The organism is Nonomuraea sp. NPDC047529, assembly GCF_040642995.1.
Classification (GTDB): Bacteria; Actinomycetota; Actinomycetes; order Streptosporangiales; family Streptosporangiaceae; genus Nonomuraea.
Genome location: NZ_JBEYTJ010000029.1, coordinates 1 through 55118, shown reverse-complemented (window position 1 = coordinate 55118; position 55118 = coordinate 1). Strand labels below are relative to the sequence as shown.

At 73.7% G+C, this 55118-nt stretch carries 52 protein-coding genes (1 of these 52 running past the window's edge); 26 read left to right on the top strand and 26 right to left on the bottom strand.

Annotation, left to right across the window (positions count from 1 at the left end):
* Window positions 1-366, top strand: partial view of a hypothetical protein gene (locus tag ABZ815_RS35675; protein WP_357705622.1) — the 3' portion only. The gene continues 231 nt to the left of window position 1, outside the view; 366 of the gene's 597 nt are visible here — the last part of the coding sequence; its start codon lies off the left edge, out of view; the stop codon is at window positions 364-366.
* Between the two features lie 70 nt (window positions 367-436).
* Here the strand turns inward: ABZ815_RS35675 and ABZ815_RS35670 are convergent, their stop codons facing one another.
* Together ABZ815_RS35670 and ABZ815_RS35665 are read right to left on the bottom strand one after the other, a co-directional pair.
* Window positions 437-763, bottom strand: coding sequence for a hypothetical protein (locus ABZ815_RS35670; protein ID WP_357705621.1), 327 nt, complete (start codon window positions 761-763; stop codon window positions 437-439).
* A gap of 126 nt (window positions 764-889) precedes the next feature.
* A complete protein-coding gene (locus ABZ815_RS35665) occupies window positions 890-2698 on the bottom strand; it encodes an acyltransferase domain-containing protein (protein WP_357705620.1) in 1809 nt (602 codons plus the stop codon).
* A gap of 493 nt (window positions 2699-3191) precedes the next feature.
* Here ABZ815_RS35665 and ABZ815_RS35660 point away from each other — a divergent pair, with 493 nt between their 5' ends.
* Window positions 3192-4040, top strand: coding sequence for a helix-turn-helix domain-containing protein (locus tag ABZ815_RS35660; RefSeq protein WP_357705619.1), 849 nt, complete (start codon window positions 3192-3194; stop codon window positions 4038-4040).
* Between the two features lie 104 nt (window positions 4041-4144).
* On the opposite strand, the gene ABZ815_RS35655 is transcribed toward ABZ815_RS35660, so the two are convergent.
* The 3 genes from ABZ815_RS35655 to ABZ815_RS35645 are packed head-to-tail and all read right to left on the bottom strand — an operon-like array spanning window position 4145 to window position 12485.
* A complete protein-coding gene (locus ABZ815_RS35655; RefSeq protein ID WP_357705618.1) occupies window positions 4145-8521 on the bottom strand; it encodes a hypothetical protein in 4377 nt (1458 codons plus the stop codon).
* Between the two features lies 1 nt (window position 8522).
* Entirely contained in the window at window positions 8523-12005 is a 3483-nt protein-coding gene (locus tag ABZ815_RS35650) for a hypothetical protein (protein ID WP_357705617.1), read from the bottom strand.
* A 21-nt stretch (window positions 12006-12026) separates the two neighbouring features.
* On the bottom strand, window positions 12027-12485 hold the full coding sequence (locus tag ABZ815_RS35645; RefSeq protein ID WP_357705616.1) for a hypothetical protein: 459 nt from the start codon (window positions 12483-12485) through the stop codon (window positions 12027-12029).
* Window positions 12486-12748: 263 nt separating this feature from the next.
* On the opposite strand from ABZ815_RS35645, the gene ABZ815_RS35640 reads away from it, so the two are divergent.
* Window positions 12749-13807, top strand: coding sequence for a spore photoproduct lyase family protein (locus tag ABZ815_RS35640; protein WP_357705615.1), 1059 nt, complete (start codon window positions 12749-12751; stop codon window positions 13805-13807).
* 34 nt (window positions 13808-13841) lie between these two features.
* Here ABZ815_RS35640 and ABZ815_RS35635 read toward each other — a convergent pair whose 3' ends face one another.
* Window positions 13842-15053, bottom strand: coding sequence for an MFS transporter (locus ABZ815_RS35635; protein ID WP_357705614.1), 1212 nt, complete (start codon window positions 15051-15053; stop codon window positions 13842-13844).
* A 139-nt stretch (window positions 15054-15192) separates the two neighbouring features.
* Between ABZ815_RS35635 and ABZ815_RS35630 the strand changes: the two genes are divergently transcribed.
* The 3 genes from ABZ815_RS35630 to ABZ815_RS35620 all read left to right on the top strand — a co-directional run bounded on the left by ABZ815_RS35630 (window position 15193) and on the right by ABZ815_RS35620 (window position 17587).
* Window positions 15193-15405, top strand: coding sequence for a hypothetical protein (locus ABZ815_RS35630; protein ID WP_357705613.1), 213 nt, complete (start codon window positions 15193-15195; stop codon window positions 15403-15405).
* Between the two features lie 115 nt (window positions 15406-15520).
* On the top strand, window positions 15521-16270 hold the full coding sequence (locus ABZ815_RS35625) for a class I SAM-dependent methyltransferase (RefSeq protein WP_357705612.1): 750 nt from the start codon (window positions 15521-15523) through the stop codon (window positions 16268-16270).
* Between the two features lie 96 nt (window positions 16271-16366).
* Entirely contained in the window at window positions 16367-17587 is a 1221-nt protein-coding gene (locus tag ABZ815_RS35620) for an MFS transporter (protein WP_357705611.1), read from the top strand.
* Between the two features lie 14 nt (window positions 17588-17601).
* On the opposite strand, the gene ABZ815_RS35615 is transcribed toward ABZ815_RS35620, so the two are convergent.
* Window positions 17602-18171, bottom strand: coding sequence for a M15 family metallopeptidase (locus tag ABZ815_RS35615; protein WP_357705610.1), 570 nt, complete (start codon window positions 18169-18171; stop codon window positions 17602-17604).
* A gap of 141 nt (window positions 18172-18312) precedes the next feature.
* On the opposite strand from ABZ815_RS35615, the gene ABZ815_RS35610 reads away from it, so the two are divergent.
* Both ABZ815_RS35610 and ABZ815_RS35605 read left to right on the top strand, forming a co-directional pair.
* A complete protein-coding gene (locus ABZ815_RS35610) occupies window positions 18313-19008 on the top strand; it encodes a response regulator transcription factor (protein ID WP_357705609.1) in 696 nt (231 codons plus the stop codon).
* Window positions 19001-20104 (top strand): HAMP domain-containing sensor histidine kinase, encoded by a 1104-nt coding sequence (locus ABZ815_RS35605; protein ID WP_357705608.1) that lies wholly within the window; start codon window positions 19001-19003, stop codon window positions 20102-20104. The genes ABZ815_RS35610 and ABZ815_RS35605 overlap by 8 nt, the downstream gene beginning before the upstream one ends.
* Here ABZ815_RS35605 and ABZ815_RS35600 read toward each other — a convergent pair.
* On the bottom strand, window positions 20079-20723 hold the full coding sequence (locus ABZ815_RS35600) for a cysteine hydrolase (protein ID WP_357705607.1): 645 nt from the start codon (window positions 20721-20723) through the stop codon (window positions 20079-20081). The two genes, ABZ815_RS35605 and ABZ815_RS35600, sit on opposite strands and share 26 nt — an antisense overlap.
* A gap of 23 nt (window positions 20724-20746) precedes the next feature.
* Window positions 20747-21988 (bottom strand): MFS transporter, encoded by a 1242-nt coding sequence (locus ABZ815_RS35595; protein ID WP_357705606.1) that lies wholly within the window; start codon window positions 21986-21988, stop codon window positions 20747-20749.
* A 135-nt stretch (window positions 21989-22123) separates the two neighbouring features.
* Here ABZ815_RS35595 and ABZ815_RS35590 point away from each other — a divergent pair, with 135 nt between their 5' ends.
* On the top strand, window positions 22124-23080 hold the full coding sequence (locus tag ABZ815_RS35590; RefSeq protein ID WP_357705605.1) for a LysR family transcriptional regulator: 957 nt from the start codon (window positions 22124-22126) through the stop codon (window positions 23078-23080).
* Here the strand turns inward: ABZ815_RS35590 and ABZ815_RS35585 are convergent.
* Window positions 23068-23202 (bottom strand): hypothetical protein, encoded by a 135-nt coding sequence (locus ABZ815_RS35585; RefSeq protein ID WP_357705604.1) that lies wholly within the window; start codon window positions 23200-23202, stop codon window positions 23068-23070. The genes ABZ815_RS35590 and ABZ815_RS35585 overlap by 13 nt on opposite strands.
* 70 nt (window positions 23203-23272) lie before the next feature.
* Window positions 23273-23572, bottom strand: coding sequence for a putative quinol monooxygenase (locus ABZ815_RS35580; protein WP_357705603.1), 300 nt, complete (start codon window positions 23570-23572; stop codon window positions 23273-23275).
* A 150-nt stretch (window positions 23573-23722) separates the two neighbouring features.
* Here ABZ815_RS35580 and ABZ815_RS35575 point away from each other — a divergent pair, with 150 nt between their 5' ends.
* From ABZ815_RS35575 to ABZ815_RS35565, 3 genes are all read left to right on the top strand, one after another.
* A complete protein-coding gene (locus tag ABZ815_RS35575; RefSeq protein ID WP_357705602.1) occupies window positions 23723-24625 on the top strand; it encodes a helix-turn-helix transcriptional regulator in 903 nt (300 codons plus the stop codon).
* Between the two features lie 42 nt (window positions 24626-24667).
* Window positions 24668-25264, top strand: coding sequence for a cadmium resistance transporter (locus ABZ815_RS35570; protein WP_357705601.1), 597 nt, complete (start codon window positions 24668-24670; stop codon window positions 25262-25264).
* A gap of 120 nt (window positions 25265-25384) precedes the next feature.
* Complete coding sequence (locus ABZ815_RS35565; RefSeq protein ID WP_357705600.1) at window positions 25385-26038, top strand: hypothetical protein; 654 nt, start codon at window positions 25385-25387, stop codon at window positions 26036-26038.
* A gap of 49 nt (window positions 26039-26087) precedes the next feature.
* On the opposite strand, the gene ABZ815_RS35560 is transcribed toward ABZ815_RS35565, so the two are convergent.
* A complete protein-coding gene (locus ABZ815_RS35560) occupies window positions 26088-26849 on the bottom strand; it encodes a hypothetical protein (RefSeq protein WP_357705599.1) in 762 nt (253 codons plus the stop codon).
* Window positions 26850-27072: 223 nt separating this feature from the next.
* Between ABZ815_RS35560 and ABZ815_RS35555 the strand changes: the two genes are divergently transcribed.
* The gene (locus ABZ815_RS35555; protein WP_357705598.1) at window positions 27073-28056 is read left to right on the top strand and encodes a winged helix-turn-helix domain-containing protein; all 984 of its coding nucleotides are present in this window, start codon (window positions 27073-27075) and stop codon (window positions 28054-28056) included.
* A gap of 32 nt (window positions 28057-28088) precedes the next feature.
* Here the strand turns inward: ABZ815_RS35555 and ABZ815_RS35550 are convergent, their stop codons facing one another.
* Window positions 28089-29036: an AraC family transcriptional regulator gene (locus ABZ815_RS35550; RefSeq protein WP_357705597.1), complete on the bottom strand. Its 948-nt coding sequence runs from the start codon at window positions 29034-29036 to the stop codon at window positions 28089-28091.
* 89 nt (window positions 29037-29125) lie between these two features.
* On the opposite strand from ABZ815_RS35550, the gene ABZ815_RS35545 reads away from it, so the two are divergent.
* The gene (locus tag ABZ815_RS35545) at window positions 29126-30745 is read left to right on the top strand and encodes a zinc-binding dehydrogenase (protein WP_357705596.1); all 1620 of its coding nucleotides are present in this window, start codon (window positions 29126-29128) and stop codon (window positions 30743-30745) included.
* 4 nt (window positions 30746-30749) lie between these two features.
* Here the strand turns inward: ABZ815_RS35545 and ABZ815_RS35540 are convergent, their stop codons facing one another.
* Entirely contained in the window at window positions 30750-31919 is a 1170-nt protein-coding gene (locus ABZ815_RS35540; protein ID WP_357705595.1) for an MFS transporter, read from the bottom strand.
* A gap of 86 nt (window positions 31920-32005) precedes the next feature.
* Between ABZ815_RS35540 and ABZ815_RS35535 the strand changes: the two genes are divergently transcribed.
* Window positions 32006-32974, top strand: a complete 969-nt coding sequence (locus ABZ815_RS35535) for a helix-turn-helix domain-containing protein (RefSeq protein WP_357705594.1) — start codon at window positions 32006-32008, stop codon at window positions 32972-32974.
* A gap of 5 nt (window positions 32975-32979) precedes the next feature.
* Here the strand turns inward: ABZ815_RS35535 and ABZ815_RS35530 are convergent, their stop codons facing one another.
* The 4 genes from ABZ815_RS35530 to ABZ815_RS35515 all read right to left on the bottom strand — a co-directional run bounded on the left by ABZ815_RS35530 (window position 32980) and on the right by ABZ815_RS35515 (window position 36273).
* Entirely contained in the window at window positions 32980-33516 is a 537-nt protein-coding gene (locus ABZ815_RS35530; RefSeq protein WP_357705593.1) for a hypothetical protein, read from the bottom strand.
* A gap of 51 nt (window positions 33517-33567) precedes the next feature.
* A complete protein-coding gene (locus ABZ815_RS35525) occupies window positions 33568-34734 on the bottom strand; it encodes a prolyl oligopeptidase family serine peptidase (protein ID WP_357705592.1) in 1167 nt (388 codons plus the stop codon).
* Between the two features lie 45 nt (window positions 34735-34779).
* Window positions 34780-35268 carry a sigma-70 family RNA polymerase sigma factor gene (locus tag ABZ815_RS35520; protein WP_357705591.1) on the bottom strand — a complete coding sequence of 163 codons (489 nt, stop codon included), beginning with the start codon at window positions 35266-35268 and terminating at the stop codon, window positions 34780-34782.
* A 90-nt stretch (window positions 35269-35358) separates the two neighbouring features.
* A complete protein-coding gene (locus ABZ815_RS35515) occupies window positions 35359-36273 on the bottom strand; it encodes a MerR family transcriptional regulator (protein ID WP_357705590.1) in 915 nt (304 codons plus the stop codon).
* 162 nt (window positions 36274-36435) lie between these two features.
* On the opposite strand from ABZ815_RS35515, the gene crtI (ABZ815_RS35510) reads away from it, so the two are divergent.
* Genes crtI (ABZ815_RS35510) through ABZ815_RS35500 form a run of 3 tightly spaced genes read left to right on the top strand, consistent with a single transcriptional unit; the run spans window position 36436 to window position 39748 of the window.
* Window positions 36436-37890 carry a phytoene desaturase family protein gene (gene crtI, locus ABZ815_RS35510; RefSeq protein ID WP_357705589.1) on the top strand — a complete coding sequence of 485 codons (1455 nt, stop codon included), beginning with the start codon at window positions 36436-36438 and terminating at the stop codon, window positions 37888-37890.
* Window positions 37887-38786: a phytoene/squalene synthase family protein gene (locus ABZ815_RS35505; protein WP_357705588.1), complete on the top strand. Its 900-nt coding sequence runs from the start codon at window positions 37887-37889 to the stop codon at window positions 38784-38786. Before crtI (ABZ815_RS35510) ends, ABZ815_RS35505 begins: the two co-directional genes overlap by 4 nt.
* The gene (locus ABZ815_RS35500) at window positions 38783-39748 is read left to right on the top strand and encodes a phosphate acyltransferase PlsX (protein ID WP_357705587.1); all 966 of its coding nucleotides are present in this window, start codon (window positions 38783-38785) and stop codon (window positions 39746-39748) included. Before ABZ815_RS35505 ends, ABZ815_RS35500 begins: the two co-directional genes overlap by 4 nt.
* Before the next feature lie 5 nt (window positions 39749-39753).
* Here ABZ815_RS35500 and ABZ815_RS35495 read toward each other — a convergent pair whose 3' ends face one another.
* On the bottom strand, window positions 39754-40461 hold the full coding sequence (locus ABZ815_RS35495; RefSeq protein WP_357705586.1) for a spheroidene monooxygenase: 708 nt from the start codon (window positions 40459-40461) through the stop codon (window positions 39754-39756).
* Here ABZ815_RS35495 and ABZ815_RS35490 point away from each other — a divergent pair.
* The gene (locus ABZ815_RS35490; RefSeq protein ID WP_357705585.1) at window positions 40433-41029 is read left to right on the top strand and encodes a glycerol-3-phosphate acyltransferase; all 597 of its coding nucleotides are present in this window, start codon (window positions 40433-40435) and stop codon (window positions 41027-41029) included. The genes ABZ815_RS35495 and ABZ815_RS35490 overlap by 29 nt on opposite strands.
* Here ABZ815_RS35490 and ABZ815_RS35485 read toward each other — a convergent pair.
* The 3 genes from ABZ815_RS35485 to ABZ815_RS35475 are packed head-to-tail and all read right to left on the bottom strand — an operon-like array spanning window position 40980 to window position 44331.
* A complete protein-coding gene (locus ABZ815_RS35485; protein ID WP_357705584.1) occupies window positions 40980-42137 on the bottom strand; it encodes a glycosyltransferase family 2 protein in 1158 nt (385 codons plus the stop codon). The genes ABZ815_RS35490 and ABZ815_RS35485 overlap by 50 nt on opposite strands.
* On the bottom strand, window positions 42134-43573 hold the full coding sequence (gene crtI / locus ABZ815_RS35480) for a phytoene desaturase family protein (protein ID WP_357705583.1): 1440 nt from the start codon (window positions 43571-43573) through the stop codon (window positions 42134-42136). Before crtI (ABZ815_RS35480) ends, ABZ815_RS35485 begins: the two co-directional genes overlap by 4 nt.
* Complete coding sequence (locus tag ABZ815_RS35475) at window positions 43555-44331, bottom strand: carotenoid biosynthesis protein (protein WP_357705582.1); 777 nt, start codon at window positions 44329-44331, stop codon at window positions 43555-43557. Before ABZ815_RS35475 ends, crtI (ABZ815_RS35480) begins: the two co-directional genes overlap by 19 nt.
* 131 nt (window positions 44332-44462) lie before the next feature.
* Here ABZ815_RS35475 and ABZ815_RS35470 point away from each other — a divergent pair, with 131 nt between their 5' ends.
* Entirely contained in the window at window positions 44463-46604 is a 2142-nt protein-coding gene (locus tag ABZ815_RS35470) for an NACHT domain-containing protein (RefSeq protein WP_357705581.1), read from the top strand.
* 33 nt (window positions 46605-46637) lie between these two features.
* Window positions 46638-46814 (top strand): hypothetical protein, encoded by a 177-nt coding sequence (locus ABZ815_RS35465; protein WP_357705580.1) that lies wholly within the window; start codon window positions 46638-46640, stop codon window positions 46812-46814.
* Here ABZ815_RS35465 and ABZ815_RS35460 read toward each other — a convergent pair.
* A complete protein-coding gene (locus tag ABZ815_RS35460) occupies window positions 46809-47306 on the bottom strand; it encodes a potassium channel family protein (protein WP_357705579.1) in 498 nt (165 codons plus the stop codon). The two genes, ABZ815_RS35465 and ABZ815_RS35460, sit on opposite strands and share 6 nt — an antisense overlap.
* 141 nt (window positions 47307-47447) lie before the next feature.
* On the opposite strand from ABZ815_RS35460, the gene ABZ815_RS35455 reads away from it, so the two are divergent.
* Both ABZ815_RS35455 and ABZ815_RS35450 read left to right on the top strand, forming a co-directional pair.
* Entirely contained in the window at window positions 47448-49262 is a 1815-nt protein-coding gene (locus ABZ815_RS35455) for an alkyl sulfatase dimerization domain-containing protein (protein ID WP_357705578.1), read from the top strand.
* A 25-nt stretch (window positions 49263-49287) separates the two neighbouring features.
* The gene (locus ABZ815_RS35450; protein ID WP_357705577.1) at window positions 49288-49785 is read left to right on the top strand and encodes a DUF1269 domain-containing protein; all 498 of its coding nucleotides are present in this window, start codon (window positions 49288-49290) and stop codon (window positions 49783-49785) included.
* Window positions 49786-49807: 22 nt separating this feature from the next.
* Here the strand turns inward: ABZ815_RS35450 and ABZ815_RS35445 are convergent, their stop codons facing one another.
* Both ABZ815_RS35445 and ABZ815_RS35440 read right to left on the bottom strand, forming a co-directional pair.
* Window positions 49808-50431 carry a response regulator transcription factor gene (locus ABZ815_RS35445; RefSeq protein ID WP_357705576.1) on the bottom strand — a complete coding sequence of 208 codons (624 nt, stop codon included), beginning with the start codon at window positions 50429-50431 and terminating at the stop codon, window positions 49808-49810.
* A complete protein-coding gene (locus ABZ815_RS35440; protein ID WP_357705575.1) occupies window positions 50428-51612 on the bottom strand; it encodes a sensor histidine kinase in 1185 nt (394 codons plus the stop codon). The genes ABZ815_RS35445 and ABZ815_RS35440 overlap by 4 nt, the downstream gene beginning before the upstream one ends.
* A gap of 148 nt (window positions 51613-51760) precedes the next feature.
* Between ABZ815_RS35440 and ABZ815_RS35435 the strand changes: the two genes are divergently transcribed.
* Window positions 51761-52828 carry an FtsX-like permease family protein gene (locus tag ABZ815_RS35435; protein WP_357705710.1) on the top strand — a complete coding sequence of 356 codons (1068 nt, stop codon included), beginning with the start codon at window positions 51761-51763 and terminating at the stop codon, window positions 52826-52828.
* Complete coding sequence (locus tag ABZ815_RS35430) at window positions 52825-53526, top strand: ABC transporter ATP-binding protein (protein ID WP_357705574.1); 702 nt, start codon at window positions 52825-52827, stop codon at window positions 53524-53526. The genes ABZ815_RS35435 and ABZ815_RS35430 overlap by 4 nt, the downstream gene beginning before the upstream one ends.
* Here ABZ815_RS35430 and ABZ815_RS35425 read toward each other — a convergent pair.
* Window positions 53510-54259 carry a hemerythrin domain-containing protein gene (locus tag ABZ815_RS35425; protein WP_357705573.1) on the bottom strand — a complete coding sequence of 250 codons (750 nt, stop codon included), beginning with the start codon at window positions 54257-54259 and terminating at the stop codon, window positions 53510-53512. The genes ABZ815_RS35430 and ABZ815_RS35425 overlap by 17 nt on opposite strands.
* A 332-nt stretch (window positions 54260-54591) precedes the next feature.
* On the opposite strand from ABZ815_RS35425, the gene ABZ815_RS35420 reads away from it, so the two are divergent.
* The coding region (locus ABZ815_RS35420; RefSeq protein WP_357705572.1) for an endo-1,4-beta-xylanase at window positions 54592-55118 on the top strand (527 nt) is incomplete at its 3' end.

The following is a 55118-nucleotide window of genomic DNA, read 5'->3' as shown; positions in this document are numbered from 1 at the left end:
TGGCAACGCTTCACCAACGGCAAGATCGTCTGGTCGCCGAACCTCGGCAACGGCACCCTCGTCCGCGTCTACCAGAAGGGCCAGAACCTCGTCTTCAAGTGGAGCGGCCTGGGCCGCGACTGGGACTACTTCAACGTCCGCTGGAGCAAGAACGGCGGCAGGGCCACCCAGGTCCAGACCGGCCGGCTGACCGCGTGGAGCGGCCAGTACCTGATCGCCCCGTACGTGCAGGGCGGCGTCGGCACCACGACCAACGGCCATGAGGTCGACAAGTTCGCCTTCATCGTCCAGGGCTGCGACCGGACGACCTTCGGCTCCGACTGCGGCCCGTGGAGCATCCCCACGTCCATCAGCCTCGCCCACTGATCCCCCGGCCGCGAGAGGGCCGGGCCGGGCCCTTGACCGTGATGGCGGTCAAGAGCCCTTGCCGCCTGGTTCAGGCGGCGCGCTCGTCGACGCCCACCGCGCCGACGCCTGTGCCGAGCCTGCCGCAGACGCCCTGCGACTGGCCTGAACGGCCCGGCGGGAGGTCCACCCATTCCCCGACGACGTCCGGCGCCCAGCCGCAGGTGATCACGGCTCGGAACCGCCAGTTCTGGCCCGTGGGATTGCTGCACATCGCGATGCCGACGTAGTTGTCGTTGTTGTGGACGAAGGTGTCGCAGTCGAGGACGGTCGCCGCCGACGCCGGCGCGGTGAACCCCAGCGACAGCAACGCGACGGACCCGGCGACGACCGCCGCGACATGCCTTGTCTTGCGCAAAGCCCCTCCTGAACGAGTGATGACCTGTCACTTACTGTCATGCAGCGTACGCAAAGAGTGGCGACAGGGAAAGCGCTACCCGGCCAGGACTCCCTTCCCGAACAGGCCCGACAGCACGCGGGTCGTTCACGCCGGGGTCGTCGAGGGCCGCGAACGCCCGTCGCCCGGCCACGGGTGTTCGCCGAGGGTGAGCTCGTACAGCAGGCGTTGCCGTCCCTGGTAGAAGGCGGCCAGCAGCGGGGGCGCCGCCTGCAGTTCGGCGGCCAGTGCGTCGAGTGCGGCGGGCAGCTCGACGTCCGTGGTGGCGACCGCGACGCAGGCGCAGTCGGCCAGTTCGGCGGCCAGCGGCTGGATCGCCCCGGTGAACAGGCCGGCGATCGGGTGCGGGACCACTTCCTCGCGTACTGCGTCCATGACCAGGGCGGCGATGCTGCGGAGGTGGGGGAAGCGGGCCGCGGTGGCGAGCATCGCCTGGTGCACCAGGCCGGCGTCGGGGCCGGGACGGGCCACCACTCGCAGGTGCCGGGGCGTCAGCGGGAGCCAGGTCCAGTCGATGGTGTCGGCGTCGGCCACCACCACGTCGTCGCGATCGTCGGTCAGCGCCCGTAAGGCCGGGGCGTCGGCCCGGCCGCACAGCAGGAGCGTCGCCGGGGGGAGCATGCGTTCGGTGGCGGGTGAGGGCAGCGGCGCGGGGGCGAGCCGTGGACGCATCGCCTGCCCGCCGACTGCGCCATCCACCATCCCCACCCAGGCCACCCCCTCCCACCCAGAGCCCCGCCCCCGACCACGCCCCTGGCCGAAGCCCTCCCCCTGCCCGTAGCCCTGCCCGCCGCCATACCCCTGCCCCTCACCGCGCCCCTGGCCAAAGCCCTCCCCCTGCCCGTGGCCATGGTCCTGGTCGGTGTCGCCTGGATGGCCCCGGGTGGGTGCGAGGTCGGCGGTGGCTCGCGGCAGGGCGACAGGTTCGGCGTGGGCGGCCGAATTCGGCGTGGGCGCGGAGCCGTTCGAGGCGGGTGCCGGACCGTTCAGTGCGGGTGCGGGGACGTTCGAGGTGAGTGTGGAGGGGGGATCCAGCGGGAGCCAGGGGGCGTCGGCGGTCAGGGGGGAGGCGGTGATGGCGGCGGGGAGGATGGCGCGGATGAGCGTGACCGCGTCATCGCCGGCCCCGCACTCCAGGAAGACCTCCGCACCGCGGGCGGACAGCGCCGTCACGGCCTGCTGGAAGTGGACGGTGACGAGCATCGCGTTGGCGGTGACCGCGACGGGGTCGTCGTCCGGGGTGAGCAGGCGGCCCAGTGTCGGCGAGAACACCGGCCAGCGTGCCGCGGACGGCTTGACGTCCGGCAGGCGGTGCCTCAGGTCGGCGGCCGCGGCGGCGACCGCGGGTGTGTGGGCGGGATGCGGGACATGGAGTTCGGTGCTCGTCCAGCCCAAGTGCTCGGCGATCCGGGACGCCAGCGGCATCAGCTCGCCCGGCCCGGACAGCACGCACCGCTGCGGGGTGTCGTCACAGCCGACCACGAGGTGGGGATGGTCGAGCAGGGCGACCAGGTGACGGCCCTGCACAGCGGAGACGTCGAGGGACATCATCGTGCCCTGCCAGTTCAGGCCGGTCAGTGCGCGGCTGCGTTCACAGGCCAGGCGCGCGCCGTCGCCCGCGCTCAGGACTCCGGCGGCGACCTGGGCCCACAGTTCCCCGAGCCCGTGGCCCACGAGCGCGTACGGCTGGAGCCCGTCCCGTACGAGCGTGTCGAAGGTGGCTAACGACACCGCCATCAAGGCCAGGTAGTGGCTTTCGGGGCCGGGCGGACGAGGGGCGTCGGGGGTGAGGAGGTAGGCGCTGATCGGAGAGGAGCCGTACTCGGCGGCGACGGCGTCGAGCTCCGGCAGGAGCTCCGAGACGGCCGGCGTACGGGCGGCCAGAGGCGCCAGCACACCGGCGGAGGGAATGGCTACGCTGCCCGGGAGAACCGCGACGACTTTGCTGCGCATGTAGTCCCTTCCTGGAGGCGGGGCGGGGCTTTTGCGGCACATGGGAGAGCGGCGAGGGGTACGGCTGTTGCGAGCTGCCGGTCCCATCGCCGACGACCCGTTCGGCCCCACGACTGATACCGCTCGCACACGATAAGTAGTCGTGTCATCGCGACACGTCACCCTATCGGTGGAGAAACTCGCCTATAGCCGTCCTCACCTCTTGCAGGACGGAGGTCCGGGTGTGCACCCAGGGGCAGCCACCACGGACGCGAAGTGCTCGGACCCACAGACCTGCGGCACAGAGGCGCCGCTTTCAGGGACGGGTGGTCGCCAACCCCTTCCCTGACGTCACACACAGTGATTGGTTAGTCACTTATAGCTGCCAGGGACCTGGGGAGCCCGTCCATCCTGGTGATACGAACGGGTGGGGTCGGTGCGGCCCGGGGGGTGCGCGATGGGATTCTGCCCGGAAGAGGTCGCCGGCTCGATCGGCGGCGGTCTCGGGGATGAGGGACGGGCCGGGCCTTCCGGCGGCCGAGGTGTGCTGCACGGCGCGTTCGCGGTGCTGGAGGAGCTGGCCCGGGTGGAGGAGGCGGGGCTGACGCAGCTCGCCGTGGCCACCGGCCTGCCCAAGGCGACCGCCCATCGATTGTTGTGCCGGCTCACCGACCTCGGCGTGGTGCACCGCGAGGACGGTGGCCGCTACCGGATCGGGACGCGCATGTTCCGCTGGGGTCAGCGGTGGTCACCGGCCCAGGTGCTGAGCACGGCCGCCGTACGCCCGCTTCGGCGACTGGCCGCCGCCGGATGCAGCGTGACCATCGCGGTCAGGGACGGTGACGACGTCATCGTCGTGGCGGGGATCGGCGACCCGGCTGTTGACGAGGTGTTCCGGATGCGTCCGGGCATCGTGCTGCCCGCGGCCAGCGCCGCCGAGGTCGTGCTGGCGGCGGGGAACCCGGCGTCGGGCCTCCGTCCGGATCCCGGTTGGAGCCTGCCGCCGGGGCATTCCCGGGCCGAGTGGGCGCGGCGGGTCGGCGACGCCCGGGACCGGCGGGTCGCCTTCGACTTCGAGGCGGCTCTCCCGCCCCTGGGCTGCGTGGCCGCCCCCGTACGGGCGCCGACGGGAGCCGTGGTGGCCGCGGCGGCCGTCGTGGTGGTCGGCACGAACCGGCTCCCCCTGCTGGCGGACGCCGTACGGGAGACCGCGGCGTGCATCAGCGCCAACCTGGCCCGCGTGCCGGGAGCGGGCCGCGCCCTGAACCTCCTGGCCATCCCGGAAGGCCCACCCCGCGACCGATAGCCCCCTCCGGCCGGACCACGAGCGCGCCTGCGAACCATCGGTCTCATGCGGGCGCCGGGAAGTGACCGGCAGCCGTCGCCACCGGTCACGGACCGACAGCCCGGCTATGCGTCGAAGTCGATGACCAGCCGGCCCAGCCGGGCACGGAGCGGGACGCTGTCCGCGTGCACGAGCCGCTCAGCCACCGGAATCCGCTGCGCCCCACCACCCGCGGCGGCTGCGGACGAACCACCGCCCTCGCCACCGATGAGCGCAGTCTCGTCGGCTGTGCCCGGGTCGGTGCGGTGGCGTTCGCGGTCCTCCACCAGGAGGCGGTACTGCCAGATGATGTCCAGCCCCGCGGGCGGGATCACCGCGGACCACTGGAACCCGGCCTGCGCCGCGCCGCAGGTCAGCTCGGTTCTGATCGCCGTGTCCGTCCAGTCGAGGTCTTCGATGCTGGTGAAGGGCCGCCGCTGGACGGTGGCGGTGACACGGTGGCCGGCCGCGACCGCGGGCAGCCCGGCACCGGCCTGGAGGCCGAACTCGGTGGCGGCGGCGGGCCCGGCGAGCGTGACGCGCAACCCGCCGCCGGACACCTCTTCGACCGTCAGCGTACGACCCGGCACGAGCTGCGCGAACTCCGCCTGCACCACGGGCGACAACTCCAGCCCCGCCAGCGCGTGCGGCTGGTAGCGCGCCAGGGCCAGCCGCAGGTACGGGAAGTAGGCCGACTCCCGCCCCGCCGCTCCCAGATCGACGTCGACGTCGGCGAACCACAACCCCTTGGCCGCGTCGTACGACGGCTGGTACGCCACGACCGCCCCGGCCAGTTCACGCCCCTCCCCCGACTCGGCCAGCCGGAGCCCGGCAGAGGCGACGGGGCCGGGGAAGTTCGCGGGAGCCGGCGGGGGCAGCACGGTCGCGTCCGACCAGACGGGATCGGTGCCCCACCGGGTCGCCAGATGGCCGGGCAGCGGGTCGCCGCCGGGCGGGTCCAGGACGACCGCCAGCAATTCGTCGTCGCCGGAGGAGAACCACGGCCGGTCCAGGTAGACCCGCACGCCGGCCCCGTCGCGTACCGTCACGTACCGCTTGTTGGGGCGGTCCTCCTGGCGGTTCCACCGGAAGGTGGGCAACAGGTACGAAGGTTTCGGCGGCTCCGGACGCCTGCTCGCGGGCACCGGCCAGCCCCGGCCGGCCGTCCCGGCGCTCGGCTCGCCGGGGCTGGTGACGAGGGCGGGATCGGCGGTGATCGACGGGTGGAAGTACTCGCGGAACCGGGTGGTGGCGGTCGGCCGGTAGACGACGTTGCGGTGCAGCGTGTCGCCGAAGTCGTGGCGGACGGGGGGCGCCGCGTGCGGCAGGCGCACCTCGTCGCGGTCGGAGTAGGCCAGCTCGACGCGGCCGGCGTGGGCGTGCTCCTTGATCCGGCGGGGGGCCGGTTCGGTGACGTCGTCGATCCAGCGCGTCCAGGTGGCGTCGATGTCGACGTGCCCGGTGCTGCGGGGGTGCGACCGCAGGGTGCCGCGCAGGTCGGCGAAGGTCTGTTCGGGTTCGCGGGCGAAGCTCACCTCGCCGAGCTCGGGCGGCGACAGCGGGCGTTCGACGGCGTGCACGAGCCGGATCTCCGTGTACGGGGTGAGCAGCCAGTTCAGCCCGGCGACGGTCTCGTCGGCGATCAGCTCCCGCTCGGCGTCGGTCAGGCCCCGCCAGAAGTCCGAGACGAGCAGGCGCTGCCAGACGGGCAGGAGGGCGAGGTCGGCCGGGGTGAGCCGGCAGCTCAGCCGTACGGTGGCCATCTCGGCCTTGGGCAGGTACACGGTCAGCAGCCGGGGGACGTCCCGCCATCGCGGCGCCTCGTCCCCCTCCTCGATCCGCAGTCTGAACGGCGCGGCGTCCGGCCAGGTGTCGTGGAAGTCGTCGTAGAACGGGACGGGGAGGATCGGCGGCGCGCCCGGCAGGCCGTACAGCGTGACGCCCCTGGCCAGGACGTCGGGCAGGTACGGCAGGATCAGCTCGGCGGCGGTGTGCACGACGAACTCGCCCTGCTTCAGCCCGGCGCCGCGCGTCACGGGCAGCGGGGTGACCGGCTCGGGGTCGAGGGCGTCGTGCTTGGCGACCGCGATCTCGTCGAAGAACAGCAGGTCGCGGGTGCGGCGCGGGTCGTCGGCGTAGCTGACCACGGTGTCGAGGAACGTGCCGGCCTCGCGCGCGGCGGCCGTGAAGAACCTCGTGCGCACCTCCTGCGGCCGGTCGCCGCCGATGGCGTCGTCGAACCGGCCGTGCCGCTCGGCCATCTGCAGCGAGGTCTTGGGCGGGGCGACGAACCGCTCGTCGTAGTAGAGGTACCGGCGGCTCAGCCCGTCGGTGGCGGGCGGGTGGTCGGTGTGGCCGGGGACGTCCTGGCGGTCGAGTGCCCACTCCCAGGCGGGCACGTCCCGGCCGCCTGCCGTGACGGTGCTGCGGATGACCAGGCACTGACTGGACTCGCCCTCGTTGAACGGCTTGCGCTCGACGATCACGGGCGGCGGCACCGGCTCCCACCGCGAGTACGTGATCGCCCGCGACAGCGCCGACCCGGGCGCCTCCGCCGACGGTTCCAGGGCGTTGCCCGCCAGGTCCACCACGCGGGCCCGCAGCCGGTAGGTGCGCCCGTACCGGAGCGCCGGCAGTGAGCCGGGCACCGGCGTGAACTTGGTGTCGAGCGGGAAGTTCGCGTCCACCTCCGGATCGGCGACGACCGGGCGGCCGAACCTGTCGAGCGTGCGGCCGGGCAGCGGGGCGGACAGGCTCCAGCCGTCCCAGCCGAACAGCGCCTGGTGCACGTACAGCTCGTCGGACCGCGTCGCGTCGCGGGTGACGGCGCTCGCCCGGACGGCGCCCTCGTCGTCGGCGATCCCCTCGATCCAGTACAGCGGCTGCCCGTCCCGGCGGATGAGGTAGGAGCCCCGGCGGCGGCACAGGGAGAGCCAGCCGCTGATCGCGCCGGCGGGGCCGACGACCCCGGCGTCCACGCGGAACCCGCGGACCAGGTGCCCGGCGTGCAGTTCGGGCGCCACACCGCCCGATCCCCGCTGGTGGGCGGCGTCGTCGCCGATCTGGTCGGCCAGCCAGGCGTCCCGTCCCCGGTGGAAGACGGTGAGGCCGGCGCCCTGGAGCGCCGTCGTGCCGGTGCCCAGGTGTTGCGCGCTCGGCTGGCCGCTCGGGCCGCTCAGCCTGTGCATGCGCTCGATCAGCGCGGTGAAGTCGGCCGCCTTGATGGCCGCGCCGTCGACGTCGGCGTCGGTGACCGTCCAGTCGTCGCCGCCCAGGCCGAGCCAGCCGCCCTGGACGGGGTGCCCCTGCGGGGACGCGGCGGTGAACCGCTTGCCCGCCGCGAAGTCGAACAGCGTCCACGGGCGCAGCGGGTCGGTGTCGAACGGCGGCGGGACGTCCTCGAACGCCACCCGGAGCCGTCCGGTCGCGGCCAGCCCCGGGGGCACGGGGACCACGAGATCGAGGACGAGCCCGAGCCGCCGGCACAGCTCCGGGTAGTCGGCCAGGAAGCCGCAGACGCCGTGGAACTCCACGTCGGGCGGTTCCGGCCGGGGCGGGACGGCCTCCGCGCCCGCCGGGCCGCGGCCGTCGCCCGCGGGCTTGGGCCGGTCGTAGAACCTGACGGCCTCCGCGAGCGCGAACCTGGTCTCGTCACCCCGGTAGGCGGCACTGGTCCGATCGAGGGTGGCGGGCCGGAGGTCTGCGGCCCGGTCTGTGGCTCGGTCTGTGGCTCGGTCTGCCGCCCGGTCCGAGGCCAGGTCGGCGGAGGCGCGGGCATGCGGTGCCGGGGCGTCCCCGATCATGCCGTCGATGGCCCGGTAGGCGGCCTGGGGATCGCCGCTGAACCTGCTCATCTCCCCGACCACCGGGATGCCGCGGACGACACCGGTGTACGGCTGACGCCAGGGCCGCGACGCGTCGCCGTCCCGGTCGCCTGAGTGGTGGCGGACGGCCTCGCCGCTGCCGGGCGGCGTGAGGCGGTCGGTGATCACGGCCTGGCCGATCTGGTCGTACAGCGTGGCGATCCGCTCGTGGACCAGCGCCGCGGGGAACGAGCGCAGCACCCGCACGCCCGCCGACCCGGCGGCGACCGCCGCGCCGAAGGCGCCCCCGGCGGCCAGGGAGCGCGACCGCACCGGCGAGGCGGCCGGGAACATCCTCCCCCACAGGTCGGAGTCGGGGGACGGTGAGCGCGGGTCGGGACGCGGGACCACGGGGGCGGCGTGCCCGTCCCAGACGACGCGCAGCGCGGGCAGCACCGTCTCGCGCAGCGTCCTGGGCCAGTCGGTGAACTCGCCGACGTCGTCGAGCCGGCCGCGTGGCGCCTCCAGCCGAGGGCTGACGGCGACCGACAGCCGCACCTCGCCCGGCCCGGCCACCCCGGCCGGCAACACCGTCCACAGAACCCTGAACGTGCCCATGTCCGTACGCTCCCCCGTGCTCGGCTCGGTCCGCTCGCTCATGTCAGCCCACCTCCGCGAAGGCGCCGCAGTACTCGGCGACCGGGTCTCGTCGCGCGCCGGTGACCGGATCCCGGTACGGCGCCATCATCTGGGCGAAGGTCGAGGCGGAACCCGCCGCCGCCCCGACCACCGCCCCGGCCTCTTCGGCGAGCCCCGCGGCGGCCGACAGCGACCGGGCGCCGCCGAACCGCTTCTCGCAGCTGATCTCGACGGACTCCTCGAAGAACCCGATCTCGATGGTGATCGTGATCCGGGCCCGGCCGACCGCGTCGCCGCCCTCGTACCCCAGCTCCAGGTAGAGCTCGATCGACGCGGAGACCAGGCCGAGGACGTCCACCTCGCCGCGGGCGCGGAAGTAGCCGAACAGCACGGCCTGCCCGGTGGCGGCGTCCAGGTGGAAGTAGATCCCGGCCATCACCGACACGCTGCCGCTCGCCACGCCGAAGTCGACGGACGCCGCGGCCCCGAACTCCAGGCCCGCGTCCAGCGCGCGGACGCCGTCGGGCGACAGCACGATCCCGAACCAGCCGCCGCCGCCGAACAGCGAGACGGTGAGCCGGAAGGGCGCGTCCCTACGGCAGAACGCGAACCCGATCTCCAGCGGCCTGGTGCCCGCGAACGGCAGGTCCAGGTAGGCGTTCAGGGCGATGTTCTCCAGGCTGAAGACGCCGATCGCCAGGTTCGGCAGCGGCATGCCGTACCGCGCCAGCACGCCCCGCGGGGAGACGTCGAGCGTCGGCGGGTCGCTGAACCCGTCGAGCGGGATGATCCGGCGCAGCGTCTCGACGAACGACAGCGCCCCGATGAACTCGACGTTCCGGAACGCCACCTCGACGTCGGGTTTCTCCCCGGCGCGCACGGTGAACCTGATCCGCCGGAAGTCCAGCCGCATCGCCTCCAGCACGCCCGGCAGCAGCACCAGGTCGAACTCCTCCAGCGTGCAGGTCACGTCGGCGGCCGGGCGCACGTCCGGCCGCAGCCCGGCGCGCAGGTCGACGACGACGGAGAAGCGGCCCTCCCGCGCCGGGTCGCCGTGGCCGTCGTGCGGGACGAAGATCGGCGGGTCGCCCTCCCGCAGCGACCAGGGCTGGATGTCGGGCGTCCACTCCAGGCGGGCGGCGACGGACTCCGGCAGCCGGAGACCGGCCTTGGCGCTCTCGATCGCCCGCCGCAGCGGCAGCACCCCGGCGGGGGCGTCGTCCCAGATGGCGAGGGCCTGCCGCAGATGGCCGAGCAGCGCGACGACGGCGTGGTCCACGTCGGCGGGAAGGCCGGCGCCGAGCGCGCCGAGGGCGGCGGAGAAGTCGCGGAAGGCCGTGTCGACCTGGCCGAGGTCGGCCGTTCCCGCGATGAACGCCTCGACGGTCCTGACGAGGGTCAGCGCGGTGGTCCCGACGCGTCCGGCCGCGGCGGCCACGGCCGGGAAGCGGGCGGCGACGCCGATGAGCTGGCGTTCGACGCGGCGCAGGTCGGTGAGGAAGGCGGTGGCGGCGTTGACGGTCTGCGTGACGAACCTCGGCGCCTTCAGCTCCTTGTCCAGCCCGGCCGCCTTGACCAGGGCGGACAGCGGGATGACGCCGAACAGCTTCGCGCCGATCGCGTCGAAGAAGTCCGAGGGCCGGAAGGTGCCGTCGGCGACCGTGCCGAGGGGGTCGTCCGCCGCGGCGGCGGGCGTCCTGGCGGCGCTGACCGGTCCGGTCAGCCGGGACAGGCCCGCGACGGTGAACGTGGGCGCGGCGAGCCCGCCGGAGCGGTCCCGCTGGTCGTCGAAGTCCATCACCAGCGGGGACGTCCCCGTGCCCGGGACCAGTTCCAGGAAGACCTCGCCGGGGTTGACGGGGTCGCCCGGTCTGTCGGGCGTCCTGTCGAAGGCGGCCTGCCGGTAGCGACGGGCGTACCGGACCGGGCGGGGCCCGAGCGCGCCGGTGAGCCGGCTCACGGCCGGCACCACCGCCGACGCCCAGCGCAGCACCGGGAGGAAGCCGGGGACGTGCTGGTAGAGCTCGTCGTCGCGGTCCGTCGGCAGGGCGGTCCCCCAGACGAGACCGGCGGCCTCGACGGTGGTGTCGTCGGGCGCGGCGGGCGCCGCGACGGCGACCCGGGCGCCGCGCAGGGCGGCGCTCAGCCGTGCCGGCGGCGTCCCGGGGTCGGCCGGCCCGGGGTCCAGGGCGTTGTACGCCGCGGCCGCCGCCACCAGGTCGGCGCCCTGGTTGAAGTTCTCGGTGAGGAACAGCAGCGGGGTGTCGAACTCGGTCTCCCGCCCGGCCAGGTCGGTCGCGCGCACCTTGAACAGGTACGGGTCCTGGTCGCGGACGGCGGGGAAGAAGGCGTGCTGCCCTTCGCGCACCGGCAGGATGTCGGCGGGCGGCGAGAGGTCGGGGGTGACGAGGCTGAGCAGCTCGACCCGCCGGAACGGGAACAGGGCGTCGAGCCGTTCGCCGTCGGCGTCGCGGCGGACGGTGCCGGGCGGGAAGTCCCTGACCGGTTCGCGGCAGGTGATGAAGATCCGCTGGGCGAGGTAGGCGGGATGTTCCGGGCGCTGCGGGTCGAACTTCCGCTCGGTCACCTTCACCAGGTCCGCGCGGTGCCCGAAGGGGCACAGGTAGCCCGAGTAGAGCACCCGTACGTAGTGGTCGCGGCCCATGGCCGCCCGGTGCCGCCACTGGCTGACGTTCGTGATCGCCGGGCGGGGGTCCCAGCTTCCGAGGGCGTCGAGCCAGCCGCCCAGCGCGGAGAGGATCAGGTGCCCGACCTCGACGGGCACCGGCACGTACGGCCGATGCCCCGGCTCGGTGAACAGCCCGCGGTCGCTGGTGAGGTGGACGAGCGCGGCCCGGTCGGCGGGGGTCAGCGACGTGGTCAGCGGGTCGGGCGGCGGCTCGACCGGCGTGTCGCCGGGGAAGTCCCTGGTCCACACGGCCCTGGCCCGCGTGCCACTCACCCGCGTGTGCCACAGCTCCACCCGGCCCGTGTCGTCGGCGGGGGACGTGCGGTGCGTCCAGCGCACGTCCGGCGGCGGCGACAGCAGCAGCCGGTACGGCAGCTCGATCGCGGTCCTCGGGTCGCCGACGGGGTCGCGCAGCGGATCGGCCGGGCCCTCGTCGCCCACGGTGCGCAGCGGCAGCCGTCCCATGGCCGCCAGCAGGCCCTCGGCGGTGTACGGGATCTCGTCGTCAGGCCCCACGACGAAGACCAGTGTGCTGCGCCCGCTGATGCGGGAGACGACGGGCGGCGCCGGATGGGGCTGCACCGGGACGGGGTCGGGCAGCCCGGCCCCGGCCGACTCGAAGAACGCCTGCTCCACCACGTGCTGCGCGGGGAAGGTGACGACGATCAGCCCCTCGCGATCCGGCACGGCCCGGACCAGGACCCGGCGGGCCGCCGGGCGCTTGAACGACAGGCCGGGGAACCGGAAGCGCAGATCCGCCAGGTCCGCGGTGCGGACCAGGCGGACCCGCTCCGGCTCCTCCTCGGGACCGGTCAAAGCTTCACCACCCTTTCCCGCTCAGCCGACGAACGGGGACGCGAAGGCGAACTGCTCCCGGTGGACCAGGTCGGTGACCTGGGTGGAGCCCACGGCACGGTCGAACTGGAAGGGGTTGTTGTCGGGGACGCCGCGGGTGCCGCAGAAGGCCGTCTGGCCGTTCTGGAGGCGGATGGCGGTGCAGCGGGCGTTCCCGGGGAGGGGGTCGAGCGTGGCGGTCAGGACCTCGACCTCGACCGCGAAACCCGTGCCGTTGAAGACCTCCGTCTGGGCCTGCTTCCAGGAGGCGCCGGTGCCCCAGATGCAGGCCCGGGCCGAGAGGCCGGGGAAGACCAGGCTGGAGACCCAGCTTCCGCAGGTCGGGTCGGCCGCGGCCCAGGCGCCGCCCGTGCCGGTCACGCCGGGCGCCATCACCGCCGCCCCCGCGACCGCCGCCGCGACGAGGGCCCTGGACAGGGCTCTCGCGGATCTGTCGTTCATGCTGCTCGTCCTTCCGTGGAACGGCCTGATCGCCCCAGGAGTCGTCGCTTGGTGTGAGCGATCGTTTACGTTGCGTCCATGCTGTGGGCGTCGCGGTGGGCGGGCAACGTTCGGTCCACTCAGTGGACCGGCCGGGGCGCGGCGCGTCGGCGCAGCTCACGGGGTGCGCACGAACCTCGCCGGAGCCGCGGCGCGTCCGCGCTGACCCGGCGGCCCGCATCCAGGACCGCATATTCTTGCCGCATGGAACAGCCGGAGCAGGCGTGACCGCCCTCCTCGACGTCCGGCGGATCTACGTCGAGCCCGAGGCCGCCGCGCTGCCGCGCGGGCGCGAGGTCCTCGCCCGGTTCCCCGCCGCCGACATCGTCGAGGTCGAGAGCCACCACCGCATCCCCGAGCTGTACGGCGACGAGGCGAACGTGGCCCGCTGGGTGCGCATCAAGACCGAGGCGCTCGTGCTCGGCGTCAAGAAGTCGCTGACGGCCCGCCCCAACGGCCGTTCGGCCGACTTCATCGCGCCCTCCACGGCCAACGGCTGCGCGATGGCGTGCGCCTACTGCTACGTGCCGCGCCGCAAGGGCTACAGCAACCCGGTCACGGTGTTCGCCAACATCGACCGGATCACCGGCTACCTGCGGCGGCACGCCGCCCGCCAGGGCGTCAAGCCCGCGCCCGACCAGGTCGACCCCCGCCTGTGGGTGTACGACATCGGCGAGAACTCCGACTGCTCGGTCGACGCCACGATCTCCGGCAACGTCCGCGACCTGGTCGAGCTCTTCCGCGACCTGCCGAACGCCAAGGCCAGCTTCGCCACCAAGTACGTCAACCGCGACCTGCTCGGCTGGGACCCTCGCGGGCGTACGCGCGTGCGCTTCAGCCTCATGCCCGCCGCCGACTCCAAGCTGCTGGACATCCGCACCTCGCCGGTCGCCGAGCGCATCGACGCGATCAACGACTTCGTCGCCGCCGGATACGAGGTGCACGTCAACCTGAGCCCGGTGGTGGTCCGGGACGGCTGGCTGGCGGACTGGGCCGACCTCCTGGAACACCTCGACGACGCCTTGTCGCCCGAGGCCCGCGCCCAGCTCGCCGCCGAGGTGATCTTCCTCACCCACAACGACCGGCTGCACCAGGTCAACCTGGGCTGGCATCCGAAGGCGGAGGAGGTGTTGTGGCGGCCGGAGTTGCAGCAGGCCAAACGGTCGGAGACGGGCGGCTGGAACGTCCGCTACCGCAACGGCCACAAGGGCCGCTATGTCGCCGACCTCACCGGCCTGCTCGCCGACCGGCTCCCCTACTGCCGCATCCGCTACGCCTTCTGACGGGCCGATGATCCGGCGGCCTCCAGGGGAACGGTCAGGGTCGCCGGGATCCCGCTCCGCCCGCCGCCCGCCCGGCCTGTTCGCCGGGCGCGTCGCGACGGCGTGTCTCCCGGACGAACGTCAGGGCCACGGCCCCCGCCACGGGCCCGGCGGCCAGGGTGGCGAACGCGGCGGAGAAGGAGCCGCTCGCCTGGTAGACCGCCCCCACCACGACCGGCACGGTGACGCTGCCCAGTTGTGCCACCGCGTTCGTCGCGCCCGCCGCCGAGCCGGCCAGCGCCGTCCCCGACAGGCCGGGCACCATGGCGATCAGCAGCGGCGAGTACAGGTACGCCCCCAGCCCCGCGAACCCGGCCATGACCAGGAACGCCGTCTCCGTCTCCATGCCGCCGAACAGCAGCAGGCAGCCCGCGAAGGCCACCAGCACGGCGATCGCGGGGCGTTTGCGTCCCCGTCCGGCCAGGTCGGCGGCCAGGCCGATGACCGGTTTGCCCACCGCGCCCGCCGCGGCGAACACCACGACGACCGTCCCCGCCGCCACCGGATCGAGCCCGTGCCCCTTCACCATGAGGGTGTTGGACCAGGTCACGAAGCCGTACGTGCCCCACAGCCCGCCGAAGCCGGCCAGGCCGATCAGCATCAGGTCGCGGTCGCGGACCAGGCCGCGCGGTGACGGGCGAGCCGCCGGCGGCTCCCGCCGGTCGCGCAGCAGCGCCAGGCACACCAGCGCGAGCCCCATCGAGACGATCCCGAACAGGTGGTAGGAGGCCCGCCAGTCGTACCACTGGATCAGCCGGGGCACGAGCACGTTGGCGATCATCGTGCCGAGCGAGGAGGCCATGGTGAACACGCCCATCGCCAGCCCGCGCTCCCGTTCGCCGAACCAGGAGGCGATGAGCTTGACGCCCGCCGCGAAGTCGGCCCCCGCGCAGAGCCCGATCAGCGCCTGCACCGCGATCCCGGCCCCGGCGGACGGCACCGACCCGAACACGATCATGAAGCCGCCCGCCGTGAACAGCGACGCCGACAACACGAACCGGCTGCCGATCCGGTCGCCGAGCAGCCCGCCGCCGACGTTGGACAGCACGTAACCGACGTAGTAGGCCGTCGCGAACGCCCCCAGGCCCGCCAGCGACACGCCCAGCGCCTCGCCCGCCTGGAGCGACGCGGGCCCCCAGGTGGAACGGTCGACGGAGGTCATGGTGAGCGAGGCCCAGCAGAGCAGCAGCACGACCCACCGCCGCATGGACCGGCTCCCGACCGACGGTGACTCTATGTGATCGCCCACGTACGGTCACGCTACAGGTCACGTGACTCCCTGTACTTGTCATGCGACAATCTGCTACTGTCAGCGATCCTTCCCGACCAAGCCGAAGGGATGTCAGATGCACAAGAGAAGACGCGGATCACTCGCTGTCGCCGCCGCCGTGACCGGTGTGCTGGCCACCGCCGCCCTGGCCGGACCGGCCCTGGCGGCCGCTCCCCTGCCGCTCCCCCACCCGTACCCCGGCTTCGGGCCGGCCGGCCCGGCCTGGCACGCGCCGGCGGGCACCGTCCACGACCCGGCCCAGGCCGCCCCTGTCAGCAAGGGGCCGTGAGGCCCTGACAGGCGCGCCGCCCGGTGCTCTCCCAGGACCCGGGCGGCCCGGTCGGCGCGGCGTAGGGCTCGAAAATGCAGTGAATCAGCAAGATCTTGTGCGTACTGTCGCGAAGATGGATCCAGCTGACTTCTACACCGGCATCGTCGCGGAGCTCTACGGACCGCTGAAGTCCTTCACCCAGGACCCCGAGCCCTACGCCGCCTTCGTCGAGCGGGCCGGGGTCCCCGCGCTGGAGCTGGGGTGCGGGGACGGCGATCCCCTGCTGGAGCTGCGCCGCCGCGGCCTGGAGGTCGACGGCGTCGACTCCTCCGCGGACATGCTGGAGCGGCTGCGGCGCCGGGCCGGCGAGCAGGGCGTCACCGCGGACCTGTTCCACCAGCGCATGGAGAGCCTGGACCTGCCCCGCCGCTACCGGGCGATCTTCCTCGCCGGGCCCACCTTCACCCTGCTCCCCGACGACGCCACGGCGCTGGCCGCCCTGCGCGGCATCCGTGCCCACCTGACGGACGACGGTTCCGCGCTGGTGCCCCTGTTCACCCCCGAACCGACCCCGTCCGACCGGATCGGCCACGTGCGCTCGGCCGTCGGACCCGGCGGCGCCGACCTCCGGGTGTCCGTCGTCTCCGAACGACGCGACGAGGCCGCCCGGACGCAGACGACCCTGCTGCGCTACGAACGGCACCACGGCCCGGACGTCAGCGTCACCGAGCGGCCGTGGCTCCTGCACTGGTATCCCCGCGAGGTGTTCGAGGAACTGGCCGCGACCGCCGGCCTGACCGTCACCGCCGTCACGGACCCGGACGGCGCCCCCGTCCCCGCCGACGCCACCGACCTGCACGTCCATCTCGCCCCCGCCACCTGAGGGCGTGGGCCGGCTCTCGCCGGGGCCGAGGAAGATTGTCGGTCGTTTTCGCGTGTTCGCGGCACGTCCGTCGCGCCGGCCGGGGCATCATGCCCCATGCCGAACGTGCAGGCCAGGAGCCTATTTCCGGTCGAATTGGGGCGCAACGGGCTGCTGGTCATCGCGGCACGGGCGCTGCGGACCTTCGGCTACGGCTGCACCAGCGTGCTCCTCGCCGAACTGCTCACCCAGGACGGCGACGCCCCCTGGCAGACCGGTCTGCTGCTGGCCGTGGCCTCCGCCGGCTCGGTGGTCGCGAGCCTGACGCTGGGCCTGTTCGCCGACGTGTGGGGGCGGCGCCGGACGCTGATCGCCTGCGGCTGCCTGATGGCGGTGACCGGCGCCGTGTTCGCGCTCAGCGAGTCCTACCCCGTCCTGATCGCCGCCGCCTTCGTCGGGACGATCTCGCCGTCCACCAACGACAACACGCCCTTCTCCGGAGTGGAGCAGGCGATCCTCGCCCAGACCTGCCCCCAGGCCCGGCACACGTCCGTCTTCACCTGCTACAACGTCACCGCCATGGCCTCCGGCGCGCTGGGCGCCCTGGCCGCCGCCGGGCTCGGGCTCCAGCCCTGGACGTCGGCCCCCGACGCCGCCTTCGCCCTGTACGCGCTCCTGGCCGCCGGCACCGTGACCCTGTTCTGGAACCTGACGCCGCAGGCCGAGCCGCCCAGGACCGCACCCTCCGGCCAGGACCGGCGGAGTGGGCGGATGTGCGGCCAGGTCCGGCTGCTGGCCGGGCTGTCCGCGCTGGACGCCCTGGCCGGAGGGCTGGCCGTTCAGGCGGTGCTGGCCTGGTGGTTCGCCCATCGTTACGGCGCGACGACCACGCAACTGGGCCTGGTGTTCTTCGCCGCCAACCTGCTGCCGGCCCTGGCCCAGCTCACCGCGCCCCTGCTGGCCGCCCGGCGCGGGCTGCTGGCCACCATGCTGCTCCCCCACACCGTGGCCAACCTGCTGCTGGCCTGCATCCCGTTCGCCCCGGACCTGGCCACCGCCGTCACGTTGCTGCTGCTCCGCCAGACGGTGTCCAAGATCGACGTCCCGGCGCGGCAGGCGTTCACGGCCGCGGTCGTGCCGTCGGCGCACCGTACGGCCGCCGCCAGCATGACCAGCCTGGCGCGCAGCGTCGCCGTCTCGGTCGCCCCGATCGCCGCCACCACCATGCTGACCGGCACCCTGGCCGCGCTGGGGGCTCCCCTGCTGCTCGGCGCGGCCCTGGGCCTGGGCTACGACCTCGCCCTCTGGCGCGCCTACCGCGGCGTGCCCCTGACCTGAGAGGGACGGGCGGCTCATCGCCGCATGCGGGGATCACGGGTGGGGTCGGCGTACTTGCGTGGGCAGCCGTCGGCGGCGGCTTCGGGGCGCAGTTCGTAGTGCCAGGGTTCGTTCCGGTAGATCTGGCACAGCCCGTACGCCGCGCCGCGCCTCGACAGCCACCCGGCCGCCTCGGAGGGCCCGATGTCGACCGCGTCCCCCGACACGTGCAGGGACGTGCCGGGGGACGCCACCCATCGGGCCGCCTCCTTCTCCGAGCCGTACCGGGCGACCGCCTCCCGGCGTAGCCGTTCCTGGTACGCCGGGGAACGCCAGCCGCTGTTGACGAGGAACTCCACCCCGTCGCCGGCGGCCTCGTCCGCGGCCCGGCGCAGGGCCCCGAGCAGGTCGGGATCGAGGTTGACGACCGCCGGGAGCTCGTCGTCGAAGACCGTCACACCGTCGGGGACGGCCCCGTCCGCCTCGCCGAGCCCGCCGTGCCCCGAGGCCGTCAGGGAGGTCACCGCCCCGTGGACGACGACGCCTGCGAGCGCCACGACGAGGACGACGAGAGCGGCCACGATGGCGACCACGATGGCGACCACGATGGCCGATCGGGTACGACGGGATGCCGTTCGTGCTGGTCCGCTGCGGATCATGCCGCCAGTCAAGGCAGCAGGCCGTTGCCGGTGCGTATGTCGTTTTCGATATGCGGGCGATAGGCCCCGGGCCGTACCTTCGGGGGTATGCGGGTACTGATCGTCGAGGACGAGACCTATCTGGCGGAGGCGGTCCGCGACGGCCTCCGCCTGGAAGCGATCGCGGCCGACATCGCGGGCGACGGCGACACCGCCCTGGAGCTGCTGAGCGTCAACGCCTACGACATCGCCGTCCTCGACCGCGACATCCCGGGCCCGTCGGGCGACGAGATCGCCGCCCGCATCGTCGCCTCCGGCAGCGGCATGCCGATCCTCATGCTCACCGCCGCCGACCGGCTCGACGACAAGGCCAGCGGGTTCGAGCTGGGCGCCGACGACTACCTGACCAAGCCCTTCGAGCTGCGCGAGCTCGTGCTCCGCCTCAGAGCGCTCGACCGCAGACGCGCCCACAGCAGGCCGCCGGTGCGCGAGATCGCGGGCCTGCGCCTGGACCCGTTCCGCCGCGAGGTCCACCGCGACGGCCGCTACGTCGCGCTCACCCGCAAGCAGTTCGCCGTGCTGGAGGTCCTGGTCGCCGCCGAGGGCGGTGTCGTCAGCGCCGAGGACCTCCTGGAACGGGCGTGGGACGAGAACGCCGACCCCTTCACCAACGCCGTCCGCATCACCGTCTCGGCCCTGCGCAAGCGTCTCGGCGAACCCTGGGTGATCGCCACCGTGGCCGGGGTCGGCTACCGCATCGACCCGGCCTCCGGCCCCGGACGCGAGGGCGGCGACCATGGATAGGGCCCCCGGCCTGAGCGTCCGCCTCAAGCTCACCCTCAGCTACGCCGGATTCCTCGTGATCGCCGGCGCCCTGCCGCTCGGCGCCGTCGGGGTCTACTACATGCGCGGCCTGCCCGACCACGCGTTCTACGCCACCGGCGACTTCCTGATCAACCGTTCCGCCATCGTGCGTTCGTTCGCTCCGGTCGCGGCTCTCGTGCTGGGGTTCCTGCTGGTGTTCGGCCTCGTGGGCGGGTGGCTGCTGGCCGGCCGGATGCTGGCCCCCCTGACCCGCATCACGGACGCCGCCCGCAAGGCCACGGGCGGCTCGCTCTCCCACCGCATCCGGCTGCCGGGCCGCAGGGACGAGCTCCGCGAACTGGCCGACGCCTTCGACACCATGCTCGTCCGGCTCGAAGCGCACGTCGCCGAGCAGCGGCGATTCGCCGCCAACGCCTCGCACGAGCTGCGCACCCCTCTCGCGATCGCCCGGACGCTCCTCGACGTCGCCCGCACCGACCCCACCCGCGACCCCGCCGAACTCGTCGACCGCCTCCACCTGGTCAACACCCGCGCGATCGACCTCACCGAGGCGCTGCTCCTGCTCAGCCGGGCCGACCAGCGGTCCTTCCCGCGCGAGCGCGTCGACCTGTCGCTGATCGCGGAGGAGGCCGTCGAGACGCTCCTCCCGCTGGCCGAGCAGCGCGGCCTCACCGTCGAGACCACCGGCGACGGCCTGGCCCCGGCCACCGGCTCACCCGCGCTCCTGCTCCAGATGACGACGAACCTCGTGCACAACGCGATCGTCCACAACCTGCCCGAACAGGGCGCGGTGTGGGTGCGGACCGCCGTTCATCCCGGCGCGGTGGCGCTCACCGTCGAGAACACCGGCGACGAGCTTCCCCCGGAGCTGGTCCGCACGCTGGTGGAGCCGTTCCGGCGCGGCACCGACCGCGTGCGCTCCGACCACGCGGGCGTGGGCCTCGGCCTGGCGATCGTCGGGAGCATCGCGCGGGCGCACGACGGAACCCTCACCCTCACGCCCCGGCCGTCCGGTGGCCTCCGCGTCACCGTGCGCCTGCCGGCCGAGGTCACGGGCGACGGCCCCCGCCGGTAGGGTCCGCCTGTTCCTGGTGCCTGTCGTGCAGGAGTGAGCGCAGTCCGGCGGTGTCGACGACGTGGGCCATCCTCGGGAACACAGTGGTCATCAGCGTCTCGTGGGCCTGCCGGTCCGGGTCGGCGACGCCGTCGGACAGGACGTGGAGCCGGTAGTCGCGGTCGGCGGCGTCGGTGAGGGTGGACAGGACGACGCCGCTGGTGGTCAGGCCGGCGACGACCAGCGTGGTGACCCCGCGATCCCGCAACCGGCGGTCGAGGTCCGTCGTGGACAGCGCGCCGACCCGGGTCTTGCGGACGACGACGTCCCCGGGCTCGGGGGCGAGCCGGGGGTGGAAGTCCGTGGCGGGGTCGGCGTGGTGCAGCAGCCGCCGGTGGCCGATGAGGGAGAACGTCTTGTTGGCGGCCGGGATCGCCGCCCAGTCGTCGTCGGTGAAGCCGAGCCGCACGTGCACGATGACGGCGCCGTGTGCCCGCAGGTCGGCGACCGCGCCGGCCATCCGGGACAGCAGCGCCTGCGGGTCGTCCAGGCCGGGCAGCGAGGCGAGCACTCCCTGCTGGTAGTCCAGGACGAGCAGCGCGGTGGTGCGGGGGTCGAGCGCGAGGGGTGTGGTGGACATTCTTTCTCCTTGGTGGTGAGTGATCACGCGTGGTGTGCGGGCACCGGTTCGGGAACGGGCGCCGCGGCGCGCCGGGGCAGCAGCAGCGGGGTCGCCAGCAGGAGCACGCCGGCCAGGCCGATCGCCGTACGCGGGCCGAGCAGGCCGCCCAGCACGCCCCACGTCGCCGTCAGGAGCGCGGTCGCCGCCTTCGTCGTCACCGACCAGGCCGACAGCGTGCGGGTGACGCGGTCGTTCGCGGTGCGTTCGAGGCGGTAGGTGGCCTGGACGGGGTTGAAGACGCCGCAGCAGAGGATGAGCCCGAGTTCGACGCCCATCACCAGCAGCAGCCCGCCGGTGCCCGGCCCCACGAAGGCCAGCCCGACCGGCCAGACCGCGCGCAACGTCCCGGACACGACCAGGACGCGGTGCTGCCCGAACGCGGTGACGAGCGGACGGGCCAGCCGCGACCCGACCAGCCCGCCGATCGCGGGCACGGCGAAGGCGAGACCGTACTGCCACGAGGTGAACCCCAGCCGGCCGAGCATCAGGACGGCCAGCAGCGCGTCGGCGGCCATCAGCAGCCCGTTGAACAGGGCCGTGTTGAGGAACAGCGGGCGCAGCGTGGCGTCGGCGAGGATGTACCGCCAGCCGTCGAGCAGGTCCCCGGCGCGCAGGCGCGCGGCCTCCCGGCGTCCGGGAGGCGGCTCGTGGCCGCCCGTCGCGCGGATGCCCAGGGCCGACAGCAGGTAGCTGACCGCGTCGGCGACCACCGTCGCGACCGGGCCGAGCAGGCCGATCGCGGCGCCGCCCAGCGGCGGCCCGATGATCGTGGTCGTCCAGGTCGTGGACTCGAAGCGGGCGTTCGCGACGAGCAGGTGCTCGGCCGGCAGCAGCGTCTTGAGGTAGGCCCCGGAGGCGGCGCGGAAGGTGATGTCGGCCGCCGCGACCACGACCGAGACCAGCAGCAGCTGGACGAAGGTGAGCACGCCGAACGCGAACGCGGCCGGGATCGTCAGCAACGCCGCGAACCGTGCCAGGTCCGCCCCGATGAGCACGGGCCGCTTGCGGCGGAACTCCACCCATGGGCCCAGCGGCACCGCCACGGCCGCACCGACCGCCGCGCCCACGGCCGACAACGCCGCGACCTGCGCCGGCCCGGCGTGCAGCACTTGGACGGCGATCAACGGGAACGCGCCGAAGGCGAGCCACGTGCCGAGCGCGCTGGTGCCGTACGCTCCCCAGAGCCAGCCGAACCGCCGGCCCAGCCGGTGCCCGTTCCCCATGTCCGACACTCCTCGTCACTCGCCCGTACAACCGATCCGCGATCGGGAGTATCAAAGCGGGCCGTGCAGCAGGAGATCAAACAACCGTGGGGGCAGGTCGGCACAACCGTCGGTTGTATCCGTAGAGTGTCCCGCATGGACCTCGACACCGTCCGGACCTTCGTCGCCGCCGCCGAGGCGGGGCAGTTCCAGGAGGCCGCCGCCGACCTGGCGGTCACCCAGCAGGCCGTCTCCAAGCGCGTCGCCGCCCTGGAACGCACGCTCGGGGTGCGCCTGTTCATCCGCACCCCGCGCGGCACGAAGCTCACCATCGACGGGCAGGCGTTCCTGCCGCACGCCCGCGAGCTGCTCCGGGTCGCCGAGCGCGCGGTCGCGTCCGTACGGGCGGGCAGCCGTCCGCTGCGCGTCGACGTGCTCGCCTCGCGCAGCGCGGGGTCGGGCCTGATGCGCGGCTTCCACCGGGCGCACCCCGACGTCGAGCTGGACGTGGTGATGCTCTTCGACGTGGACACGGCCGTGGCCGCCATCCGGTCCGGCACGATCGACGCGTCCTTCCGCGCGGTCGGCGTACCGGGCCACCCGCTGCCCGAGGACGTCGAGTCCGCCTGGGTGGTCGACGAGGCCCTCCAGCTCCTCACCGGGCCCGACCACGCGCTGGCCGACGCCCGGTCGGTGCCGCTCGCCCGGCTCGCCGGGCACCGGATCTGGATGCCCGGCCTCGCCCCCGGCACCGAGTGGACCGCCTACTACGACGACCTCGTCGCCGAGTTCGGCCTGACCATCGAGGCGACCGGGCCCAACTTCGGCTCCGACGCGCTGCTCGACACCGTCGCCGACACCCCGGCGCTGGCCACGTTCATGGGCGACCAGACCCGTCTCGTCTGGCCGGCGGGCCACGGCCTGCGCCGGATCCCGGTGACCGACCCCGTGCCCGTCTACCCGCACTCGCTCCTGTGGCACCGCGACAACCCCCACCCGGCGCTGGTCGCCCTCCGCGCCCACCTGGCCGCCGCGGCGACCGGTCGCCGCGCCGCCGGGACCTGGGTCCCGGCGTGGGCGCGGGCTTCCCGGGGTCCGGCTCAGCCTTCCTGAGGTCCTTGGGTGACCCAGTAGTCCTGGAGGAGGGTGTTCTTGGGGCACCACTCCTCGCTGACGGACGTGCCGCCCACCATGGGGCCGGGCCGCTCCGGCTCGATGCCGCAGCGGATGTGCACCTGGTGCCAGTGCTGGTAGGTGCCCGCCGGGCAGACGGACCGGGCTCCGGCGACGCACGCGCGGCGCCCCTCAGGCCGGGACGTCGGTCAGCCGGCGCAGCGTGAACGGCTCCGCCAGGATCTCCTCCAGCACCTGGGCCACGTGCTTGAAGTGCGGCAACGAGAAGTGATGGGCGAGCGCGGCGTCGTCGGCCCACTCCTCCACGATGATCATGCGGTCGGGGCGCTCGGGGTCGGCGTAGGGCTGGTAGCCCAGGCAGCCCTCCTCCGCCAGCGACGGCGCGATCATGGCGTTCAGCTCCTGACGCAGCCGTTCCTCCTGGCCCGGCCTGGCGCGGAACCCGGCGACGATGGTGAGCGTGTTCGACATGGCAGGACTCCTTCTTCGAGGGTGATACCGGCGATGTCCATGGTGAGGGCCGGGCCGCGTGCCACCCAGAGCTCTGTCCAGCCGGGGCCACCCTTGCCTGGGTCTGACAGAACCAGGCAAGAGCTGACAAACCTCGCAATACTGGACGGCATGGATCGTGCACAGCAGCTCAGCGAGTTCCTCAAGAGCCGGCGTGCCCGGCTCGACCCCGACGCGCTGGGCCTGCCCGGCTTCGGCGGCCGGCGACGGGTTCCCGGCCTGCGCCGCGAGGAGCTGGCCCTGCTGGCCGGCGTGAGCGTCGACTACTACACCCGGCTGGAACAGGGCCGGGCCCGCAACATCTCCGCCGAGGTGCTGACCGCCGTCGCCGAAGCGCTCGGCCTGGACGCCGACGAACGTGCGTACCTGCACAACCTCGCCAGGCCCACCGCCGCCCGCAGGCGTCCGCCGCGCCCCCAGAAGGTGGGCCCGGAGCTGCGCCAGGCGCTCCAGGCGCTGGCCGGGGTGCCCGCCTACGTCATCGGCCGCCGGCTGGACGTCCTGGCCTGGAACGAGCTCGCCCGGCTGCTGGTCGCCGACTTCCCCGCGCTGGACCCGTCCGAGCGGAACATGGCCCGGCTGGTCTTCCTCGACGACGCGGCCAGGGACCTCTACCCCGACTGGCAGGGCAAGGCCCGCGACACGGTCGCCAACCTCCGGTTCGACGCCGGCCGCCATCCCGACGACCCCGAACTGGCCGCCCTGGTCGGCGAGCTGTCGCTGCACAGCGCCGACTTCCGCCGCCTGTGGGCCGACCAGGCCGTACGCGCCAAGACCCGGGGCCGCAAACGCTTCGCCCATCCCCTGCTCGGCGAGCTCGCCCTGGACTACGTGGCCATGCGCGCGCCCGACGACCCCGACCTGACGATGATGATCTACAGCGCCCCGCCGGGCTCCGACGCCGCCACGTCCCTGAACCTGCTGACCGGACTGGCCACCTCGCCCCCGCAGACCACGCCATCCCATCGAACCGTCTCGGTCCACGCCCCCCTGAGCGCCGACCCGCCCCGGTAAGGTCATTCCGGGCACCCTCGGACAGAAAGAGCACCCCCTCTGGTGAACCTGGGCATCGTCGGGCAGGCCGCAGGGCTGTTCGCCGTCACCAACATCGACGACATCCTGATCCTGGCGCTGTTCTTCGCCCGGGGCGCGGGCCGTCTGGGTGCCGCCGGCCGGATCGTGGCGGGCCAGTACCTGGGCTTCCTCGCCCTCGTGGCGGTGGCCGTGGCGGCGGGCCTCGGGGCGACCTTCCTTCCCGAGCGGCTCGTCCCGTACCTGGGGCTGCTGCCCCTCGCGCTGGGCGTCAAGGCCGCCTGGCAGGCGTGGAGGAGCCGCCGCGACAGTGACGAACCCTCCGGCGGGCGCGCCGACGGGCCGAAGACGCTGGAGGTCGCCGCGGTCACCTTCGCCAACGGCGGCGACAACATCGGCGTGTACGTGCCGGTCTTCGCCACCGCAGGGCCGGGCGGCACGAGCGTCCACGTCGTGGTGTTCCTCGTCCTGGTCGCCGTGTGGTGCGCGGCCGGACGGTTCTTCGCCACCCGCCCTCTCGTCGCCGGGGCCCTGAGCCGGTGGGGGCACGTCCTGCTGCCTGTGGTGCTGATCGGCATCGGCCTGCTCATCCTCGTCGAGGGCGGGGCCTTCGGGCTGTAGGTCCGTGAAACTTCGGTGCATTGCCGAACCAATGGTCGTGTGGCGGCATCCAACGAGATCACGGCGTCAGAGGGGGGCTCGGGTGTTCATCCGGTTGGACGGCGCCTTCGGAGGCCGGGCGTGGTGACGCGCAAACGCGCCCCGCGTGCGGCGCAGCGGATCGACGTGGCCCGCGTCCCCGACGACGTCGTGGCGCTCATCGACGCGCTCGAACCCGGCGAGAGCCTGGTCCTCACGCGTGACGGCGCGTCGATCGCGACGATCTCCAGCACCGTCGACGTGGTCCAGGGCGCCGTCGTCGATCGCGCCGAGCCGGACGAGCCCGGCGAGCCCGGCCGAGCGGCGCCGGTCGACCACGACGGCGTGACCGTCGTGGCCACCGCGATGGAACTCTCGAACGCGGCCCGCGTCGCGCTGTCCACCCAGCTCGGGGCGGACTACGTGGTGCTCGACATGCACGCGGCCCCGGCGACGGCCGACGTGCTGCTGGTGCCCGCGGGCAGCCCGCAGCTGATCGCGGGGCTCCGGGCGATGTTCCCGAAGGCCCGCGTCGTCGTCACCGAGATCGAGGATCCCGAGCTCGGGGTCCGGTACGACGGCCCGGTCCGGCGCCTGCTCGACGCCGGGGCCGACGCGTACCTGCCGCCGGCAACCGTCCCGGTCCTGGCCAGGCAGCTCGACCACACCCTGAACCGGGGGCGCGAGCTCGCCGGCGGCGGGGCCGGGACACCGCTGCAGATCGCACCCGCCGCGGAGGCCGACGAGAACGAGTGAGGCCGCACGGCCCGGTCGCCGATGTCTCTCCTTCGGTGTGAGCCGCCCGTCACTTCTGCGGCGGCTGGGACGGCGGGCCGAACATGGTGGCGGTGTCGACGGTGGCGATGGCGCCCGAGTCCGTATGGGTGGGTTCACCGTCGGCGCCGATGAGAGGCAGGCGGTCCGGGAGCCTGCTCGGGTCGACCGCGCCCGTGTCGGTGATCCAGGACGGGCGCGGCGGCTGCGCCGGTTGTGTCTTGGCCTGGAGGCCGTACTTGGCGGTGATCCACACGTTGCCCGACGGCAGGGAGCCGCCGTACCAGCCGCCGTCCCAGACGTATCCGAAGGCCAGCGTCGCGTACCAGGCGGTGCCGCAGGGGGCGGGGTTGGACCCCTCGCCGCTCCACATGTACCAGTCGGCGTGCCAGGTGGTGTTGGGGGTGAAATGCAAGCCGGAGTCCAGGCCCAGGCAGGGTCCCCAGACCTGGTGGGTCAGGTCGTAGACGAGCACGACCTGACGTATCGCGAGATCGCCGGCGGGCACGGCCTGCCAACGGCCGCACGGGATGCCGTCCCTCGGCCCGTAGACGTTCGCCGCGGACGTCTGGTAGGAGCCGGAGTTGCCGTCGGAGAGGTCGAGCATCTCGGCGTAGACCAGGAGGCACAGGGAGTCCGAACGGTAGACCCAGTCCTCGTTGTGGCGCCCGTTGTCGGCGGCGTACGCCGGGGTCGTCGAGGTGGCCGCGACCAGGACGGCAGCGGCGACGGCGCACAGGAAGCGGCGGGCCCGCCGGCCTGTCGTGCCGGGCGTCGGGGGGTGGCTTCGCATGATGTTCTCCTCAGCGGTGTGCGGGGGTGATGACCACGACGCCGGCCGGGAGCGGCCGTTGCGAACGCAGGAGCGCCGAGGGCGGGTCGGAGGGCGGCGCGGGCCGTTCGCTGTCATGGTCGAGGGGCGCCGGGGTGCGCACAATCTCTTCGGCCGGGCACCGAACAGTTTCGCCGTCAACCGGACGATTGCCTGAAATCGATCATCAGGGGACGATTGGCGCATGCGTCTGAACTTCCAGGTGGGCGACCTCGCGGCCACCCGGATCGTGGTCTCGCCCCTGACCCACGCGATCTTCGCGGCCTTCAGCGTCCATCATCCTGAGCTGACCGAGAAAGGCTCGATCTGGCGGGACATCGCCAGGACCGTGCCGCGCCGGACGCTGCCGCTGCTCGACATCCTCAACCGCGGCGCCTCCCGCGTCACCCTCCATGACGGCCTGGTCGCCTCCGAGGTGGCCCCGCCGATCCAGACCGCCGCGCTCTCCGACGAGCTCGACGCGCTCGCCGCCCTGGACACCCCGCCGCAGGAGCGGGAGTTCGGCGGCGACCTGTGGCGCTTCAGCGGGCTGCCGGGACGGCCCGACCTCGACATGGACCCGGCGCGCTTCCGCCGGGCCCTGGCCGACAGCATGTACGTGCTCTTCCACCGCTTCCTCGCCCCCGAATGGCCCGGCATGCGCCGCCGGCTCGAAGCCCGCCTGGCCGCCTACCAGGAGACGGCGGCGCGGATCGGGCTCGGCTCGGCGCTCAGCACGCTCAGCCCGCGGCTGTCCTGGGACGGCAGCGGCATGATCGTCGCGGGCGGCCCGGATCGCACCATCGATCTCGGCGGGCGCGGCCTGCTGATCCATCCGATCGCCGGCGCCTCGCCCCGCTACCTGGGCATCGCGACCACCCAGGACCGGCGCAGCTCGGTGCTCACGGTCCCCATACCCGACAGCGGCCGCCAGGCGATGCCGTCCCCGGCCTTCGACTCGCTCGCCGCGCTGGTCGGGCGGGCGCGGGCGCGGGTGATGCGGGCCGTCGGCGGGCCCGGCTGCCGTACGGACGAGCTGGCCGGGCGGCTCAAGGTCAGCGCCTCGACCGCCTCCGAGCACGTCACCGTGCTGCGCAACGCCGGGCTGATCAGCACCCGCCGCAACGGCCAGGCCGTCCACCACCACCTGACCGCCCTCGGCGCCCGCCTCCTGGAGGCCAACGGCTGACCCGGCGCGTAACCGCTCGCCCCCGGGGGGGTTCAGGACCTGGAGAGGGCGGGCGGGGCGCAGTCGAGGCGGCGGTATTTGCCGGGGGGCATGCCGTACTCGCGTTTGAAGGCGTTGGCGAAGGCGAACTCCGAGCCGTAGCCGACCGCGGCGGCGATCGTGCTCAGCGCGGCGTCGGAGTCGCGCAGCATGTGGGCGGCCGTGCTCAGCCGCCACCAGGTCAGGTAGGCCAGCGGCGGACGTCCGACGAACTGGGTGAAGCGGCGGGAGAAGGCCGCGCGCGACAGCCGGGCGCGGCGGCCGAGCGACTCGACCGTCCAGGGATGGGCGGGATCGCGGTGGATGCCGTCGAGCGCGGCGCTGACGGCCGGGTCGGCCAGGGCGGCGGCCCAGTTGCCGGCCCGGCAGTGCTCGGCCGAGGTGTCGAACCAGGCGCGCAGGATGTACAGCAGCAACATGTCCAGCAGCGCCGGCACCACCAGGTCCGCGCCCGGCCGCGGGTCGTCGATCTCCTTGCCGAGCAGCTCGACGGCGGCGCGCAGGTCCGTGTTGCGCCCCAGCCCGGTGGGCAGGTGGATCATCTCGGGCAGCCCCTTGAGCAGCGGATGCGCCCGGTCGGGGTCGAGCCGGTAGCCGCCGCAGAGCATCACGGTGACCGGCCCGGGGCCCTCCATCGAGGCCGAGGCGAACAGCTCGGCGGGGGCGTAGGGGTCGCAGTCGGGCTCCGGGAGCGGCCTGGTGGGCGAGTCGGCCAGCCCGTAGCCGTGGCCGTGGGGGAAGAACAGCACGTCGCCCGTCCCGACCGGGAACGGCTCGCCCTCCGGCGGGATCGCCCAGCACGAGCCTTGCAGCACGACCTGGAAACCCGCCGAGCCGGGCGCCGACGGGAACCGCTGCCCCCACGGCGCCGGCCACGCGACCCGGGCCGAGCGCGGCACGCCGATGCGCATGGAGGCGACCACGTCGCTCAGTACGTCCATGACGGGAGTCTAGTCCGCAAGATGATCGCGTATTAATCACAGACGGAAACACATTGGACGACTCGCGCCTGGCTCCTACGGTTGACGACATGACAAGAGTCCTGGTCAGCGGGGCGACCGGCACGATCGGCCGTCCGCTGGTGAAGCAGTTGAAGGAGGCGGGCGCCGACGTCCGCACGGTGACGAGGCAGCTCACCGACCCGGTGACGTTGGCGGCGGCTCTCGACGGGGTCGGCGCGGTGTTCCTGCTGTGGCCGTTCGCCTCGGCCGAGGGGGCCCGCGAGGTGCTGGAGCTGATCGGTTCGCGGCGGGTGGTCTACCTCTCCTCGGCCGCCGCCCGCCCGTGCGAGGTCGAGATCGAGCGCATGGTCGCCGAGACCGCGCGGGAGTGGACGGTGCTGCGCCCGCACGCGTTCGCGGCCAACGCCTTGCGGTGGGCCGAGCAGGTCCGTACGGGGGTCGTGCGGCAACCGTACGGCGACGCGGTCCTGTCCCCGATCCATGAGCGGGACGTCGCGGCCGTCGCGGTGCGCGCGCTCCTCGGCGAAGGGCACCACGGCGCGGTCCACACGCTGACCGGGCCGCGTCCGCTGACCCAGCGGGAGCAGGCGCGGGCGATCGGCGCGGCGATCGGCCGGCCGGTGCGGTGGGAGGACGAGCCACCGGAGGAGGCCAAGCGGCGGCTGCTCGGGCTGGGCTGGCCCGGAGCGGCCGTGGACGGGATGCTGTGCGCCCTCGCCGAGCCGGGCCCGTCCACCGGGACCGTCGAGGAGGTCACCGGAGAGCCCGCGACCGGCTTCGAGACGTGGGCGAGCGAGCACGCCGCGGACTTCCTCGGCACCATGCGGGCCGCCCGCTTCCACGAGTACGGCGACGCCTCGGTGATCAGGGTGGACGAGGTGCCGGTGCCGAGGCCCGGACCGGGCGAGGTGCTGATCGAGGTGGCGGCGACGTCGTTCAACCCTTCGGAGGTCGGCCTGCGCATGGGCCTGCTGCGGGACGTGTTCGGCGGCACCCTGCCGCGCACGCTCGGCTGGGACGTCGCGGGCACCGTGCTCACCGGGGCGGGCGGCCTGGCCCCCGGCGACCGGGTGATCGGGCGCATCGACGGCGCGGCGGCCGGGTACGCGGTCGCGAAGGCGAGCACGCTGGCCAGGGCGCCGCGGCGGATCCCGCTGACGGCCGCGGCCGCCGTGCCCGTGGCCGGGCTCACCGCCTGGCAGGCGGTCTTCGAGCACGCCCGTATCGGCCCCGGCAGCCGGGTGCTGATCAACGGCGCGGGCGGCGGCGTCGGCCTGTTCGCCGTGCAGCTGGCCAAGCACGCGGGCGCGTACGTGGTGGCGACCGCCGGCCCGCGCAGCGCCGCCGCCGTACGGGCGCTGGGCGCGGACGAGATCGTGGACTACACCGCCGCTCCCCTGCCGGGCGGCAACGACGTGCTGATCAACCTGGTGGCCGACTTTCCCGCCTCGGTGACGGAGCTGGCCGAGGAGTTCGTCTCCATCACCCGGCCGATCGATCATCCGCGCGCCGTCCGGTTCGTGGCCCGCGACGACCCGGGCCAGCTCGCCGAGCTCGTGGCCCTGATCGACCAGGGCGTGGTGGACGTCGAGACGGACGTCCGCCCGCTGGAGTCGCTGGCCGACGTGCACCGCGAGGCCGAACGCGGTCTCGTCCGCGGCAAGATCACGCTGACGGTGGCCGGATGACCGGTCACACCCTCGCCGGGACGCGCCGGGCCCGGGCCGCCAGGAGGCAGGCGGCCAGGGAGACGGCGATGACGCCCAGGCCGAACACGCGGAACGTGGCCACCGGGCCCAGCGTGCGCACCGCGAACCCGGCGCCGATGGCGGGCAGGGAGATGGCGGCGTACGCGACGACGTAGAACGCGGACATGACCCGGGCGCGGTGGTCGGGCGGCGCCGCCGCGCCCAGCAGCCCGAGGGAGCCGCCCAGTCCGAGGCCGCCGCCGAGCCCCATCACCACGCTGGACAGGATGAACCCGGCGGCGCTCCCACCCGAGATCGACAGGATCATCAGGGCCACGCCGGCGGCGAGCACGAGCATGCCGGACGAGAGCTGCGCGCGGACCGGCAGGCCGCCCGCGCCGGGCAGGCGGCGGGCGAGGAGCGGCGCCAGGGCGGCGGCCGTGCCCATGACGAAGATGGCCAGCCCGCCGGGAAGGTTGCCGGCCGACCCCATGAGGACGGGCGCCAGCGCGGGCACCAGCGCCAGGTACAACCCGACGATCGACCAGGACGCCGTCACCCCGAGCCCCGACAGCGCGAACGTCCCCAGGATCTCCCTCGGCACCCCGGGAGCCGCCATCCTGAACCCGGCCCGCGTGTCCGCCGTCTCCGGCCGTCGCCACACCCCGGCGAGCAGGAGGACGTCCACCGCCGCGAGCACGGCGAAGGGCGTCAGGAGCGGGGCGGGCGCGTACTCGACCAGGACCGCGCCGAGCAGCCCGCCGACCCCCACGCCGAGCCCGCTGGCCAGCGTGTTGATCAGCCCGGCGGCGGCGGGACGCAGGTCGAGCAGGGCCGCGCCGGCGGCGCTGATCGCGACGCCGGTGGCCACGCCCTGCAACCCGCGCGCGACGAAGAGCCAGCCCACCCCGGACGCCGCCAGGAACAGCCCGAGCGAGACGAGCAGGCCGGCCAGCCCGGCCAGGATCACCGGACGCCGCCCCCACGAGTCGGAGATCCGGCCGAACAGCAGCAGCGCCACGAGCACCCCGAGGCAGTACGCGGCGTAGATCAGCGTCAGCGTGGGCGTGGGGATGGCCCAGGCGGAGGCGTAGAGCTTGTAGAGCGGCGACGGTGTCGCCGACGCGGCCAGGCAGAGACCGATGACCCCTGCCTTGATGGGGATGTCGTTCACGCATCTCACCTTGGCGAAGACGTTTTCGCGGCACGAGTGGCAGGACTGCCCACCATCGTCAAAATCCTGCCGCTAGTCTGGGAGGCGTGCGGAATCCCGGAGTGGTGGCGGTGGCCGTGGTCGACGGCATGCCGATGTTCGAGCTGTCCATCGCCTGCGACACGTTCGGCCTGGAGCGACCCGACCTCGCCGACCCCTGGTACGAGCTGCGCCTGGCCGCCTCCGGCCCGGTCCGCACCCGCAACGGGTTCACGCTGACGCCGTCGTACGGGCTCGACGCGCTGGCGGGCGCGGACACGGTCGTCGTCCCCGCCCTCCCGATGGACCGGATGGACCGCGACGCCCGGCCGGACCCGGACCTGGTGGAGGCGCTGCGGGCCGCGCACGCGCGCGGCGCGCGCATGGTCTCGCTCTGCACGGGCGCGTTCGCGCTGGCCGCGGCGGGCCTGCTCGACGGCCGTACCGCCACCACGCACTGGATGCACACCGACCTGCTGCGCGCCCGTCATCCGCGCGTGCGGGTGGACCCGTCCGTCCTGTACGTGGACGAAGGCGACATCCTGACCAGCGCGGGCCGCAGCGCCGGGCTCGACCTGTGCCTGCACGTCATCCGCAAGGACCTCGGCTCGGAGGTCGCCAACCAGGTGGCCCGCCGGCTGGTCGTCCAGGCGCACCGACCGGGCGGTCAGGCCCAGTACATCGAGACCCCGATGCCCCGCACCGACGGCGACGGCCTCGCGCCCCTGCTGCACTGGGCGGCCGAGCGCCTGCACAGCCCGCTCACCGTCGCCGAACTGGCCAGGCAGGCCGGGCTGAGCCCCCGTACCCTGGCCCGGCGCTTCCACGACGCCACCGGCACCACGCCTCTGCGCTGGCTGCACGCGCAGCGGCTGTCCCGGGCCAGGCAGTTGCTGGAGTCCACCGACCTGCCGGTGGACCGGGTCGGGGAGGAGTGCGGGCTGGGCTCGGCCGGCAATCTCCGGCACCACTTCACCCGCACGGTCGGCGTGACGCCGACCGAATACCGCAGGGCCTTCCACGAGACGCGCGCGTGAACCCGCTATCCGCCGGGGGTCACGGTCGCGCCCGGCAGCGACTCCCGCCGGGCCTCCGGCGTGCCCACGACGGCGTTGAGGCCGCCCTTGTAGACCTGCGCGACCGCGTTGCCCGAGACGGACGGCTTCGAGGTCTCCCCCTCGACCCTGATCAGCATCCTGGTGGGGGTGCAGAACAGGCTGACCTTGCTCTCATGGGCGCCGCCGACCTCGGGCTCCGCCGGGCCTGCGAAGCCGTCCTCCCGCGTGGGCTCCGCCGCGTCGGACCTGGTCAGGTCGGCGTTCACGCTCCACCCCTCGCCGCTCAGACCGCACAGCCCCGAGGGGTTGATCCACGCGGTCAGGTCGTGCGGGCCGACCTTGATCCGCGCCAGCGCCAGCTCGGCCTCCTCGGGCAGCCCGCCCTGGACGGCGACCCCCTTCAGGCCGGCCAGCGGCCATCGCGCCGGGTCCTTCAGCATCGGTTCCTTGGCCGGCGCGGCACACGCGCCGAGGACCGGTAACAACACGAACGCCACAACCGGCGCAAGACGCCTGATCATCGATATCTCCATTCCGCGAAACGGCTCGGGTGGATCCGGTGAAAGGCGGACTCACCTCCGCGTGACATCCGGCGCGAGGAAGTCGCCGACGAGGCGATCGTAGCGAGGGCGGTCGACGTTCCACGCCTCCGTGTGCCTGCCCTGCTCGAAGGGCTCGAACCTGATGTCCCAGCCCAGGCGCCTGCCCGCGGCCACGAGGCCGTGCGCCTCCTGGATCGGGTGGTCGGTGTCGGGGACGGTGTGGATCAGCAGCAGCGGCGGCCGGACGCGCGGCGGATGCCGGATCAGGCTGAGCCTGTCCACATCGACGCCGGTGCGCCACCGGACGACCAGGTTCGACAGTCCCGCCGTGAAGGCGGGCAGGTGGAAATTCCTGGCCCCCTGTTCGGCGGTCATCTGCACGTCGATCATGGGGGCGTCCATGACGACCCGGTCGACCAGGCCCGCCAGCGGTGACCGGTCCAGGAACTGGCCGACGATCTGGCCGCCCATCGAGGTGCCGTACAGGACGAACCGCCGCGCCCCCATGGTCCGCGCCTGGCGCAGGGCGGCCTCCAGGTCGCGCCACTCCGAGTCGCCGAGGTGCAGCAGCCCGTCGGGCGAGGGCGGCGCGCCCTGGTCGTTGCGGTAGCTGATGTCCAGGAAGGGCAGCCGCAGCCCGTGGACGACGGGCAGGATCTTCAGCTCCGCCTTGCGCCGGCCGTTCTGGCCGTGGACGGCGACGACCCAGGTGTCGCCGTCGCCGGGGACGTACCAGGCGGGGGCGGGCCCGAGCTCGGTGGGGACCATGATCTCGGTGTAGCCGATGCCCCAGGCCACCTGGGGGTCGCCGGGCGGCACGTTGCCGAAGTTGCCGGGCGTGCCCACCGAGGGGACCGAGCCGCGCAGCACCTTGCGCGTCACGCGGTCCGGCGCGCGGGTGACGACGTCGCCGAGCATGGCGTACGAGCCGGTCCACTCCAGCCAGTACGTGCCCGGTTTGTCGGTCTCCGGCGTTCGTGTGAGCGTCACCAGGTCGCCCCGCACGGCCACGACCTCGGTGTTGCCCGTGCCGTAGCGGACGACGGCGATCGACTGGTCGCTGCCGAACCAGGCCCCGGCCCCCGCGACCCCGGCCAGGACGACGACGATCGCCAGGCCCGCGATCCACCGCCGACGGCCCCGGCGCGTCCGCCGTTCGGCGTCCGGCGTCTCGACGGTCTTCTCCCGTGCTCGCATGTATACACAGTAAACCATGAACGTTTACGGTGTATACATCAGCGCTCAGCTCTCCAGGAGATCGGAGAGCCGGTGCAGCCCGCGCGAGATGCGGGCCTTGACGGTGCCGATCGGCACGCGCAGGTGGTCGGCGATCTCCCGCTGGGTCAGGTCGGCGAAGTAGGCCAGTTCGATGGCCTGCCGCTGCGTGTCCGACAGTTCGGCGAGCGCCCGGTCGATCTGGTCGCGGTCGCCGAGCGCGTCCGGCGCGAGCCGCCCGCGTCCCGGCGGATCGCCGGCCTCCTGCAACGGCACGGTCCGCAGCCTGCGGACGCGCAGGTGGTCCACGGCGCGACGGTGGGCGATGGCGAAGACCCACGCGGCCTGGCTCCTGCCGGGGTCGTAGCGCCGGCGCGAGCGCCAGACGTCGGCGAAGACGACCTGCAACAGGTCCTCCACCTCCTCGGCGGGCACGAACCGGCGCAGGTAGGAGCGCACGGAAGGGGCGTACGTGCGGTAACACTCGCCGAGCGCTTCCTCGTCGCTGGTGTCCATGCGCCTGCCCCTCACCGCAAAAACCTATTCAAAACTTATTCATACCGAGGCGCGGGACGGCGTCACAAGCTCATCGAGGGAAAGGGCGGCTCAAATCAGGGTCGACATGACGCATGCGACGGCGTCGGGCAGTGTCGAGACCCTGACGACGCCCGAAGGAGGCCGGCCCCGCCAGCCCAGGCCGCCGATGACGACCCGGCACGCGGGACGCACGTGGGGCAGGTCCGCGAGAGGGGCGGTGTCACCGGTGGCCGCCCGCTGCGACCAGACGAACACGGCCGCCGGGCCGAGCCGGCGCATCGCCGAGGCCAGCGCGGCGTAGGGGGTGCGGGCGCCGAGCACGCGGGTCTGCGCGCCCTGTTCGGCGAGCGCGGCGGCCAGGGCGTGCACCGGCAGGCTGTGCTGCTCCTCCTCCGCGCAGGCCAGGAGCACCGGCCGGTCGTCGCCCCGCGGCGGCACGTCGCCGGCGAGCCGGTGCAGGGCCGCCTGGAGGTGGCCGGACAGCAGGTGTTCGGCGTCGATGCCGGTTCCGGTCTCGTCCTGGGCCCGGCAGACGGCGTCGAACGCGGGCAGGACGAGGTGCTCCCACGTCCACACCACGCCCTGCGCGGCCAGCGTCTCCTCGATCAGGCCGGAGACGGCTCGGCCGTCGAGCACGGTCGCGGCACGGGCCAGCGCGGCGACGGCCGGCCGGCCCCCGGGCTTCCCTGGCGTGGGCGATGACGTGCGCCGGTCCCCGGTAGGAGGCGGGTCGGGCAGCGACAGGGCGAGTCTGGCGGCTTCGGCCGGGACCAGGCCGGTGGCGATCAGGCGCTTCATCTCGGCCAGCCGCCGCACGTCGGCGTCGCCGTAGCGGCGGTGGCCCCCGGGGCTGCGGCGGCCGGGGCCCAGGCCGTAGCGCAGGTTCCAGGTGCGCAGGGTCGGCGCGGGGATGCCCAGACGCCGGGAGACGGCCCCGATGCCGAATTCCGCGTGCCCTTCGCTGACCGGTGTGTCCTCGTCCATGGTGTTCCCGCTGCCGTTCGACGTGTCCGCCTATCTTTTCGCGCCTGCGAGGTCCTTGGGCGCACGCGGGCCGGGTGCAACCGGACGGCCTCCCGCCACGAAGGCTCTCATAGCGACAGAAGGAGCTGCGTGCATGGACGCGTCTACCGAGGAGGGCCTCCGATGAGTCCCGTGGTCGTCATCGGGGCCGGGCTGGGCGGCCTGGCGGCGGCCGTCCGGCTGGCGGCGGCCGGACGCCGGGTCAGCGTGGTCGAGGCACTCGGCGAGCCCGGCGGCTGCTGCGGCACCGCCCGCCTCGGCGCGTTCCGCTTCGACACCGGCCCGTCCGTGCTGACGATGCCCGGCGTGCTCGCCGAGGTTTTCGGCGCGGCCGGGGAGGAACTGCGGCACTGGCTGCCGCTGCGCCGCCTGGACCCCTCCTACCGGCTGCTCTTCGACGACGGGTCACGGCTGGACGTGCTGCCCGGGCGCGAGGCGATGGCCGAGCAGGTGCGGACGGTGTGCGGGCCCGCCGAGGCGGCGCGCTACGAGCGCTACCGGCGGCTGCTCGACGAGCTGTTCCGGGTGGAGTGGCCGACGTTCATCGACGCGGACGTGAGCCGGCTGCGCGCCCTGGCCCGGCCCGCGGCGCTGCTGCGGCTGGCCGGGCTGGGCGGCTTCCGGCGGCTGGACCGCCTGGCCGCCCGGCACCTGCGCGACCCGCGGCTGATCAAGGCGCACACCTTCCAGTCCCTGTACGTGGGGCTCTCCCCGCAACGCGCGCTCGGCATCTACGCCGTCATCGCCCACATGGACACCGTCGGCGGCGTGTACTTCCCCGAGCGCGGCGGCATGCACGCCATCCCCACGGCCATGGCCGCCCTGCTGGAGAAGCTGGGCGGGGACCTCCGCCACGGTGTCCGCGCCGAGAAGGTCGAGACGGACTCGGACGGCGTCACCGGCGTCCTGCTGGCGGACGGCGAACGGCTCCCGGCGCGGCACGTGGTCGTGGCCTGCGACCGCCTGGCCGCCCGGCGGCTGCTGCCCGGCGCGGCGTCCGACTGGCGGTTGCGCCGCCCCCACCACTCTCCGTCCTGCCTGGTGCTGCACGTGGGCCTGGGCCGTCCGCTGAGCGGCCAGGCCCACCACACCCTCCATTTCGGACGAGCCTGGCGGGAGACCTTCGCGGCGCTGGCGGCCGGCCGTCCGCAGCCGGACCCCAGCCTGCTGATCACCCATCCCGAGCCGGACGGCGAGGCGGCGCCGGCCGGGAAGGCCACGCTCAGCGTCCTGGAACCCGCGCCCAACCTGCGGACCGCCGACTGGGACCGGCTGCGGCCCGAGCTGGAGACGCGGCTGCTCGGCCGCCTGGCCGCGCTCGGCTACGGCGACCTGGCGGACGCGCCCAGGCTGGTCCTCGACCCACCCGCCTGGGCCGCGCGCGGGCACAGCGCGGGCACCCCGTTCGCGCTGGACCACCGCTTCACCCAGACGGCGTGGCTGCGGCCCTCGGCCGTCGCCCGGCGGGTGCCCGGACTGCACTTCGCCGGCATGTACACCGCGCCCGGCGTCGGCATCCCCCCGGTGCTGATCTCCGGCCGGCTCGCCGCCGAACGCATACTGAAGGAGGCTCGTTGACGCTCACCGCCAGCTACGAACGCTGCCGCCGGCTGCACGCCCGCTACGGCCGCTCCTACTACCTGGCCACCCGGCTGCTGCCGCAGTGGAAACGACGGCACGTGCACGCCCTGTACGGCTTCGCCCGGTACGCCGACGAGATCGTCGACTCCTTCACCATGACCGGCGACCGGGCCCGCGCGCTCGACGACCTGACCGCCCAGGTCGCGGCGGGACTGGCCGGGACGGCGACCGGCGATCCGATGTTGCCCGCGTTCCTGCACACGGTGCACTCGTTCGGCATCGACCACGGCGACGTCCGGGCCTTCCTCTCCTCGATGCGCGCCGACCTGTCCGTGCGGAGCTACGCGACCTACGACGACCTGCTGGGCTACATGTCGGGATCGGCCGCCGCGATCGGCACGATGATGTTGCCGCTGCTGGAACCGGCGCCCGGCCAGGAGGAGCGGGCCCGCGAGCCCGCCCGCCAGCTCGGCCTGGCCTTCCAGCTCACCAACTTCCTGCGCGACGTCGCCGAGGACTTCGCGCGTGGCCGCGTCTACCTGCCGATGGAGGACCTGGACAAGTTCGGCGTCGCCCCTGACATGCTGGGCGAGCCGCGGGCCCGGCGGGCGGTGCGTGACCTGCTGGCCTTCGAGGCCGAGCGCGCCCGCGCCCACTACCGGGCCGCCGACCCCGGGATCGGCCTGCTGGTCGCCTCCTCGCGGCCGTGCGTGCGCGCCGCCTTCGAGCTGTACGGCGGCATCCTCACCGAGATCGAACGCCGTGGCTTCGACGTCCTGGCCGGGCGGGTGCGCGTGCCGCGCCGTCGCAAGGCCGCCGTCTTCGCCCGTCACCTGCTGGCCTCCGCCGGGTCGGGCATGGCCGAGCGGCGCGTCCGCGTGGAGCTGCCGTGACCGGCGCGGCCCCCGTGGTCCTGGACGCGATGGGCGGCGACCACGGGCCCACCGAGGTGGTCGCGGGCGCGGTGCTGGCGAGCCGCGAGCACGGCGTGCCCGTCGTCCTGGCAGGCCCGGCGGCGCTGCTGGAGGAGGAGCTGCGGCGGCACGGCGCCGCGGGTGAGCTCGCGGTGGCGCACGCCGAGGACGCCGTGCCCATGACCGAGCGGGGGGCGGGCGCGACCGCGCTGGCCGCCTCCAGCCTGGCGGTCGGCTGCGGGCTGGTCGGACGGGGCGAGGCCGGGGCGCTGGTGTCGGCCGGATCCACCGGCGCGGTGGTCGCGTGCGCGGTGCGCGGCATCGGGCGGGCGGACGGCGTGCTGCGGCCGCCGCTGGCCGTGGCGCTCCCGTCCCTGGCGGGCGGGGCGAGCGTGCTGGTGGACGCCGGCGCGATCGCCGATCCGAGCCCCGCCATGATGGCCCAGTTCGCGCAGCTCGGCGCGGGCTACGCGCGGGCCGTGCTCGGCGTGGCCGACCCGGTGGTGGGGCTGTTGTCCATCGCCGCCGAGCCGGGCAAGGGCAACCGGCTGGCCCGTCAGGCGGAGGAGCTGCTCGGCGGGCTGCCGGTGCGCTTCCACGGGCCCGTCGAGGGCCACGACGTCCTGGCCGGCACGGTGGACGTGATCGTCACCGACGGTTTCACCGGCAACGTCGTGCTCAAGAACGTCGAAGGCTGCGTGCGCACGGCGCTGACCATGGTCGCCCGCGCCGGCATCGCCTCCCCCGGCCGGCTCGCCGAGGTGGCGGCCCGCTACGACCCGCAGACGCACGGCGGGGCCGTCCTGCTGGGCCTGCGCGGCACCGTCGTGGTCGCGCACGGCTCCTCGCGGGCGGCCACGATCGCCCGCGCCTGCGTGGTGGCCGGCACTCTGGCGGGACGCGACCCGGCGGCCGGGATCGCGACGGCGGCGGCGGGATGAGCGGGTCAGCCCAGCGGGTCGCGCCCGTCCCAGCTGCCCTCGCCGGCGTAGGGGACGAAGCGGGCGAACAGCTCTTCGGCGTACCAGTCGTGTGCCCGTACGCGCTCGATGACCTGCCGGTGGGCCTGCCCCTGGTAGGCGAAGGCCCGTACGGCCCGCCGGTCGCGCCACAGCGAGAAGGTGGCCTGCCGGGCGAGCGGCCACTCCCCCATGCCGACCGAGGCCAGGCAGCCGTCCTGCCGCCGCAGCAGCTCCTCGACCGGCGGGACCGACCGGTAGAAGGCGATCAGGCGGCCGGGCCGGATCGACGCCCTGGTCAGCACCGCCACCGGACCGGGTCCGCCGTCGTCGCGGGCCGTGAGGCCGCCGAACGGGTCGCGACCGGCCCAGGCGCCGCGCGAGGCCAGCGGCGCCAGCCGGGTCTGCCAGTACTCCGACGCCTCCGCCCGCCAGCGATCGGCGATCGGCGAGCGGCGCAGGAACTCCTCCAGGTCGTCCTCCCCGCGCCAGACGGCGAACAGCGCCCAGCGCCGCAGATCGGCCCCCAGCGACATCGAGCGGCCGCTGCCGGTGCCGAGCAGTTTCCAGAACCGCAGGCCCCCGGCGCGACGCAGCAGCGGCCGGTCGAAGGCCATGTGCTTCATCGCCCCCCTGCCGCCGTACCGGACGAGGTGGAACGACGCGATGGTTGAGGTGCTCGTGGCGGTCGTCATCGGCTACCTGCTGGGCTCGGTGCCGGTCGCGGTCCTGGCGGGGCGGGCGCACGGCGTCGATCCGCGCCACGTCGGCGACCGCAACCCGGGGTACTGGAACGTCAAGGAGCAGCTCGGGCGGCGGGCGGGCGTGCCGGTCTTCGCGGGCGACACGCTGAAGGGCGCTCTGGCCGCGTTGGCGGGGCTCCTGGTCAGCGGCGGCCACACCGGCGCCTTCGGCGTGGTCACCGGGGCGAGCGTGGCGCCGGTGTACCTGGCCGTGGCGGCGTCCATGGCGGGGCACGCGTGGCCGTTGTTCGCCGCGTTCCGGGGCGGGCGTTGCGTGCTGACCTTCGCGGGCGGGGTCGCGGTCATCTGCCCGCCGGCGTTCGCGCTGGCCGTGGCGGCGCTGACCGTTGCGGCGCTGGTGACGCGGTCGTTCGCGGTGGGCGCGCGGCTGGCGGTGTTCGGGGTGCCGCTGCTGCAGCTGCTGTTCATGCCCGCCGAGCTGGTGGCGGCCACCGGTGCGCTGATGTGCCTCATCGGGCTCCGCTTCGGGCAGGCCGCGCTGGCCGGCCGCCGCCGGTGACCTCGCCGTACGTGCGGCCGCCGCCGGTGACCTGGCCGTACGTGCGGCCGCGCCACCTGCGCACCGGCCGTACGGTGGCCTGCGTCAGCCGGAACGCGGCCGCCGGGTCCAGCAGCGGCGACAGCAGCAGCCCCGCGCCCGGCCGCCGGTAGCTGCCCCGCAGCGCGGCCGTCAGCGACACCCGCAGGCCCAGCAGCGCCAGGTCCAGGCCGGTCGGGCGGCCCGCGGCCAGCCGCAGCACGGGCAGCGCCGCCGTCAGCCAGACGACCGCCAGGTCGGCCGCCTGCCATCCGGGGCCGGTCACGTCGGCCAGCGGCAGCGAACGTCCCCACTCGCGCCACAGCTCGCCCGCCGAGTCGTGCATGTCGACCTCCAGCAGGCCGCCGGCGTCCAGGAAGCCGACCGACCAGCCCCGTCCGGCCAGGCATCGGGCCAGCGCCACGTCGTCGGTCATCCGGTCGCGCACGAGTGCGAAGCCGTCCGTCTCGGTCATCCGGGCCCGGCGGAAGGCCATGCACTGGCCGTTGGCAAGGGCCCGGTGCGGCGGCGGGGGGCTCGGCGGGCCGACCGGGCCGAAGCGGTAGACGAGGGTCGCCAGCATCGAGGCGTGCAGGGCCTGCTCCAGCGGGCCGTCGCAGACGAAGCGGGGGCCGGCGCTGACCAGGTCGTACCGGTCCAGGGTGGCGGCCAGCGCCCCGAACAGGCCGGGCTCGGGCCGGACGTCGGCGTCCAGCGTGACCACCACGTCGGACCGGGCGGCGGCCACCCCCCGGCGCAGCGCCCACTGTTTGCCCACCCAGCCGGGCGGCAGCGGATCGGCGGTGACGACCACGGCGCCCAGGGACGCCGCCAGCCTCGCCGTGCCGTCCCGGGAGCCGTCGTCGACGACGATCACCTCGCGGACGGCGGGGGCGGCCAGCGCGGCGCGCAGGCACGGCCCGATCCTGGCCTCCTCGTTCCGCGCCGGGATCACCACGGACACCGGCTCGCCGGCGGCCGGACGCGGCAGGAGCGCGGGCAGCCGCCGCCGTCCCCGCGCGAGCCGCGCCACCACGACGGCCGCCGCCGCGACCTGCGCGACGGTGACCGCGACCCGGACCGGCCTCATCGGGGGCCGTCCGTGAGGTCCTGGGCCACCAGGTCGGCCACGATGCGGGCGCCCAGCGTCACCATCGGCAGACCTCCGCCCGGGTGGGCCGAGCCGCCCACCAGGTACAGCCCGCGCCTCGGCCCCCGGTTGCCCGGCCGGGCGAAGGACGCCAGCCTGCCGCGGTAGGCGCTGCCGTAGATCGCGCCGCCCCACGCGCCGTAACGATCCCGCAGGTCGGCGGGGGTGAGGACGTCGACGAAGCGCAGCCGTCCGGCCAGGTCGAAGCCGCGCCCGGCCAGCCGTTCCAGCACCAGGTCCCGGTACGTCTCGACCCCGATCCCCCATCGCGCCGGATCACGAGCGGGCACGTTGACCAGCATCGTCCAGTTCTCCGCCCCGTGCGGGGCCTGGGAGGCGTCGTCCACCGCCGAGCAGCCGAGGTAGACCGTCGGGTCGAGGGGCGGACGCCGCCGGTCGAAGATGTCGGCGAACTCCCGCTCGTAGTCGGCCGAGAACAGCACCGAGTGATGCGGCAGCCCCGGCGTGCGCCCCTCCACCCCGGCCAGCAGCAGGAACGCCGAGGACGAGGTCCCGAGCCGGGCGATCCGGCGCAGCCGCCGGCGGTCGGGGAACAGTCGTCCGTACAGGGCGGCGGCGTCGGTGTTGGCAACCACGACGTCGGCCCGCACCCGGCGCCCGCCCGCCAGCCGCACGCCGGTGACCCTGGAGTCGTCGGCCTCGACGGCGGTGACGGGCTCGGACAGGAAGATCTCCACTCCCGCGGCCTTCAGCAGCAGCGCCAGGTCGTCGGCCAGCCGGGCCAGCCCGCCGGGCGCGTACCAGACGCCCTGCCCGTGTTCCAGCGCCGGGACGCACCCCAGCGCGGCCGGCGCACGGTACGGGCTCGATCCCGCGTACGTGGCGTAGCGGCCGACGTACTGACGAAGCCGGGGGTCGCGGAAGTGGCGCCGCGCCAGCCCGGCCAGCGTGCGCGTGGGGGCCACCGCCGTCAGGTCCGACAGGCGTGGCCTGCCCTGCCGCCGGATCGGCGGCCCGGCGAACACGGTCCGCTCGGCCGCCCGCAGACAGCCCTGGGCCCAGTCGTGAAAGGCCGACCAGGCCCGTCCCTCCCCCGGCGCCAGCCGTTCCACCTCGGCGGCCATCCGCCGCGGATCGCGGTGGGCGTCCAGGACCGTGCCGTCGGCGAAGCGGTAGCGGCACAGCAGCGCCGGCTCGATCAGTTCGCGGTCGAGCCCCAGGTCGCGCAGCACGCGCGGCATGGTGAGCAGCGACGGGCCGAGGGAGAAGGTGAAGCCGTCACGCCGATGTTCGGCCAGCTTGCCGCCCAATCGCGGCGACTGCTCGTACAGCCGCACCTCGTGCCCCTGGCGGGCCAGCAGCAGCGCGCACGCCATGCCGCCCACCCCGCCGCCGATCACCGTGACTTCGGCCATGACCGCCTCCAGGCCGGCGCGGCGAACGCGCCCATCGTGATCCCTCCGGCGGCGGCGACCAGGAGGTCGGGCGGCTCGAACACCGCCGCGAAGCCCACCGTCTCCATCACCGCCATGACCGTGTAGAGCGCCAGCAGCCCGCGCGCCGGCCCGGTGGCGCGGGCGATCCGCCCGACGACCACCATGACCAGCGCCGACACCAGCAGCCAGCCCGCGAAGTTGCTCAGCGGCACGCCGCGGTAGAAGCCCTCCCGCGCCCACGTCCACAACCCGAGCCGGACCATCTGGGGGTCGAGGAACAGGTCCCACGCCGTCAGCGCGCCCGCGCCCGCGCACACCCGGGCCGGCCCGCCGGACGGGACGACCGCGACCGCCACCGCGTAGGCCGCCAGCCCCATGCCGCCCCACGCCAGCACCACCGGCACGGGGACACCGGCCACCTGCGGCCGCAGCGCCTCGCTGTAGCTGTAGGAGCCGAACGGGAACCCGGTCAGCAGCCCGGCCAGTTCGGCCGCGTACCCGGTCAGCGCCGCTCCGGCGAAGGCGGCCGCCGCCCTGGCCGCCCCCCAGGCGTCCGCGGCGAAGGCCACGGCGCACGTCGCCAGCAGGGCGACGATCACCGCGGTGAGCCGTCCGGGCTGCGAATCCAGCCCTGACGCCACCTGGCAGCCGACCATGGCCAGCGCCGACAGCACGCCGAGCGCGCGGGCCGGCCTCAGGGCCGCACCCGTCACCTGCCGGCCTGGTGTGCGTTCCACATACCTGTGTTTCGCAGGTGCCGCGTCAGGGGTTGCACGTCCCGAGCCGGATCGCGAGCCGGTACGGGACAAAGCGGGTTCTTTGCGCCTTTCCCCGCACACGTCAGGGGCGCGCTTGACATGCTGGGACCGTGAGGCGGCGTACGAAGGCATGGTGGTTCCGGGCGGGCGTGGCGATCGGGATGGTCATGCTGACCGCCGCCGCGCTGCGGTTGTGGACGCGGTATCCCGGCGACGTCGACCCGGTCGGCGGAGGGTTCGCGCTCGTCGGGACCGTCCTCGCTGTGATCTCCTGGTGGCAGGCGCAGCGCGTGGCCGACACCGACGTACAGGCGGCCGGGATCCTGCTGGCCCGGCGGGTGCTGACCGAGGAGCGGGCCCAGCGGGCCCAGTTGCTGGGCGGCAAGGGCAGCGACGTCGTCATCGACGTCGACTTCTTCTTCCGCCCCACCGGCGGTTCCGTCTCCGCCCCGCCGTCCGGCACCCTGACGCAGGTGGCCGACTACTTCCGCGGCCTGCGGGAGCCGCGACGGTTCGTGATCGCCGGAGTGGCGGGGTCGGGCAAGACCGTCCTCGCGATCGAGTTGGTCCTCAAGCTGCTCGCCGGCAGGCAGCCCGACGACCGCGTCCCGGTGCGGATCTCCGCGACGAGCATCGACCCGGACGTGCCGGTGAGAACCATGCTCGCCCGGCACCTGACGGCGACGTACGGTCTGAAGCCGGTGATGGCGCACACGCTCGTGGCGGCGGAGAAGATCCTGCCCGTCGTCGACGGGCTGGACGAGGTGGACGAGACCGACGAGCCGGGCTACGGGTCGCGGGCCGCCCGGGTGCTGCGCGCGCTGGAGGATTACGAGCACGGGCCGGACCGTTGCAGCCTGATCGTGACCTGCCGTACCGGCCAGTACGACGCCCTGGTCGCCGACCGGGCCGTCCCCCGCGGCGTCGTCCGGGTCGACGTGGGGACGGTGACCAGCGACAAGGCCTGGCGTTTCATCCAGGCCGTCACCGACCAGGAGGACCCGGACCGCTGGCGGCCGGTGCTGGACGCGCTGACCCGCGACGGCCACGTCCTGGCCGACGCGCTCGGCACGCCGTGGCGGCTGACCCTGGCGGTCAGCGTCTACGAGGAACGCGACCCGCTCACCGGCCGCTACGTGCGCTCCCCCGAGGTGCTCACGGAGTTCGCCGACCAGTCGTCCGTGCGGGAGCACCTTCTCGGCCTGTTCATCCCCGCCCGCCTGGCCGCGACGGCCCCGGCGGGGAAGGGGCCCACCGCCGAGCGGACGCATGCCTGGCTGGCCGTCCTGGCCGGTTATCTGCGCGGGAACGCGGGCCGGCCGCCGTTCCACGGACGCGTGCTGTCCGGCACCGACCTGGTGCTGCACCAGTTGTGGCCGCTGGCGGGTGATCGTCCTCGGGTCGTCGGCGCGCTGGTGGCCCTGGCGACCTGCCTCCCCGGGGTCGGCGTCGTCGTCGCCCTGGCCGTCCTGGCGGTCTCGCAGGTGCACATCGTGGACGGCCGGCTGACGGGCGCGGCGGTGGGTGCGCTCATGCTTCTCCTGCTGCCCGGGGTGGTGGCGGTGGGCCTGCTGCTGGAACCGTTCAGGGCCTGGCGGGAGGTGTGGTCCACGGCGGACGAGGCCGGTTTCCGCCGGCTCCGCCGCGTAGGTGACCGCAGGAAGGCCCTGGTGGACGGCGTGCTCGCCGCCCTGGGCGGCTGCCTGGCGGGGGCGGCGGTGGTCATGGAGTTCGGCACCGCCCTTCCGCTGTGGGTGCCGGTCGTCTTCGGCCTCCTGTTCGGCGTCGGCATGGCGACCGGGCGGGGCGGCGAGAACGGGTACGCCGGTTCCTGGGACGGCGCCGACCCCAGGGCGATCATCCGCGGCGACGTCGTCTCGACGCTGGTGGCGGCGCTCACCTTCGGTCCCGGATTCGGGTTCATCCTCGGGATCTGGTTCGCGGAGCTGCTGGACGGGCTGTCGGTCGCCACGGCGGCCACCGGGAGCGCGGTGTTCGGCATGTCCCTGGTGGCGTCCTGGTCGCCGCTGCTGGCGCGCCGCTACCTGGGGTTCCTGCTGTCCACGCGCGGGCGGCTGCCGTGGCGGCTGGGACGGTTCCTGCACCGGTGCTACGACGCGGGGCTGCTGCGGATCTCCGGGGTCGCCTACCAGTTCCGTCACCGCGAGCTCCAGGACTACCTGGCCGAGCATCCTTTACCACCAAAAAATGCGACAAACGACCAAATAAATGCACATACGGGGATAAGATGACCCAAGCCTTCCCTCTCCCCCGGAGAAGACGCCATGCAAAAGACTGTGCATATACGTCCCATTGACGACAGCGTGGGGCACGAGGAGTCCCCGGAGTGCGCCTGCGGCCCGGCCTCCCAGGAGGTCTACATCCAGGCGGACAAGCGGATCATCGGCACCATCTACCGCCACCACCCGCTGATCCCCTGCCAGGAGTGGGAAGCCTCATGACCAGGGGCGCGAGCGCCACACGCCGACGATGACCGCGAGCGCGGACGTCACGACGACCAGGTCGAAGATCACCTGCACGATGACCACCGCCTTCGCCCCCTGCCCCAAGGGGACGACGTCGCCGTACCCGACCGTGCCCAGGGTGATCACCGAGAAGTACAGGGCGTCCACCCGCGTGCGCAGCCCGTGGAACTGGTCGGCCATCAGGTAGTACAGCGCCGCGAAGAAGACCACCACCACGACGACGACGGTCAGCAACATCGCCAGTTGCTCGGCCAGGAACCGTCCGGGCCGCAGCGCGCGTTCCACCTGCCGCACCAGCAGCCAGGCCAGGATCATCACCCCGGCCACGCAGGCCAGGGCGCGCAGCTCGGGCGACGCGCCCTGCGATCTTCCCGTCGGCAGCGGCGCGGCGAAGTAGACGCCGGTGATCACCGCGGCCGCGACCGCGCTGCGCGCCCACGCCAGCAGCCCGGCCCGAGAAGCACACATGTGATCAGCCTTCCTCGGCCGGGCGGCGTGCAACGCGGGCGAGGGTATGCAATCGGCCAAGGGTGAACGCCGCGTCCGGGCATGCTCTTTCTTGGGGTCCTCGTTGCCCTCATCGAAGACGGCCGAGGGCAGGACGGTCTCATGGCAGACCTTCCCTTCCAGGATCGGACGGACTTCGACCACGCCGATCGCGGCTTCATCGCCAAGCTGACCCCCGGCGTGGTCAAGTCGAGGAACGGCGAGGTCGTCTGGGACAACGACGCGTACGACTTCCTGACCGGCGACTGCCCGGAGACCGCCCATCCGAGCCTGTGGCGCCAGGCGCAACTGTGCGCCAAGCAGGGCCTGTACGAGGTCACCGACGGCATCTACCAGGCGCGCGGCCTCGACCTGTCCAACATGACCCTCGTGGAGGGCGACACCGGCGTCGTCGTCATCGATCCGCTGGTCTCGGCCGAGTGCGCCGCCGCCGCGCTCGCGCTCTACCGCGATCACCGGGGCGACCGCCCGGTCACCGGGGTCGTCTACACCCACAGCCACGTCGACCACTTCGGCGGCGTACGCGGCGTCACCGACGGCGACGTGCCGATCCTGGCCCCGGCCCACTTCATGGAACACGCCGTCGCCGAGAACGTCTACGCCGGCACCGCCATGAACCGCCGCGCCCTCTACATGTACGGCCAGCTCCTCCCCCGGACCCCGGAGGGCCAGCTCGGCTGCGGGCTGGGCATGGGCACCTCGCAGGGCACCGTCTCCCTCATCCCGCCGAACGTGGACGTCACCCGCACCGGCCAGGAGGAGACGGTCGACGGCGTGCGCATCGTCTTCCAGCTCACTCCGGGCACCGAGGCCCCCGCCGAGATGAACTTCCTGTTCCCCGACCGCCGCGCCCTCTGCCTGGCCGAGAACGCCACCCACAACCTGCACAACATCCTCACGCTGCGCGGCGCGGTGGTCCGCGACGCCCGCGTCTGGGCCCGCTACCTGACCGAGGCCGTCGAGCTCTTCGCCGACCGGACCGACGTCGCCTTCGCCTCCCACCACTGGCCCACCTGGGGCAGGGACGACATCGTCACCTTCCTGTCCCAGCAGCGCGACCTGTACGCCTACCTGCACGACCAGACCCTCCGCCTGCTCAACCAGGGCCTGACCGGCGCCGAGATCGCCGAGGTCGTGCAGGTGCCGCCGGCTCTGGAGCAGGTCTGGCACACCCACGGCTACTACGGCTCGGTCAGCCACAACGTCAAGGCCATCTACCAGCGCTACCTGGGCTGGTTCGACGGCAACCCCGCCCACCTGTGGGAACACCCGCCCGTCGAGCAGGCCCGCCGCTACGTCGAGGCGTTCGGCGGCACCTCGGCCGTGGTGAGCCTGGCCGACCGCTACGTCAAGGAAGGCGACCTGCGCTTCGCCGCGACGCTGCTCAACCACGCCGTGTACGCCGACGAGAACGACGCCTCGGCCCGCAGGCTGCTGGCCCGCGTCTACACCCGCCTCGGCCAGGGCGCCGAGAACGCGACCTGGCGCAACTTCTACCTCACCGGCGCGGGCGAGCTGAAGGACGGCCCCTCGCCGGGCGCCACCAGCACCACCTCACCCGACATGCTCGGCGCGCTGTCCAGCGAGCAGCTCTTCGACTCCCTGGCCATCCGGGTGAACGGCCCCGCCGCCTGGAACGAGCGCTTCGCCATCGACTGGCACCTCACCGACCTGGACGAACGCCACCGGACCACGATGTCCAACGGCGTCCTCGTCCACCAGAAGTCGTCCTCGGGCGACGGAGCCGACCTGACGCTGCGGCTGAGCCGGCAGCGCCTGCTCGGCCTGCTCGCCGGTGACGGCGACGCCGAGCCGGAGCGGGGCGGGATCGACCATGACGGCGACCTGGCCGTCCTGCGCCGCCTGACCTCCGTGCTGGACCAGCCCAAGCCCGACTTCGCCATCGTCACGCCCTGAAACCGCGAACCGAAGGAGAACCGCCATGAGCAACCTGATCGCCATCGCCTATCCCGACGTCCAGACCGCCATGTCCGTACGCGACCGCCTCGGGCAGATGCAGAAGGAGAACCTCATCAAGCTGGAGGACGCCGCCGTCGTCGAGCGCAGGCAGGACGGCAAGATCAAGCTGCACCAGGCCACCAGCCTGGCGGGCGCGGGCGCGGCCGGCGGCGCCCTGTGGGGCGGGCTCATCGGCCTGCTGTTCCTCATGCCGCTGCTCGGCATGGCGCTCGGCGCGGCGGGAGGAGCCGTCGGCGGCGCGCTGGCCGACACCGGTGTGAACGACGACTTCATGCGCGAGCTGGCCACCAAGCTCGAACCCGGCACCGCCGCCCTGTTCCTCCTGGTCGTCCAGAGCACCCCCGACAAGGTGATCCCGGAGATCGCCCAGTACGGCGGCCACATCCTGCAGACTTCGCTCAGCCACGAGCAGGAGGAGCAGCTGCGCGCCACCGCCCAGGCCGCCAGGGCCGGCGCGTAGCCCCGGCCCCGGCGGTTCCGGCTCAGGGGGAACGGATGAGGCCCCTCTTCGAGGCCGCGGCGACGGCCGCCGTGCGGGAGTCCACGTCCAGCTTGGTGTAGATGTGCGCCAGATGGGTCTTGACCGTGGTCTCGCTGAGGAACATCACCTTGCTGATCTGCCGGTTCGACAGGCCGGCGGCGACGTGCCCGAGGACCTCCAGCTCACGCGGGCTGAGCGTGGCGTCGGGAGCGCGGACCCGGCCCAGCAGGCGCGCGGCCACGCTCGGCGCCAGCGCGCCGGCCCCCGTGGCGGCCGACCGGACGGCGGCGTGCAGGTCCTCCGACGGGGCGTCCTTCAGCAGGTAGCCGGTCGCGCCCGACTCGATGGCGGCCACGATGTCGGCGTCGGTGTCGAACGTCGTGAGCACCAGGACCCGGGGGCCGTCCAGGGCCACGATCCGGCGGGTCGCCTCGCTGCCGTGCATGCCCGCCCCGAGCTGGAGGTCCATCAGCACGACGTCGGGGGCGAGCCTGGCGGCCAGCTCCACGCCCTCCTCGCCCGTGGCGGCCTCGCCGACCAGGTCGAAATCGGGCTGCCCGGCCAGCATGGCACGCAGGCCGGAGCGGACGACGGGATGGTCGTCCACCAGGACGATCCGGATCACGGCCCCTCCAGGGGCGGCAGCGGTAGGGTCGCCACGACGGCCGTGCCCTCGCCGGGGGCCGACTCCACGGTGAGGCTGCCGCCCAGGGCGCTCACCCGTTCGCGCATCGCGCGCAGGCCGAACCCGGCCGTACCTACGGGGTCGAACCCGCGGCCGTCGTCGTACACGTCCAGCACGACCACGTCGTCCAGGTACGTGAGGGTCACCCCTGCGTGACCGGCTCCGGAGTGGCGGCTGACGTTGCCCAGGGCGCCCTGGGCGATGCGCAGCAGCGTGGCGTCGTAGTCGGCGGGCAGCGGCGCCGGGGTGCCGGAGATCTCGAAGCGCGCCTGGATGGGCGTGCCCGCCACGGCCGAGTCGCCGGCCCTGCGCAGCGCCGCGGCCAGCGACGCGTGTTGCAGCGCCGGAGGAGCCAGGCCGCGGACGAAGTTCCTGGCCTCCTCCAGGTTCTCCTTGGCCGCGTCCGCCGCTTCGGCGATGCGGCGCTCGGCGGCCGGGAGGTCTTCCGCCAGGTCCCGCCGGGCCGCGCGCAGGAGCAGGATGATGCTGGACATGCCCTGGGCCAGCGTGTCGTGGATCTCCCTGGCCAGGCGTTCCCGCTCGGCCAGCCGTACGGCGTCGCCCTCCGCCTGGAGCAGCTTCCCCCGCGTGCGGACCAGGTCGTCGATCAGCAGGCGGCGCTCCTCGCTCTCGGCGTGCAGCGCCTTGTAGACCATGGCCATCAGCGTGGCCACCGCCGCGCCGATCGTCGGGCCGATGACCAGGGCGGCGGTCAGCCGGCCCTCGTGCCAGGCGGCGGCCAGGACGGCCGCCAGGGTCAGCGCCACCACGCCCGGCACCGCGACCGCCAGCGGCAGGAGGTGCAGGTAGGCGAAGAAGAGCGGGAAGGCCAGCCAGACGAACTGCGGTGCGGCCAGGGCGAGCCCCGCCCAGCCGGCCGTGGTCAGCACCAGCCAGATCCGGCCCAGCCGCAGGTGCGTCGGGCCGCCGAAGTGCGGCAGCCGCTCTTCGATCACGAGACCGGCCAGGTAGAGGACCCCGAGGAGCGCTCCGCCCAGCACCAGCGCGAACCGCCCCTTCCCGGCGACGCCGGCCAGCGCGACCACCAGGAGGATCGCGAACGTGCCGTGCACGGTCCAGCGGAGCAGCCGGAGGGCGGGCGGGAACGGATAGTCAGACATCTCTCACCAAGCGTATGCGACGGCCCCGCACCCCAAATCGTCCAAAAGAAGTATTCCGGGCGGACCGCATGCACGATGCGGGTGGGAACCGGACGCCCGCACGCTGGGGAACGCCAATGTGACCTTCAACCGCAACGGGGGACGCGCCGTGTTCGTGGCGCTCAGAGACCTGCGCTTCGCAAAGGGACGGTTCGCCCTCATGGGCGCCGTCGTCTTCCTCATCACGCTCCTGGTGACCATGTTGTCCGGCCTGACCGCCGGGCTGGCGCGGGAGAACATCTCGGCCGTGGAGAGCCTGCCCGCCGGGCACCTCGTCTTCGCCGGGGGCGGGAAGCCCGCCTTCGCCGACAGCCGCGTCACCGACCAGACCTGGCAGGAGTGGCGGCGGGTGGCCGGCGACTCCGTCGAGAGGCTCGGCGTCTCCATGTCGAGACTCGGCTACGGCGACGATCGGAGCGCGGGGGTGGCGCTCTTCGGCGTCCAGCCGGGCGGTGCCCTGGCCCAGGGGCGGCCGGTGGACACGGGGAGGATCGTCCTGTCCGCCGCGCTCGCCGCCGACACCGGGGTGAAGACCGGCGACACGGTCCGGATCGCGGGCAAGGACTTCACCGTCTCCGGTGTCGGCGGCCAGGCGTCCTACAGCCACACGCCCGTCGTCTGGCTCGGCATCGGCGACTGGGAGCAGATGGGCCGCCAGGGCGGCGCCGACAGCGTGGCGACCGTCCTGGCGCTGCCCTCCAGCGGCACTGCCGGGCTGGAGGCGGCCGACGCCCGGATCGGCACCACGACGGTCCCGCTGTCCGAGGCCCCCGCCGCGATCGGCTCGTTCTCCTCCGAGAACGGGTCGCTCCAGCTGATGCGCGGCTTCCTGTTCGCGATCTCCGCCCTGGTCATCGGGGCCTTCTTCACCGTCTGGACGATCCAGCGGCGCGGCGACGTCGCCGTGCTCAAGGCGCTGGGCGCGAGCTCCGGCTACCTCCTGAGGGACGCGCTGGCCCAGGCGGTCATCGTGCTGCTGGTCGGCGCGGGCGTCGGGGGGCTGCTCGGGGCGGGTCTCGGGGCGCTGGCCGAGGGGACCGTCCCGTTCGTGCTGTCGGTGACGACCACCGTGGCGCCGGTGGCCGTGATGATCGTCCTCGGGGCGGCCGGAGCCGCGCTGGCCATCCGCAAGATCACCTCTGTCGACCCGCTGACCGCCCTGGGAGCCTCCCGATGACCCTCCAGCTCACCGACGTCGTCCTCACCTACCCCGACGGCGACCGTACGCTGACCGCGCTCGACCACGTCAGTCTGGCCGTCGGGCCGGGCGAGTTCACCGCGGTGGTCGGCCCGTCCGGCTCGGGCAAGTCCAGCCTGCTCGCCGTCGCCGCCACGCTGATCACGCCCGCGGCGGGCAGCGTGATCATCGCCGGGCAGGACGTCTCCAGCGCCGGGCAGGCGGTCCGCACCAGGGTCCGCCGCGACCACGTCGGCATCGTGTTCCAGCAGGCCAACCTGCTGCCCTCGCTGACCGCGCTCGACCAGCTCCTGGTGATGGCGCACCTGGCCGGCGAGTCCCCCCGCGACGCGGGCCCGCGGGCGCGGGACCTGCTGCTCGCCGTCGACCTGGGCGGCAAGGAGCACAAGCGCCCGCACCAGCTGTCCGGCGGCGAGCGCCAGCGCGTCAACATCGCCCGCGCGTTGATGAACTCCCCCGAGGTCCTGCTGGTGGACGAGCCGACCAGCGCGCTCGACCACGACCGGGGCGAGCGGATCGTCTCCCTGCTGGCCGACCTCACCAGGAAGAACGACCTGGCCACCGTCATGGTCACGCACGATCTGGCCACCCTGGCGAAGGTGGACACCGTCCTGGCCATGGACGACGGCAGGCTCGGTGCCCGGCCGTGGTCAGCCGCGGTCAGCCGCGGGGTGTGAACTGGTTCAGGTCGTAGATGCCGAGCGCCTTCTCGATGTCGGCCACCTGCCCGACCACACCGGTGAATCCGGCCGGGCCGAAACGGCGGTGCTCCTCGTCCTCGAACGTCTCCGCCAGGTCGGCGAACTGCTCGGGCGGGATCACCTCCCGCATGGCCGGGAAGACCACGGTGTCCTCGCGGGCTTCGTGGGGCTCGTACATGCGGACGAAGGCGGTCAGGTCCGCGGCCAGGCCGCGACGGGCCACCTGGGAGGTGGGCCGGGCGGTGGCGCCCAGGATGCGGCCGGTCAGGACGCGTCCGCGCCGGTGCTGCAGGATCAGGACGGGGACGACGTCGGTGAGCTTGCCCGCCTTGACCAGGGGCGGGAAGACGTACCGCTCTTCGAGCTGCTCGTGGTACTGCTCGATGAAGGTGCTGATGATGCCGGCCCCGGCGTGCAGGGGGCCCGCCGGCACCCGCTCGCCGGCCTCGATCCGCCGGACGCCCTCCCGGTAGATCAGCAGGACGCGTTTGAGCACTCCGTGCTCGCGCATGAGGTCTTCGGGCGGCGTGACCGGCACCTCCCGCTCCGGGCCGGGGGTGGGGGTGGCGGTCATGGCGCCGCGGGCCTGCAGCGTGGCGTCGCAGCCGGTCAGCGCCGCCGAGCCGCAGGCCAGGGCGACGGGCATGGTCAGCAGCTCGCGGCGGCGCACGCTCTGTGGCGTGCGGCCTTCGCGCTGTTCGTCCCTCATCGCCCGCTCCCGTTCCCCGGCCGTCCTCCCAGGTGCTGCCCGTCCGCCGGTGTTCCGACGCGAATGGCCCGGTAATCCTTCCCTCTGCACGACGACGACGGCGATGAAACGTTCACGCGGATCCCGGGGCAACGGGCCGAAACTTTCCGCATGCCTGGTCCTGCATTCCTCTTCCGCACGGAGGCGTAGCGACCCGAAAGTTTTCATGTCATTCTTGACAAGTTTCGGACCGATTCTCACACTGAGTCCTCAAGGCGATCTCCCTGTCAGATCGATGGTCCGGGGGCGCGTCCCGCCGTTCCATCCCTTGATTCGCATACGGAGGCTCAGGCATGAGCGTCAACGCCCCGTCCCCATCCGTCACCCGCCGGCGCCGCCGGGCACTGATCACCGGCGCGTTAGGCGCCCTCGGCCTGATCACCGCACTGGCGACGGCGATCCCGGCCGACGCCGCCGAGAGCACCCTCGGCGCGGCCGCCGCACAGAGCGGACGCTACTTCGGCACCGCCATAGCCTCGGGCAAACTCGGCGACTCCGCCTACACCACGATCGCCGGCCGCGAGTTCACCATGGTCACGGCCGAGAACGAGATGAAGATCGACGCCACCGAGCCGAACCGGGGACAGTTCACCTTCACCCAGGGCGACCGCGTCTACAACTGGGCCGTCCAGAACGGCAAACGGGTCCGCGGCCACACCCTGGCCTGGCACTCCCAGCAACCCGGCTGGATGCAGAGCCTGTCCGGCGGCACCCTGCGCCAGGCGATGATCGACCACATCAACGGCGTCATGGCCCACTACAAAGGCAAGATCTACGCCTGGGACGTGGTCAACGAAGCCTACGCCGACAGCGGCGGCGG

Excerpts from the sequence above, each read along its gene's own strand:
- ABZ815_RS35660 (WP_357705619.1), top strand. The coding sequence starts at position 3,192 with ATGGGATTCTGCCCGGAAGAGGTCGCCGGCTCGATCGGCGGCGGTCTC.
- ABZ815_RS35655 (WP_357705618.1), bottom strand. The coding sequence starts at position 8,521 with ATGAGCGAGCGGACCGAGCCGAGCACGGGGGAGCGTACGGACATGGGC.
- ABZ815_RS35645 (WP_357705616.1), bottom strand. The coding sequence starts at position 12,485 with ATGAACGACAGATCCGCGAGAGCCCTGTCCAGGGCCCTCGTCGCGGCG.
- ABZ815_RS35635 (WP_357705614.1), bottom strand. The coding sequence starts at position 15,053 with ATGCGGCGGTGGGTCGTGCTGCTGCTCTGCTGGGCCTCGCTCACCATG.
- ABZ815_RS35630 (WP_357705613.1), top strand. The coding sequence starts at position 15,193 with ATGCACAAGAGAAGACGCGGATCACTCGCTGTCGCCGCCGCCGTGACC.
- ABZ815_RS35625 (WP_357705612.1), top strand. The coding sequence starts at position 15,521 with ATGGATCCAGCTGACTTCTACACCGGCATCGTCGCGGAGCTCTACGGA.
- ABZ815_RS35620 (WP_357705611.1), top strand. The coding sequence starts at position 16,367 with ATGCCGAACGTGCAGGCCAGGAGCCTATTTCCGGTCGAATTGGGGCGC.
- ABZ815_RS35610 (WP_357705609.1), top strand. The coding sequence starts at position 18,313 with ATGCGGGTACTGATCGTCGAGGACGAGACCTATCTGGCGGAGGCGGTC.
- ABZ815_RS35605 (WP_357705608.1), top strand. The coding sequence starts at position 19,001 with ATGGATAGGGCCCCCGGCCTGAGCGTCCGCCTCAAGCTCACCCTCAGC.
- ABZ815_RS35600 (WP_357705607.1), bottom strand. The coding sequence starts at position 20,723 with ATGTCCACCACACCCCTCGCGCTCGACCCCCGCACCACCGCGCTGCTC.
- ABZ815_RS35595 (WP_357705606.1), bottom strand. The coding sequence starts at position 21,988 with ATGGGGAACGGGCACCGGCTGGGCCGGCGGTTCGGCTGGCTCTGGGGA.
- ABZ815_RS35590 (WP_357705605.1), top strand. The coding sequence starts at position 22,124 with ATGGACCTCGACACCGTCCGGACCTTCGTCGCCGCCGCCGAGGCGGGG.
- ABZ815_RS35580 (WP_357705603.1), bottom strand. The coding sequence starts at position 23,572 with ATGTCGAACACGCTCACCATCGTCGCCGGGTTCCGCGCCAGGCCGGGC.
- ABZ815_RS35575 (WP_357705602.1), top strand. The coding sequence starts at position 23,723 with ATGGATCGTGCACAGCAGCTCAGCGAGTTCCTCAAGAGCCGGCGTGCC.
- ABZ815_RS35560 (WP_357705599.1), bottom strand. The coding sequence starts at position 26,849 with ATGCGAAGCCACCCCCCGACGCCCGGCACGACAGGCCGGCGGGCCCGC.
- ABZ815_RS35555 (WP_357705598.1), top strand. The coding sequence starts at position 27,073 with ATGCGTCTGAACTTCCAGGTGGGCGACCTCGCGGCCACCCGGATCGTG.
- ABZ815_RS35550 (WP_357705597.1), bottom strand. The coding sequence starts at position 29,036 with ATGGACGTACTGAGCGACGTGGTCGCCTCCATGCGCATCGGCGTGCCG.
- ABZ815_RS35545 (WP_357705596.1), top strand. The coding sequence starts at position 29,126 with ATGACAAGAGTCCTGGTCAGCGGGGCGACCGGCACGATCGGCCGTCCG.
- ABZ815_RS35530 (WP_357705593.1), bottom strand. The coding sequence starts at position 33,516 with ATGATCAGGCGTCTTGCGCCGGTTGTGGCGTTCGTGTTGTTACCGGTC.
- ABZ815_RS35525 (WP_357705592.1), bottom strand. The coding sequence starts at position 34,734 with ATGCGAGCACGGGAGAAGACCGTCGAGACGCCGGACGCCGAACGGCGG.
- ABZ815_RS35520 (WP_357705591.1), bottom strand. The coding sequence starts at position 35,268 with ATGGACACCAGCGACGAGGAAGCGCTCGGCGAGTGTTACCGCACGTAC.
- ABZ815_RS35515 (WP_357705590.1), bottom strand. The coding sequence starts at position 36,273 with ATGGACGAGGACACACCGGTCAGCGAAGGGCACGCGGAATTCGGCATC.
- crtI (WP_357705589.1), top strand. The coding sequence starts at position 36,436 with ATGAGTCCCGTGGTCGTCATCGGGGCCGGGCTGGGCGGCCTGGCGGCG.
- ABZ815_RS35490 (WP_357705585.1), top strand. The coding sequence starts at position 40,433 with ATGGTTGAGGTGCTCGTGGCGGTCGTCATCGGCTACCTGCTGGGCTCG.
- ABZ815_RS35495 (WP_357705586.1), bottom strand. The coding sequence starts at position 40,461 with ATGACGACCGCCACGAGCACCTCAACCATCGCGTCGTTCCACCTCGTC.
- ABZ815_RS35485 (WP_357705584.1), bottom strand. The coding sequence starts at position 42,137 with ATGAGGCCGGTCCGGGTCGCGGTCACCGTCGCGCAGGTCGCGGCGGCG.
- crtI (WP_357705583.1), bottom strand. The coding sequence starts at position 43,573 with ATGGCCGAAGTCACGGTGATCGGCGGCGGGGTGGGCGGCATGGCGTGC.
- ABZ815_RS35465 (WP_357705580.1), top strand. The coding sequence starts at position 46,638 with ATGCAAAAGACTGTGCATATACGTCCCATTGACGACAGCGTGGGGCAC.
- ABZ815_RS35460 (WP_357705579.1), bottom strand. The coding sequence starts at position 47,306 with ATGTGTGCTTCTCGGGCCGGGCTGCTGGCGTGGGCGCGCAGCGCGGTC.
- ABZ815_RS35455 (WP_357705578.1), top strand. The coding sequence starts at position 47,448 with ATGGCAGACCTTCCCTTCCAGGATCGGACGGACTTCGACCACGCCGAT.
- ABZ815_RS35450 (WP_357705577.1), top strand. The coding sequence starts at position 49,288 with ATGAGCAACCTGATCGCCATCGCCTATCCCGACGTCCAGACCGCCATG.
- ABZ815_RS35440 (WP_357705575.1), bottom strand. The coding sequence starts at position 51,612 with ATGTCTGACTATCCGTTCCCGCCCGCCCTCCGGCTGCTCCGCTGGACC.
- ABZ815_RS35430 (WP_357705574.1), top strand. The coding sequence starts at position 52,825 with ATGACCCTCCAGCTCACCGACGTCGTCCTCACCTACCCCGACGGCGAC.
- ABZ815_RS35425 (WP_357705573.1), bottom strand. The coding sequence starts at position 54,259 with ATGAGGGACGAACAGCGCGAAGGCCGCACGCCACAGAGCGTGCGCCGC.